Source organism: Pseudonocardia terrae, assembly GCF_021343995.1.
Lineage (GTDB): Bacteria > Actinomycetota > Actinomycetes > Mycobacteriales > Pseudonocardiaceae > Pseudonocardia > Pseudonocardia terrae.
The window spans coordinates 1-57,091 of sequence record NZ_JAJTTE010000036.1 but is presented as its reverse complement, the minus strand read 5'-3'; the positions used below and the strand labels follow the sequence as shown (position 1 = coordinate 57,091).

Below are 57,091 nucleotides of genomic sequence, written 5' to 3'. Positions count from 1 at the left end.
CCGCTCACGCCGCGCGGCCCGCTCACGCAGCGCGGGGCGCTCCGCGGAGTCGGTGAGCTCGGCAGAGTCGCGGAGCTCGGCGGAGTCGCGGAGCTCGGCGGAGTCGGTGAGCTCAGCGGGATCGCCGAGTACGGCGGGGTCGCGGAGTACCGCGGGGTCACGGAGCTCGGCGGAGTCGCGGAGCTCGGGGTCAGGGGGTTCGGTCGGCTCGAGGTGCCCCGCGGGCCCGGATCTGTCACCTGGCTCGGAGCGTTCACCCTGCGACGGCTCGACGCGGTCGGCGCCGGTCGTTGCCACCTCGGTCCGATCCTCGGCATACCCCGCCGGATCGTCGGCGGGCTCGCGGTCGGCGTCGGACGGGAGGCCCTCGACGACCCGCAGGCTCGGGGCGACGCCCGGACGGAAGCGGATCGGACGGCTGCGGCCGCCGCTGCTCCGCTCCTGCCGACGGGCGCGGGCTCGCTCGACCGCACGGCCACGGCCCGTGCGGGACCGCCCGTCCCGCCGGCGCGACGCGCGGCCGCTCCGGGTCTCGTCCTGCGCAGTCGTCCGGTCCGCGGGGTCCGCGACGTCGGCGGCGGTCTCCGACGGGCTCTCAACGCTCACCGCCGCGTCGCCAGGTTGCTCCGCGGTCTCTTCCTCGTCAGGGTCGGAGGGGTCGTCCTCCCCGCCATCCTCTCGGTCGTTCCGGGCGCCGCTCCGTCCATCCGCACCGACCTCGACGTCGTCCACGTGGTCGGAGCCGTCGCACTCGCCCTCCTCGACGCGCTCGGCCGCGTCGGAACCCTCGGCCTCCTCGACGCCCTCCGCGCCGGCGCGGTCCTCCTGCTCCTCCTCGTCGTGCTCGGGATCGGGAGCGTCGGAGAGCGACTCCCCGTCCTCGTAGGACTCGACCTCGTCGGTTTCGTACCCGTCCCGGTACCAGCCGAGCTCCTCGTCGCCACGAACCTCCGGCCGCGGGCCGCCACGCTGCACCAGCGCGAGGACGGCCGCGGGCCCGCCGATCCACACCACTACCGCGAGCAGGACGAGCCAGGCGGGCATCGCGACCGGGTCGTACCGCCCCGCGGCCAACCGCCCGCCGGCGAGCGTGGCGACGAGCGCCGCGACCAGGGCGAGGGTGCCCGTCGCGACCCCGACCGCCCGCATCCGCTCGGGGACCGTGCACCGCGGCCCCAGCACGGCACGGCAGATCCCGCCGACCATCAGCCCGATCCCCACCGGCACGATCACCACGACGACCGCCCAGGCCGGCGACGGCACCGTCGGCAGCGCTCCGAGCAGCGGGAACGGCGGCACCGGACCGGGCGCGCCGCCGAACGGCGTCCAGGCGCCGAGCCCGACGTCGACGCCCGGCCCGAGCAGCCAGGACGCGCCCGCGATCGCGGCGTTGGGCGTGTAGGCCACGGCGAGCAGCGTCATCCCGAGCCCCGCGCCGCCCGTCGGGGCCAGCACCTCGTACAGACCGTGCACCCGGGAGGCTCCGACGACCAGGCCCACCAGCACGGCGAGCGCCCCGCCGAGCAGCAGCGCGGCTCCGCCGACCGCCGCGCCCGCCAGCCCGGCCGCGGGCCAGCCGCGCAACCGTGCCCGCCAGTCCGCGGGCAGGCCGCAGGCGCGCAGCACCCCGATCCCGGCGCCGACCGCCGCGATCAGCCCCGCACCGAGCATCGCGGCCCAGGGCGCGGCGCCGACCGCGGCCGACGTGGGCAGGAGGGCACTGCCGAGCACCGCGACGGCCGCATGTGCCCCGGCCGAGGCCGCGACGACCGCGCCGGCGTCCTGCCGGATCCGGCCGCCCAGCCGTCGCACGGCCCACCGCGCACCCCACGCGACGACGACGATCACGGCCACCGTCGGGAGCAAGGGCAGCACGCTCAGCGGCTGTCCCTCGAGCTCGAGCGGGATGAGGTGAGCTGCCAGCCAGAGCGGGATCGCGGCGGCGAACGCACCGTCGACGGAGCTGTCCGCGCCCCCGCCGGCGAGCACCACGAGCAGGGCGGCGGGCACGAGCATCGCGTAGGTGACCAGCACCGTTCCCATCGCCGCGGCGAGGACGATGCGGAGCCGGTCGAGGCCCTCGGGCACCTCCGGTCCGGACGTCCCGGCCCCGTCGGGCGCGATGTCCGGCTCCTCCTCCGCACGGTCCGGGGCACGCAGCGAACGGGTCACCTCGCCAGCGTCGCAGCGCAGGCGCCGGGAGTCAGGCCGCCACGCCGGGGCCCCGCAGGTCCCGACGGACGCCACCGACCGCGGCGCCCGACTCGAGCGGCCGGATCTCCGGACTCGCGCTACCGGAACCGCCGACTCGCGCTACCGGAACCGCCGACTCGCGCTACCGGAACCGGCGCCTCGCGCCACCGGATCTTCCGGCTCACCGAAGAAGCCCACAGCCCGACCCACCGAAGCCCACAGCCCGACTCGCCGAAGCCCACAACCCGACTCGCGCAACCAGAAGTCCCGACTCGCCCGACCAAAATCTCGCGAGTCGCGCCACGGGATCTCCCGACTCGCGCTACCGGAACTGCCGACTCGCGCTACCGGAACTGCCGACTCGCGCTACCGGAACTGCCGACTCGCGGGGCGGAGCGACGGCGGTGCTCCGGTCCCGCCCGAAACTCAGCCGTCGCTGCGGCGCTCGCCCTCGGTGGGGATCCGCGTAGTGCGGTCGGCCTCGGCCCGGCCGTGGCGGCCGCTGCCCTGCTCGTCGCCCCCGCGCGGGGACTCGATGCGCGTCTGTTCCATCTCGGTGGGCTGCCCGCCGGGCGGGGTCGACGACGGCGCGACCGCCTCGGTCGCGCCGGCCCACCCGGTCTGCGGCGGCTGCCCCTGGCCGGGCTGGGGCCCGGGCTGACCGGCGGCCTGCTGAGCGCCGACAGCCTGCTGACCGGCGGGAACCTGCTGAGCGCCGACGGCCTGCTGACCGCCGGGAGCCTGCTTACCGGCCGGAGCCTGCTGAGCGCCGGGAGCCTGCTGACCGCCGGGGACCTGCGCACCGGGCTGACCCGGCTGACCCTGCGGCGGGCCCCACGGCCCGCCCTCGTAGCCCTGCGGCTGGCCGTACGGCCCCTGCGGCTGCGGTCCCTGCTGGCCCTGGGGCCCCTGCGGCGACCAGCCGTAGCCGTACTGACCACCCGGGGCCGGCTGCTGGACGTAGCCCCCGCCCTGCCCGGGCGGCGGGTACCCGCCGTACTGCTGGCCGTAGGCCCCGTACTGCTGGCCGTAGCCCTGTGGGCCCTGGGGCTTGGGCGCGGGCATGCTCAGCAGCCCCGCCTCCATCAACACCGCGCCGACCAGCGACGCCGCCGAGAGGAACGCGACCACGAGCGCCACGATCTCGATACCGCCCACCGCGAACTGCGCCGCCGCCACGGCGACCTGCACCAACGACAGGAACCCGACGACGGCGAGCACCGCCCCCGGCACGAGCACCTTCCCCGCCGCCCGGGGCAGCAGCGCCGCGGCGGCGAGCAGGCCGCCCGCGAGCACCAGCGTGGGCCCGTACAGCAGGCTGCTCAGCGGCGAGAAGAACCCGAGCAGGTAGACGACGATCGCCAGCCCGGCCCCCGCCATGACGAGGGTGCGCGCGGGACCCTCCAGCGGCGCCGGTGCCTGTCCGGTCACCGGCTCCGGACTCGCTCCGGTCTGGCTCATGACCACTCCCCTGCCCTTCTCGTGGAACCGGGGCGACGCTAGCCCACCGCCGTCACCCGCCCGGTACCCCTGTCACGACAACGCGCGGGCCCCGGGAGGGTTCCCGGGACCCGCGCGCAGCGAAGATCGAGGTCAGGACGTCACAGGGACGCCACGATCTCCTTCATCAGGGCGGCGGTCTCGGACGGCGTCTTGCCGACCTTGACGCCGGCGGCCTCGAGGGCCTCCTTCTTGGCGGCGGCGGTGCCGGCAGAGCCGGACACGATCGCGCCCGCGTGGCCCATCGTCTTGCCCTCGGGGGCGGTGAAGCCCGCGACGTAGCCGACGACCGGCTTGGTCACGTTCTCCTTGATGTAGGCCGCGGCCCGCTCCTCGGCGTCGCCGCCGATCTCGCCGATCATGACGATCGCGGCGGTCTCGGGGTCGGCCTCGAACGCCTCGAGGGCGTCGATGTGCGTGGTCCCGATGATCGGGTCGCCGCCGATGCCGATCGCCGTCGAGAAGCCGAACTCCTTGAGCTCGAACATCATCTGGTAGGTCAGCGTGCCGGACTTCGACACGAGACCGATCTTGCCCGGGCCGGCGATGTCGGCCGGGATGATGCCGGCGTTGGACTTGCCGGGGCTGATGATGCCGGGGCAGTTCGGACCGATGATCCGCGTCTTGTTGCCCTTGGCCACGGCGTGCGCCCAGAAATAGGCCGAGTCGTGCACCGGGATGCCCTCGGTGATGACGACGGCCAGCGGGATCGCGGCGTCGATGGCCTCGATCACGGCGTCCTTGGCGAACTTCGGCGGCACGAAGATGACCGAGACGTCCGCCCCGGTCTCCTTCATGGCCTCCTCGACGGTGCCGAAGACCGTCAGCTCCTTGCCGCCGATGGAGACGGTGGTGCCGGCCTTGCGCGCGTTCACGCCGCCGACGATGTTCGTGCCCGCCGCCAGCATCTTGGTGGCGTGCTTGGTCCCCTCGGAGCCGGTGAGGCCCTGGACGATGACCTTGGAGTTCTCGTTCAGGAAGATCGACATTGTGCTCAGGCTCCCGCGGCCAGCTCGGCGGCCTTGTCGGCCGCGTCGTCCATCGTGGCCACCTGCGTGACCAGGGGGTGGTTCGCGTCCTCCAGGATCTGGCGACCCTCGACGACGTTGTTGCCGTCCAGCCGGACGACCAGCGGCTTGCTGGCCTCGTCGCCGAGGATCTTCAGCGCCTCGACGATGCCGTTCGCGACGGCGTCGCAGGCGGTGATGCCGCCGAAGACGTTGACGAAGACGCTCTTGACGTCCGGGTCGTTCAGGATGACGTCCAGGCCGTTCGCCATGACCTGCGCCGACGCGCCGCCGCCGATGTCGAGGAAGTTGGCGGGCTTCTGGCCGCCGTGCTTCTCGCCGGCGTAGGCGACGACGTCGAGGGTGCTCATGACGAGGCCCGCGCCGTTGCCGATGATGCCGACCGAGCCGCCCTCGAGCTTGACGTAGTTCAGGTTCTTGGCCTTGGCCTTCGCCTCGAGCGCGTTCTCCGTGCGCTCGTCGACCAGCTCTGCGTGCTGCGGGTGCCGGAAGTCGGCGTTGCCGTCGAGGGTCACCTTGCCGTCGAGGGCGATGACCGTGTTCTCCGGGTCGCGCACCAGCGGGTTGACCTCGACGAGGGTCGCGTCCTCGGCGACGAAGGTCTCCCACAGCTTGACGATCACGTCCGACGCCTGGTCGGCGACCTCGGCCGGGATCTTGCCGGCGGCGACGATCTCGTCCGCCTTGGCCTTGTCCACACCCGCGATCGCGTCGATCGGGATGCGCGCCAGCGCCTCCGGACGCTCGACGGCGAGCTGCTCGATCTCCATGCCGCCCTCGGCCGAGCACATGGCCAGGAAGGTGCGGTTGGACCGGTCGAGCAGGAAGGAGAAGTAGTACTCCTCGCTGATGTCCGACGCGGTGGTGACCAGCACCTGGTGGACGGTGTGGCCCTTGATGTCCATCCCGAGGATGGCGCCGGCCTTCTCCTTGGCCTCGGCCGGGCTCTCGGCGAGCTTCACGCCGCCGGCCTTGCCACGGCCGCCCGTCTTGACCTGGGCCTTCACCACGACCGCGGTGCCCAGCTCGGCGGCGGCGGATTCAGCGGCCTCGGCCGTGTCCACCGTCTTGCCCGGAAGCACCGGGACTCCGTGGGCGGCGAAGAGGTCCTTCGCCTGGTACTCGTACAGGTCCACTCGGCTCTCCCGATTCACGTCGCTGTGCCGGCAAGCGTCGCGAGGACCAGGACGCGGCGATGGCCGTGCCCGCCCTGCGAGGTGCCCGCACGTAGAGACCTACTCCGACGTTGGACCCTAGCGACGCCCCTGCTCGTTCATGACATCCGCCCAGGTGAGCTGCCTCACCGACCCCTGACGTAAACCTCCGCCCCCGCCTCGTGCCTGGCGGATCGGCCCGCGCCCGTCTCTACGTGTGACCAACGAGTCGTCCGCGCCGCGGCGTGCGTCTCACCCGTGCGGGGCGGCGGCAGTCGAGTGGTTCCCGTCCTGCCCTGCCGGTGACCCCCTGTGACCGGGCTGCGGCGTTCGAGGACCGCCTCACCCGGCCCGCCCAACGGCCGCCGGTACCCGGCGATGCTGCGAGCGGCGACCGGGCGGGTTCGCAGACCGGTTGCCGCGCCCGGCTGCTCCGTCCGGCCGCCTCACTGGAGGGGCAGGTCGTCACGCGGCCGTTCGGATATTTCCTCGGTGTTACCGGGCGGATCCCCCGAATCCCACTTATCGTGACCGCATGGCGTCGGTCCGGGCGGGACTGCACCGCCTGGCCAGGAGGGCCGACGGTGCACGCTCCGTCATGAGCCGGGCCCTGGTCGACGCCGGCGAGGCCGCCGGGTACGCCGCGCGGACCTTCACCTCGCCCGCCGGGCTGCGGGGGCTGGCGCTGGAGGGCGCCTGGCTCGCCGCGCACATCGCGCTCTACCCGGTGGGGCTGGCCGGCGAGACGCTCCGGCCGCGCGACCTCTACCGCACGGACGACCTCGACCCGGTCCAGCGCAGCTTCGTCTGCGGGGACGTCGAGGCCGCCGGCACCCCGGTCCTGCTGATCCACGGGATCATGGACAACCGGTCGGTGTTCACCGTGTTCCGGCGGGCGCTGCGCAAGCGCGGCTTCGGCGCCGTGCTCGCGATCAACTACAGCCTGCTGACCGACGACCTGCGCAGCGCCGCCCGCGCGGTCGGCGAGCACGTCGAGCGGCTGCGGGAGGCCACGGGCGCCGACAAGGTGCACATCGTGGGGCACTCGTTGGGCGGGGTGATCGCCCGGTACTACGTGCAGCGCCTGGGCGGGTCCGCCCACGTCGACTCGCTCGTGACCCTGGGCAGCCCGCACACCGGCACCAACACCGCGTACCTGCTGCCCACCCCGCTCGCCCGGCAGCTGCGGCCCGGGTCCGAGGTGATGGCCGAGCTCGCCGGGCCCGCCCCGGACTGCACGACCCGGTTCCTCGTCGTGTGGAGCCGGATGGACCAGATGGTCGTGCCGCAGCGCAACGCCCGGCTTCGCCACCCCGATCTCGACGTCACGGAACGCGAGCTCGACGACGTCGGGCACCTCGCCCTGCCGGTCGACCCGCGCACCGTGCACGCCGTCGTGAGCGGGCTGGCCCACCGCGGAGAGCTACCGATCCACCCTTTCCGCCAGCGCCGGCGGCGCCGGGAACGGCTTGCCGCCACGCAGGGTGAACGTTCTTCGCCAGCGTCCTGACCTGCCGTCGTCCGATCGGCCGTACCGGCGCGTGCATCCGGGGGTCGGGTTGGACGCGGCGGGGGCGGCCCGCTAGGTTCGAGCCGTCCGTGTCACGGAGCGATCACGACGGCGCGGCGCCGACCCCGAACGGCGCCGAAGGGTTTCCCCGAACCCACGCCGGCGCGCCCCTGGGGCACGGCGCGAAGAGAAGGGCAGGTCTTGCGCCACCGCTCCCCCAGCGGCGCCCGACCGGTCCCCGAGCACGTCGCGACCCCCCGCGCGGCGGCGCGCACGGGACACCGGCTTCCGGCACCGCCCGCCGCGTCGCTGCGCGTGCGCGCGACCGTCGCCGCCTGCGCGGGCGGCGCGTTGGTCGCCGCCGGGCAGACGTTGCTCACGGCGCTCGCCGGCCCCGCCGTGGCCGCGGACCCCTACGAGCGGCTCGCCGCCAACGCGATGCTCCCGGTCGCCGACGAGGTCGCCTCCGCCCCGGCCTCGACCGCCCCGGCCACGGCCTCCGCGCAGCCCATCGGCGCCGACCAGCTGACCGGCTCGTCGCCCCAGGCGCTGCCCGTGCTCGACGAGAAGTCCGAGCTCGACGTCGCCAGCCTCACCAAGGCCGTCGACATCGGAACCAAGATCGCGGCGACCGCGAAGCAGATCAACGCGGCGTTGTCCGCCGGGGCGCCGCAGGCGGTGCTGGAGCACGGCGAGGCCTACGTCCTGCCGACCACCGGCCGGTTCACCTCCGGTTTCGGGGCACGCTGGGGCGTCACGCACTACGGCATCGACCTCGCCGCCCCGATCGGCACGCCGATCTTCGCCTTCACCGACGGCGTCGTGGAGGAGTCCGGGCCGGCCAGCGGATTCGGGATGTGGGTGGTCCTGCGGCACCCGGACGGCACCCACACCGTGTACGGGCACATCAACCGCTCGCTCGTGACCGTGGGGCAGACGGTGTCGGCGGGCGAGGAGATCGCCGAGGTCGGCAACCGCGGCCAGTCCACCGGCCCGCACCTGCACTTCGAGATCTGGGACGCCGCCAAGAACAAGATCAACCCGCTGCCGATCCTGCAGGCCATGGGGCTGCGGGTCGTGGGCGACGGAGCGAACTCCCCCGACTAGTCGGGCATCATGGTTCCATAACACCTTTTCCGCAGACGTTCTCTCGCATCATGGCTCCATAACGCGATCTCGCGGCCGCTTGAAGCGCAGTGTGGTTCCACGCTGCGCTCGAGCCGGGGCCGTCAGAGCTTCTGCATCGGGACGCCACCGATCAGCATCAGCCGCACTGTGCCGGCGCTGCCGAAGTCGATCGTCACGGTGGCCCGCGGCCCCACGCCGTCGGAGGCGACGACCGTGCCCAGCCCGTACTTGTCGTGGTTGACCCGGTCCCCCACCTCGAGGTGCAGCTCCGCGTTCAGCGCGCGCTGCGGGACCTTCCAGTCCCCGCGGTCGGTCGCGGTGGACCGGCGGCCGAACCCGAACCGGCCCACCGGGGCCGACGGGCGCTCCGGCTCCGACCGGGCCCAGTCGACGAGCTCGGCGGGGACCTCGTCGAGGAACCGGGAGGCCGGGTTGGTGCTGGGCTGCCCGAACGCCGAGCGCACGATCGCCCGGGACAGGAACAGCCGCTGCTGGGCGCGGGTGATACCGACGTAGGCGAGCCGGCGCTCCTCGGCCATCTCGTCCGGGTCCCCGAGCGTGCGCATGTGCGGGAAGATCCCGTCCTCCCAGCCGCTGAGGAACACGACCGGGAACTCCAGGCCCTTCGCGGTGTGCAGGGTCATCAGGGTGACCATGCCCTGGTCGTCGTCCGGGATGGAGTCGGCGTCGGCCACCAGGGCGACGCGCTCCAGGAACGCCGCGAGCGAGCCGGGTTCCGGGGCACCCACCTCGACGTCCGAGTCGTCGAGGTCCGCGACCGCCGCGTCGCCGGCGAACTCGCGCGCGACCGTGACGAGCTCGGCGAGGTTCTCCAGCCGGGTGCCGTCCTGCGGGTCCTCGCTGGCCTCGAGGGCCTCGGTGTAGCCGGTGCGGCCGTAGACGTTCTCGAGGATCTCGGCGGTCTCGTCCCCGCGCTCGACGCCCTCGCGCAGCTCGTCGAGCATCCGCTGGAAGCCCGCGATGTTGCGCTGGGAGCGCGTGGCGAGCTCCGGCAGTTTCTCCGGCTCCTCCGCGGCGATCCGCAGGGCCTGGCTGAACGAGATGCGCTGCCGCTCGGCGTAGTCGGCGACCAGCGCCTCGGCCCGGTCCCCGATGCCGCGCTTGGGCACGTTGAGGATGCGGCGCAGGCTGACGGTGTCCTCCGGGTTGGAGAGCACGCGCAGGTAGGCCAGCGCGTCCCGGATCTCCTTGCGCTCGTAGAACCGCACCCCGCCGACGACCTTGTACGGCAGCCCGATCCGCAGGAACACGTCCTCGAACACCCGGGACTGCGCGTTCGTCCGGTAGAAGACGGCGATGTCGGAGTTACGGAACTCGCCCGAGTCGACCAGCCGGTCGATCTCCTGCCCGACGAAGCTCGCCTCGTCGTGCTCGTTGTCCGCGACGTAGCCGACGATCTTCTCGCCGTCCCCCTGCTCCGACCACAGCCGCTTGTCGCGGCGGTTCGGGTTGCGGGCGATGACGGAGTTCGCGGCGGACAGGATCGTCTGCGTGGAGCGGTAGTTCTGCTCCAGCAGGATCGTGGTGGCGTCGGTGAAGTCCTGCTCGAACTCGATGATGTTGCGGATGTTCGCGCCGCGGAAGGCGTAGATGGACTGGTCCGAGTCCCCGACGACGCACAGCTCGGCGGGCTCCGCGCCGTCCGTCGCGGGCGCCACCAGCTCGCGGACCAGCACGTACTGCGCGTGGTTGGTGTCCTGGTACTCGTCCACCAGCACGTGCCTGAAGCGGCGCCGGTAGTACTCGGCGACGGCGGGCATCCGCTGCAGCAGCGACACCGTCTCCATGATCAGGTCGTCGAAGTCGAACGCGTTGGCCTGGCGCAGCCGCTCCTGGTAGGTCGCGTAGACCTGCGCGACCCGGCGCTCGTGCTCGTTGCCCGCGCGGCCCGCGAAGTCCTCGGCGGTGATCAGCTCGTTCTTCAGGTTCGAGATCTGCGCCGCCAGCGACCGGGCCGCGAACTTCTTCGGGTCCAGCTCCTGGTCCCGCGAGACGATCCCGATCAGCCGCCGCGTGTCGTCCGCGTCGTACACCGAGAAGGCGCTGCGCACGCCCAGGTGCTTGGCCTCGCGGCGCAGGATCCGCACGCACATGGAGTGGAAGGTCGAGACCCACATCGCCTGCGAGCGGCGCCCCACGAGGGAGTCCACCCGTTCCTTCATCTCGGCCGCGGCCTTGTTGGTGAAGGTGATGGACATGATCTCGCCGGGGTGCACGCTCCGCTCGGCGAGCAGCCAGCCGATCCGGTGGGTGAGCACCCGTGTCTTGCCCGAACCGGCGCCCGCGACGATCAGCAGCGGGCTCCCCGCGTGCGTGACGGCCTCGCGCTGCTTGGGGTTCAGCCCCTCCAGCAGTGCCGCGCCGCGCTTCGTCTTCGGCTCGACAGGAGCCTGGGCGGGAAGTTCGAACAGAGCGCTCATCGTGTCGAACACGGTACCGCCGCCCCCCGACGGAACCGGAACCGGCGCACGGCGCGTGCGCCGTGTGGCACACTGTCCCTGTGCACCGCACCTCGTCGACGGGACGATTTTTCTACGGGTGCCGGAATCCGGCACCCGTCGCCCGCTGACGCAGCAGACCCGACGCCCCGGAGTCCACGGACCCGGGGCCTCGTTCTGTCCGGGGTCGGTGGACGCCCCTCGTGAGGAGTAGACCGATGTCCGTGACCGACGACCACACCGCAGCCGAGGTCCCCGCCCCGACCCCGACCGAGGCCGAGATCACCGAGCTCCGCAAGGAGATCGACCATCTCGACGCCGAGATCCTGCGCCTGGTCAAGCGGCGCACCGAGGTCTCGCGGCGGATCGGGTCGGCGCGGATGGCGGCCGGCGGGCCGCGGATCGTCTACAGCCGGGAGATCACGGTGCTCTCCCGCTTCCGCGAGCTCGGTGCCGAGGGCCGCGAGCTCGCGATGCTGCTGCTGCGCCTCGGGCGCGGACGGCTCGGCGGCCGCTGACCCGGGCCCGCGCTCCTCGCCCGCCGGGGCGGCGGCTGAAGCTCTGCTGAGGGGCGGGCCGCCGCCCGGCGAATCCCCCGCACGGACCTGCACGACCGTGGCACTGTGGTGTCCATGGGGATCGTCTTCTCGCTGATCGCGCTCATCGGGCTGCTGGCCGCCCTCGGCCACGTCGGCTACGTGGCGATGCTGAACAATGCCGCCAAGAAGAAGGGTGCGGCCGGCGCCGAGATCGCCGCCTACACCCGCACCCGGCTCCCGGTCGCGGCCGGCGCCACCGGCGTCGCGCTGCTCGGGCTGCTCATCACGAGCGGGCCGAGCCTCACGGCCGACGTCATCGGCATGCTGCTCGCGGCCGGTGGCGGCATCGTCGGCTACCGCGGGCTCCAGCAGGAGCGCGCGAAGTACCCGACCTCGCGCTGACCGAGGTCCGGGCACGGAATGTGTCCGAGTCGTGACGTGACGCCACGTCACGACGATCGGCGCTCTCGTCACGCTCCGTAAGGGGCTGAGCGCGGGCGGCAGGACCCCCTCCGACCTGCGCGAACGACATCGATGACGCGATCATGCACCGACGGTTGCACGGTCAGCGGTCGACCTCTTCCGGTGAGCGGAGTTCACCCGAACGACCTACCCGCGATGAGCGGGCGAATGACACTTGGTGAACGATGCGTGACTCCGGTAGACCTGTCCGGGTCGCTCCCCGCGCTCCCTGAGGAGGTCGGCCGGTCGTGGCCACGTTCGAGCACCGCGTCGGCAATCCGCTGCCGCCGGAGAATCCCGTCACGGTCGCGGAACTGCTGCACCGCGGTGTCCCCGCCCAGCGCACGGCCGCCGGGACCACGGAGGCCGCACCCGTCGCACCCGTCGCGCAGGGTCCCGCCGAGTCCGACGGCGACCGCCGGCCGCTGCCCCGGATCCCCGCTCCGCGGCCCGCCCCGGAGGACCTGGCCGGCACGACCGACGAGGCCGACAAGGCCGACGCGGCCGACGCGCCGGTCCCGGCCGCCGCCGGGCTCGACGTACCCGCCGTGCCCGAGGACCTCGACGACTCCCCCGCCGTCGTGACGGGCGGGCACGCGTTGCCGGATCCCGAGGACCCGCGGCCCAGCCAGATCATCTCGGTCGGCGCGCTCCTGCGCCGCGAGGGTCGCGCCCCGCACGCGCTCGACCGGCCCATCCAGCCGCGCCCCGCCCAGCTCGGCCGGCGCAGCCGGCCCGGTGTCCGCCGCGCCGCCGTCACCGCAGGCGCTCTCGTGGCCACCGGTTCGGTCGTGGCCGCGGCCGTGTTCACCGAGGCCGCGAACCACGACTCCGAGGCCCAGGCCGCGGCCGACGGCAGCTTCCCCGGCATGTCCCTGCGCGACGGGATCCAGGGCGCCCTGCTCGGCGGGGCCGGCGGCGCCGGTGGGCTCGACGCCGGTCAGGGCGCGCCGACGTCCTGGATGAACGTCGCGTTCCCGTCGGCGCTGGTCGACCCGGCCACCGGGGCCGCGCTCGGCGGTGTGCCCGCCGGAACCGCTGCGGCGGGCGGCACGGGCGCGGCGTCGTTCGTCGGCCCGGTCGCCGTGGCCCCCCTCGCTGGCGGCGCCACCGGTGCGGGTGCCGTGCCCGGCGCCGGCGGCGGCACCCCGGGCAACATCCTCGATCCCGTGCTCGGCGGTGGCGGCACCATCGGCGGCGGGACGTCCGGCGGCGGGTCCGGCTCCGGCTCCGGCTCCGGTGGGTCCGGCGGCGGCAGCATCGTCGGCGGCGTCGTCGGCACGGTCGGCGACGTGGTCGGTGGGGGCGGCGGCAGCGTCGCGCAGCCGATCGGCCAGGTGCTCACGCCGGTGACCGAAGCCGTCGGCGGCCGCGTCGTCTCGCCTGTGGCCTCGGCGGTCGGTGGCGGGGTCGTCTCGCCCGTGACCGAGGCGGTCGGCGGGCTCGTGGGCGGCGCGGACGACGCCGCGGCCCCCCTGGCCCCCGTGACCCGCGGCGTCACCGGTGTCGTCGAGAACGTCGGTCAGGCCGCCGCACCCGTGCTCGCGCCGGTCGACCGGACCGCGCAGCAGGTCGTCGGCGCCCTGCAGCCCGTGGTGCAGCCCGTCACCCAGGTCGCGACCGAGACCGTCGGTGCCGTCGGTGGCGCGGTCTCCTCCGCCGCGGCGCCCGTCGTCGCACCGCTCGCCGGTGCGGTCGGACCGCTCACCACGCCGGTCGTCGACGACGTCGTGACCCCGGTGACCGAGAACGCCGTCGCCCCGGTGACCGACGCCCTCAAGCCCGCCGTCACGCCCGTCGCCGACGTGCTCGCGCCGGTCACCACCCCGGTGCTGTCCGCCGCGGCGCCGCTCACCGCGCCGCTGCTGAGGGCCACGGCCCCGATCACCGGCCCGCTGCTCAAGGCGGCCGCCCCGGTCACCGGCCTGCTCGACACCTCGGCAGCCACGCAGAGCACGCCCGCATCGTCCGCTACCACGGCGCGGTCGCAGGGTGGCACCGCGCAGGCCGGCTCGGGGGTCGGGCAGACCACGAGGCTCGCGCCCGGCACGCGCGCGGTCGAGACCGTGACCAGCGCCGCCCCCGCCCCCGTGAAGAACACCGTCGACACGGTCACCGCCCCGGTGCGGGACACCGTCGGTGGGCTGCTCGGCGGCGGCGGATCCGGCGGGTCGGGCTCGCTGGGCGGCAGCTCGGCGTCGGGCTCCGGGTCGAGCGGGGCCGGCACGAACGGCACCCGGAACGCGACGGCGTCCGACTCCGGCGCGCGCGGCGACGGCTCGGGTGCGAACGGCTCGGGTGCAAACGGCTCGGGTGCAAACGGCTCGGGTGCAAACGGCTCCGGCTCGTCCGCCGGCTCCTCCTCGGCCTCGCAGAGCTCCCGGAGCTCCGGCGGCTCGGGTGGTTCCGGTGGCTCGCTGCTCCGTCAGACCTCCGAGGGCGTCGGCAACGCCGCGAAGACCGTCACGGGCGGCCTCGACGGCACCACGAAGGCGGTCGGAGGCTTGCTCGGCGGGAGGTGACCGCCCGCCCACCAACGGCACGAGGGCCCGCTCCGGCACGGAGCGGGCCCTCGCCGTTCCCGGGCGACACCTCGAACGCTGCGTCGAACGCCGTCTCGAACGGCGCCTCACACCAACCGGCGGTCCGAGGCCCAGCGGGACAGCTCGTAGCGGTTCGACAGCTGCGTCTTCCGCAGCACGCTCGACACGTGGGTCTCGACCGTCTTCACCGAGATGAACAGCTCCCCGGCGATCTCCTTGTACGCGTAGCCGCGGGCGAGGAGCCGCAGCACGTCGCGCTCCCGCCGGGTGAGCAGGTCGAGCTCGGGGTCGACGGCCGGAGCGGCGCCGGGACGGTCGGAGAAGGCGTCGAGCACGAAGCCGGCGAGGCGCGGCGAGAAGACGGCGTCGCCCGCCCGCACCCGCCGCACCGCGTCGCCCAGCTCCCGGGCGGAGATCGTCTTGGTGACGTAGCCGCGCGCCCCGGCCCGGATCACGGCGATGACGTCCTCGGCGGCGTCGGAGACGCTCAGCGCCAGGAACACCACCTCCGGCTGCACCGGCCGCACCCGGGCGAGCACGGCCGCGCCGCCGCCGTCGGGCATGTGGACGTCGAGGAGCACGACCTCGGGCTTGAGGTGCCCGATGCCGGCCACGGCCTCGTCGACCGACCCGGCCTCGCCGGCCACCTCGATCGGCGGGTCGCCCGCGGCGCCGCGCTCCAGCTCGGCGCGGACGCCGGCCCGGAACAGCCCGTGGTCGTCGACCAGGAAGACCGTGATGGGCCCCGTGGTCGGCTCGGTCACCGCTGGCTCGCTCACGCGTCCTCCCGCTGGGCCTCGATCGTCATCTCCAGGTGCACCTCGGTGCCCTCCCCCGGCGTGCTGCGCAGCCGGACCTTGCCACCGTGCCGCCCCATCCTGCCGTGCACGGAGTCGGCGAGGCCGTGCCGGTCCTCGGGCACGGCGTCGGGGTCGAAGCCCTTGCCGCGGTCGCGGACGAACACGTGCACCTCGGTCCGCACCGGGTCCTCCTCCTCGTCCGCCCCGGTCTCCACCTCGGCGTAGACGCTCACCTCGTCCACCCCGGCGTGCTTGGCGGCGTTGACCATCGCCTCGCGCGCGGCCAGGACGAGGGCGCGCAGGTCGCCGTCCGTGTCCCCGAGCGGGTGGTCCCCCACGATCACGGGGTTGACGGTGATCGCGTAGGTGTCCTCCACCTCGGCGGCCGCGGCCTGCAGCGCCGACGCGAGCGTCTCGCCCGGCGGCGCCGGACGGCCGCCCCGCCCGTAGCCCGACGGCCCGTACAGCCAGTTCCGCAGCTCCCGCTCCTGCCCGCGGGCCAGGCGTTGCACCTCGCGCGGGTCGTGGGACTGCTTCTGGATCAGCGCGAGGGTCTGCAGCACCGAGTCGTGCAGGTGGGCGGCGATCTCCGCCCGCTCCGCCGTCACGATCCGCTGCCGCCGCTCCTCGCCGAAGTCGCGGGCGAGCCGCACCCACCACGGCACCGTCAGCACCGCGACGCCGACCAGCGTGGCGAGCACGGCGAGCACGCCGAACTGCAGCTGGCCCAGGTCGAGGTTGCCGAGCAGGAACACCGTGATCCCGGCGGCCACGAAGACCCCGCCCGCGCCGACCCGCAGCAGCGCCATGCGGCCGCCGCCGAGGAAGCCGCTGCGGGCGCCGCTGGTCCAGCGCCGCCGTTGCGCCTCGTCGGCCTCGCGCCAGACGACGGCCGCGCCGAGCGCCGCCACCCCGAGCGGCCCGACGATCCAGCCCACCACCTGGTTCTGCAGCGCCGCACCGGCCAGCCCGATGCCCAGCCCGAGCGCCGCCAGCCCCATCGCCTGCTGCCGTTCCTTGACGGACACCTGCCGGGTGACGTCGGCGGCCTCCTGCCGCACGAAGACCCACAGCAGCCCGTAGGCGATCACCCCGGCGCCGTTGGCCGCGGCGAGCACCACGAACGCGACCCGCACCCACAGCACGTCGATGCCGAGGTGGTCGGCGACCCCGCCGGCGACGCCCGCGAGGAGCCGGCCGGAGCGGCGGCGCGCGAGCGGGGCGGCGCGGGTGGCTGGACTGGTCACGGCTCCATGGTCACACGCGGGGGAACCCCGGACACCGGGGTCGGCCCCGGGGCTTCTCGGGGTCGTCCCCGATACCGTGGGTGCGCGCGGGCGGGGAGGGTCGGCGGTATGAACAGCACCGACGTCGGGACGACGTTGCGGGACATGTGGGAGACCCGCCCGTCGCGGCCGCGACGGGACCGCAAGGTCGCCGGCGTGGCCGCCGCGCTCGCCCGCCGCTACGACATCGACCCCGTCCTCGTGCGCGTCGGCTTCGCCGTCGCCGCCTTCTACGGGATCGGCATCGCCCTCTACCTGGCGGGCTGGGTATTGCTGCCCGCGGCCGACAAGGACGACCCGCTCGACGGCGCCGCCACCGACACGACGGCGCGCAGCTCGGGCCGCACCGCGCCGCCGCTGGTGCTCGCCGGGCTGATCCTGGCCCTGCTGCTGACCACCGGCCTGTTCTGGGGCAACGACGGCAGCGTGATCCTGCCCGTGCTGGCGGTCCTGGCGCTCCTCTTCCTGCTGCACCGCAGCCGGGGACAGCGCGGGCTCGAGGCGGCACGGGCGGCACAGGAGGCGCCCACGGTGCGCACGTCCGTCGAGGACGGCGTGGTCGACGGGCCCGACGCGCCCCCGGTGAAGGATCCGCTCGGCCCCGACCCCCTCGACCGCGGCACCCCGCCCGCCTGGGACCCGCTGGGCGCGGCGCCGTTCGCCTGGGACCTGCCGGAGCCGTCGGACCCGACGCCCGAGCCGGCGCCGGTGCGGCGGCGCAGCCGGGTCACGCCGGTCACGCTGGCGCTGGCGCTGCTCGGCGGCGGCATCGCGGGCGCGGTCGTGCTCCTGACCTCGGGCCTGGCCGGGCTGCCGGTGGTGTTCGCGACGGCGTTGGCGATCCTCGGCGTCGGGCTGGTGATCGGCGCGTTCACCCGCGGCGGCCGCGGCCTGATCCCGTTCGCGCTGCTGCTGGCCGTGCTGACCTGGGCGTCGCTGGCGGTGAAGGTGCCGCTGGAGAACTTCGGTTCCGGGGTGGGCGACCTGCGGGCCGCACCCACCACGCCCACCGCGGTGGCACCGAGCTACGAGCGCGGCGCGGGGTCGATCGAGCTGGACCTGCGCGGGCTCGACCTGAGCGTCCCGCCCGGCGGGGCCGCCACCCCCGTCCGTACCTCGGCGAGCGTGGGTGTCGGCGACATCCGGGTGTTCGTGCCGCGGGACGCCGACGTGACGGTGAACGGCCACGTCGACTTCGGCGAGATCACCTTCGACGGGACCGGCCACAGCAGCCCGGACGCCCAGCTCACCGTGACGGACGACCTGGGTGCCGACGGGGTCCGCTCCGGGCGCCCGCTCGTCCTCGACCTGACCGGGGGCGCCGCCTCCGTGGAGGTGCAGCGTGTCTGAGCAGGAGCAGGACGTCCGGCAGCAGGAGCGGGCCGCGGTCCGCCGGATGCCGGACCCGCTGGCCCTGATCGTGGGGCTGGTCAGCCTGGGGATCGCCGGGTCGGGGATCCTGGGCCGGGCCCCGGACCTGTCCGCCTTCGACGCGCGCTGGCTGCTCGCCGGCGGGGCCGTGGTGCTCGGCCTGGTGCTGCTCGTGGCGAGCGTGCGGAAGCGCTGAGGACGGGACACGAACGGGGCTCCCGCTCACACCCGTGAGCGGGAGCCCCGTTCGCTCACTCCCACTCGATGGTGCCCGGCGGCTTGCTCGTGACGTCCAGGACGACCCGGTTGACCTCGGCGACCTCGTTGGTGATCCGCGTGGAGATCCGCTCGAGGACCTCGTAGGGCAGCCGGGTCCAGTCCGCGGTCATGGCGTCCTCGGAGCTGACCGGCCGCAGGACGATCGGGTGGCCGTAGGTGCGGCCGTCGCCCTGGACCCCGACGGACCGGACGTCGGCCAGCAGGACGACCGGGCACTGCCAGATCGACCGGTCCAGGCCGGCGACGGTGAGCTCCTCGCGGGCGATCGCGTCGGCCTGGCGCAGGGTCTCCAGCCGCTCGGCGTCGACCGCGCCGATGATCCGGATGCCCAGGCCGGGGCCGGGGAACGGCTGGCGCTGCACGATCACCTCGGGCAGCCCCAGCTGGGCGCCGACCGCCCGGACCTCGTCCTTGAACAGCGCCCGCAGCGGCTCGACCAGGGCGAACTCGATGTCGTCGGGCAGGCCGCCGACGTTGTGGTGGCTCTTGATGGTGGCCGTGCCGGAGCCGCCGCCGGACTCCACGACGTCGGGGTACAGGGTGCCCTGCACCAGGAAGCCGACGGACGGAGCGTCAGCGGTGTCCGCATCGGTACCGCGCGACTCGGCGGCGACCACATCGGCGGTCGCGGCCTCGAAGACCCGGATGAACTCCCGGCCGATGATCTTGCGCTTCTCCTCGGGGTCGGTGACCCCGGCGAGGGCGTCGAGGAACCGGTCCCGCGCGTCGACGGTGTGCAGGTTGGCGCCCGTCGCGGCGACGAAGTCCTTCTCCACCTGCTCGCGCTCGCCGGCACGCAGTAGCCCGTGGTCGACGAACACGCAGGTCAGCCGGTCGCCGATGGCGCGCTGCACGAGCGCGGCGGCCACGGCCGAGTCGACGCCGCCGGAGAGCCCGCAGATGGCCCGGCCGTCGCCGATCTGGGCGCGGATCGCCTCGACGGTGTCGTCGATGATCGACGCGGTGTTCCAGGTCGGCGTGATGCCGGCGATCTCGTGGAGGAAGCGGCGCAGCACTTCCTGGCCGTGCGGCGAGTGCCCGACCTCGGGGTGGTACTGCACTCCGGCCAGCCGCCGCGCGCGGTTCTCGAAACCGGCGACCGCGACCCGGTCGGTCGACGCGGTGACCGTGAAGCCCTCCGGCGCGCGGGTGACCGAGTCCCCGTGGCTCATCCAGACCGGGTGGCTGCTCGGCAGCCCGTCGTGGAGCACTCCGGCGTCGCGCGTGAGGTGCACCTCGGTGCGGCCGTACTCGCGGGTCCCGTCCGGCGCCACCTCACCGCCGAGCGCCTGCGCCATCGCCTGGAAGCCGTAGCACATGCCGAAGACCGGGATGCCGGCCTCGAACAGCCGCTCGTCGACCCGCGGCGCGCCCTCCGCGTAGACGCTGGACGGGCCGCCGGACAGCACGACGGCGGCGGGGCGGCGTGCGACGATCTCGTCGACCGACGTCTCGGCCGGGACGATCTCGGAGTACACCTGGGCCTCGCGCACGCGGCGGGCGATGAGCTGGGCGTACTGGGCGCCGTAGTCGACGACGAGGACGGTGGGGTTCTCCACGACGACCAGGGTAATCGGCGACGTGCGTCACCCGGTCCGCGCCCGGAGCGGCGAGAACCGGACGGACCCTGTGGAAGGGCGTTCGCCTGCCCCCACTGCTCCGCCCTGGTGTTCTTCGAGAACTGGCGGTCGGGATCGGCGCGATCCGCACGGCCACGATCCGACCGAGCCGGCGCACCCCTTCCGTCGCGCCACAGCCCGTCGACGGCCTGTGCGGCGGACTCCCCGGGTGTGCCACGAGGCCGCAGCGGGTGTGCTGCGCGCGACCGGGTGCGGTCAGTGCTTGCGGATCACCTCCTCCTGCCCACCCGCCCGCCAGACGGTCACGTCGAGGTGCCCGTCGCCCACCTCGACCGCCGACGCCCCGACGAGCCGGGCGCCGAAGAACCGGTCGAAGCTCCGGCCGCGCAGGTCGAAGCCGGTCTCGGCGAAGAGGTGGTCGGCGAACCGGGCGTGCAGGTCCTCGTCCCGCACGTCCTCGACGGTGCCCCAGACCTTCGCGTCGCCGTCGGACACGTGGGTGTCGACGGTCGCGGTGTGCAGCGTGAAGCGCGGGTCCCGGTCGAGGTCGCGGAACTTCGCGGTGTCCGGCATGCCGTTGATCCAGAGCCGGTCCTCGAAGAACCGCGGCTCCATCGGGCAGATGCGCGGGAAGCCGTCCGCCCGCAGCGTCCCCAGGAAGCACAGGTTGCCGGTCGCGGCGTGCCGGCGGCGGAAGATCGCCGCGATCCGCGGCGCGACCTTCTCGAACTCCTGCCAGGAGGTGGTCATGCCGGCACGGTAGGGCCGAACCCTGACAGGACCTGTCCGGTTCGGGCGCCCGAGCGGTCCGGCGGGTCCCGTCCGTTCGCGCGTCGCCGGAACGGCGGGCGCGCTCGACCGCAGGACCGCCCCACCCGCATCCTGTCCACGGCGGGCGCACCGCCGAAGGACCCGGAGGAGGCCATGGGAACCATCGTCCTGTCGCGCGTCCACGACCACGAGCCCCACGAAGGCCGGTCCTACCTGGTGGAGCGGCTGTGGCCGCGCGGGGTCCGCCGCGACGACCTGGAGATGGACGGGTGGGTGAAGGACGTCGCCCCCAGCTCCGAGCTCCGGAAGTGGTTCGGCCACGACCCGGAGCGCTGGGAGGAGTTCCGCCGCCGCTACTTCGCCGAGCTCGACGACCGCCCGGAGGCCTGGCGGCCGCTCGTCGACGCCGCGCGCTCCGGCACCCTCACCCTGCTCTACAGCTCACGGGACCGCGAGCACAACAACGCCGTGGCGCTGCGCGACTACCTCGACGCGCGGCTGGCCGACGGATGAGCCGGTTGGTCAGGCCCGGACGGTCAGCCCCACCCGCTGGAACTCCTTGAGGTCCGAGTAGCCCGTCTTCGCCATCGCGCGGCGCAGCGCACCGAAGATGTCCACGGTGCCGTACGGCGTGGACGACGGCCCGAACAGCACCTGCTCCAGCGTGCGGTCCGACGGGGCGAAGCCCGTGACGTCCGAGCGCGGCAGCGACGGGTGCGCGGCCGCGGAGGTCCAGTAGAGCCCGTCGGCCGGGGCGTCGGCCGAGTCGGCGAGCTGCTCGCCGAGCATGACCGCGTCCGCCCCGCAGGCGATGGCCTTGGCGACGTCGCCGGAGCCGTTGATGCCGCCGTCGGCGATCACGTGGACGTACCGGCCGCCGGTCTCGTCGAGGTAGTCCCGGCGGGCCGCGGCCGCGTCGACCAGCGCGGTCGCCATCGGGACGCCGATGCCCAGCACCTCGTCCGTGGTGGTGGCGCTCGACTCGCCGTACCCGACGATCACACCGGCCGCGCCGGTGCGCATCAGGTGCATCGCGGTGCGGTAGTCGCCCACGCCGCCGGCGACCACCGGCACGTCGAGCGAGTTGATGAAGTCCTTCAGGTTGAGCGGCTCGCCCCTGCTCACGTGCTCGGCGGAGATGATCGTGCCCTGCACGACCAGGATCTCGACGCCGCCGGCGAGCAGCGCCGGGGTGAGCTCACGGGCCCGCTGCGGGCTGACCCGCGCCGCGACGGTGACGCCCGCGTCCCGCACCGTGCGCAGGGCCTCGGCGAGCAGGTCCTCCTGGATCGGGGCCGCGTGCAGCTCCTGCAGCATGCGGACGGCGGCGCTCGGGTCGTCCGAGTCGGCCGCCTCCACGACCCGGGCGATCGCGCCCTGGGCGTCGGCGTGCCGGGCCCACAGGCCTTCGGCGTTGAGCACCGACATGCCGCCGAGCTTGCCGATCGCGACCGCCGTGGCCGGCGAGACCACCGCGTCCGTCGGGTGCGTGACGAGCGGGATCTCGAAGCGGTACGCGTCGAGCTGCCAGGCGGTCGAGACCTCCTGCGAACTCCGCGTCCGCCGCGACGGCACGATCTCGACCTGGTTCAGGTCGTAGGCACGACGGGCCTCCCGGCCCATCCCGATCTCCACGAGGTCCCGCACGGGTGACCAGGGTAGAGGAGCGGGCCGACGGCTCAGCGAGCGGCGTAGTTCGGGGCCTCGACGGTCATCGTGATGTCGTGCGGGTGACTCTCCTTGAGCCCGGCGGCCGTGATCCGGACCAGCTGGGCCTGCTGGAGCTCGGGGATGGTCTGCGCGCCCGCGTAGCCCATCCCGGACCGCAGACCGCCCACGAGCTGGTGCACCACGAACTGCAGCGGGCCGCGGAACGGGATCCGCCCCTCGATGCCCTCGGGGACCAGCTTGTCCTCGCTGAGCACGTCGTCCTGCGCGTAGCGGTCCTTGGAGTACGACTTGGCGGTGCCGCGTGACTGCATGGCGCCGAGCGAGCCCATCCCGCGGTAGGTCTTGAACTGCTTGCCGCCGACGAAGATCAGCTCGCCGGGGGACTCCGCGGTGCCGGCGAGCAGGCTGCCGAGCATCACCGTGGAGGCGCCGGCCGCGATGGCCTTCGAGATGTCGCCGGAGTACTGGATGCCGCCGTCGGCGATCACCGGCACCCCGGCGGGCGCGCAGGCGCGCGAGGCCTCGTACACCGCGGTGATCTGCGGGGCACCGACGCCGGCGACCACGCGGGTGGTGCAGATCGAGCCCGGCCCCACGCCGACCTTCACCGCGTCCGCCCCGGCCTCGACCAGGGCCTGGGCCCCGGCGTAGGTCGCCACGTTGCCGCCGACGACGTCGACGGACTCACCGACCTCGGCCCGCAGTTTCGCGACGGTCTCCAGCACGCGGCGGGAGTGCCCGTGCGCGGTGTCGACCATCAGCACGTCCACCCCGGCGTCGACCAGGCCCATGGCCCGGGCGTACGCGTCCTCGCCGACGCCCACCGCGGCACCGACGACCAGCCGCCCGTCCGGGTCCTTGGTGGCCATCGGGTACTTCTCGGTCTTGTTGAAGTCCTTGATCGTGATCAGGCCGCGGAGCACGCCGTCGCCGTCGATGATCGGGAGCTTCTCGAGCTTGTGCCGACGCAGCAGGCCGAGCGCAGCCTCCGCCGTGACGCCGACCCGCGCGGTGATCAGCGGGGCCCGCGTCATCACCTCGTGCACCGGGCGCTGGTGGTCGACCTCGAAGCGCATGTCCCGGTTGGTGATGATCCCGACCAGCTTGCCCTCGGAGTCGGTGACCGGCAGGCCGGAGATGCGGTACTTGCCGCACAGCGCGTCGACCTCGGCCAGCGTCGCGTCGGGCGAGCAGGTCACCGGGTCGGTGACCATGCCGGCCTCGGAGCGCTTCACCACCTCGACCTGGGTGGCCTGCTCCTCGGCGGAGAGGTTGCGGTGCAGCACGCCGAGGCCGCCGGCGCGGGCCATGGCGATCGCCATCCGCGCCTCGGTCACGGTGTCCATCGGCGACGACACCAGGGGAACCCGGATCCGTACGCGGCGCGAGAGCTGCGTGCTCGTGTCGACCGCACTCGGTACGACGTCGGACTCCGCGGGGAGCAGCAGCACGTCGTCGAAGGTGAGGCCGAGCATCGCGAACTTCGGCGGCAGTCCGTTGATCTCGCTCGTCATGGCTGGTCGTGCACCCTTCACCGGACGTCCAGGCGGCCCGCTCGCGGCTCGGGTGGACCACCGTCGCAGGACACTATGGTATCCGGGCCTCCCGGCGGCTCCGGCCCGCCGTGGGGAGTCGCCCGACACACCCGGCATCCTGCGGCGCGCCGACCTCCGTCCCCAGGCCGGGTGAGTTGTCCACAGGCCTGTGGGTGGACCGGTGGACAGCATCCCGCCCGCCGGGCCCGACGCTGTACCGTGTGGACGTGGCGTTCGACGGCCTGCCCCCCGACCCCTTCGCGGGCGATCCCTACGACCCTGCCCTCTCGCTCGACGAGGCCGGGGCGGAGGAGCACGAGGAGCTGACCGAGGAGGAGCGCGAGGAGGTCGTGGCCGACCTCGCGGACCTCGCCGTCTACCAGGCGCTGCTCGAGCACCGCGGCATCCGCGGCATCCTCGTCGACTGCGCCGACTGCGGCGAGCAGCACTTCCACGAGTGGAACCTGCTGCGGTCGAGCCTGCAGCAGCTGCTCGACGAGGGACAGATGCGCCCGCACGAGCCCGCGTTCGACCCGGACCCCGCGCACTACGTCACGTGGGAGTACTGCCGGGGCTACGCCGACGCCGCGCTCAGCGACGACTGACCCGGGGCACGACGACCGACCCGAGGCGCCGGCACTCCCGGCCCCCGACCGCCGAAGGCCCCCGACCGGATCGGTCGGGGGCCTTCGTGCGTCACGCTGCGGGCGGCTCAGGTGGGGCCCGCCGCCGGCTCCGTGGTGGGCTGGACCGTGCTCGTCGAACCCAGCGACGAGGTGGTCGTGCCGTCGGCCGGCGTGGTCGACGACGGGGTCGTCGGTGAGGGGCTCGCCGCGCTGCCCTCGACGGTGGCCGACGACGGCGGCGGCGAGCTCGGCGGCACCGAGCTGCTCGGCGACGCCGGTGCGTTGGCGATCTTCGGGTCGACCGTACGCGGGTCCCGGGTGCGCGGATCATGGCCGTCCGACGGCGGGGTCGGCCGATCCGCTCTCGACGACGGCGTGGTGCTGGACGAGTCGGAACCGGCGCCGCCGGCCGGCTGCTGCTGCTCCTTGCTGCCCTCGGTCGCCGGAGGCCGCGGCCGCGGGGTGCCGTTGCGCAGCGGGGCCTGCGGGTCGGTCGGCTGACCGGCCGGCGTCTCCTGCACCTTCTGCGACAGGAAGGTCTGCTCGGCGGCGAGGTAGGTCTTCCCCTCCTCCGGGCGGACCTGGTCCAGCAGCGGCTTGAGCGCCTGCAGGTCCTGCTGCGCGCCGGTGGTGTCGCCGCGCTGGAGCTTGGCGTTGACCTGCTCGATGCGCTGCTTCACCTGGACGGCCGCGATCTTGGAGTTCGCCGCGTCCTTGTAGAGGACCTGCGTGACCCCGAACAGCGGGCTGCCCGGGTCGGCGTCCTGCGCACCGATCGAGACGCCCGCGATGCTGAAGACCAGCAGCGCGGCCGCGCCGGCGAGCGGGATCAGGTGCCGGCGGCGCGACGAGGGCCGCTTGACCGAACCGGCCTCGACGGCCGCCACCGCGGTGTCCAGGTCGATCAGCTCCGGGATCGGGTCGGCGTCGACCTCGGCCTTCCAGGCGGCGAGCATCGCGACGACCCTGTCGTCCGCGTCGTACCCGCTGTGCCCGGGGGCCGAGACGGTCATCCCGGCGGCGAGGGCGCTGATCAGCTCGTCGTCCGCCTGGACGGCGACGAGGTCCAACGGCTCGTCGGCGTACTCGGCGTCCTCGGCGTCCTCGGCGCGCGAGGCCGCGCGACCCGCCGGGAACGGGATGGGCCGGTTGGGCACGCCGTGCGGGCCGCCGGAGCGGTGGCCGTTGCTGCCGTTGCTGCCGTTCGCCCCGTTACGGGGGCGGCCGAAGGGGTGGCCGCCCCGGATGCCGCCCTGGTCGTCACGGTCGGACACTCAGACCACCTCCTCCTCGGGCATGTTCTTGCGCAGCCGGGCGAGTGCCCGGTGCTGGGCCACGCGGACGGCTCCGGGGGTGGAGCCCACGGCCTCCGCCGTCTCCTCCGCGCTGAGTCCCACGACCACGCGCAGGACGATGATCTCGCGTTGCTTCTCGGGCAGCTGGTCGAGCAGGCGCGACATCTGCTCGGACAGCTCGACGCGCAGGGCACGCTGCTCGGGGCCGTCCCCGGACTCGACGGAGTCCGGCACGTCCGCCACCGGTTCGGACCGGTTCCGACCCGCCGCACGGTGCGCGTCGATCACCTTGTGCGACGCGATCCCGTAGACGAAGGCCAGGAACGGGCGTCCCTGGACGCGGTAACCGGGCAGGGCCGTCAGCACGGCCAGACACACCTCCTGCGCGACGTCGTCCGCCGAGACGGACGACCGGTCCGTCCCGCCGAGGCGCGCGCGGCAGTACCGCACGACCAACGGCCGGATGGTGGCCAGTACACGTTCGACCGCTCCGCGGTCACCTGCCATCGCAGATGCCACCAGCTCGTCGAGAACGTCTGTCGGTTCACTCATCGCGCAGAGTCGTCCAGGCGTTACGCAGCATGTTCGTCATCATCCGTTCGGTGAGGCCGACTACGGAGAGTGCCGAATCGGGATCTCAGTGCCGACCACCGTAGCGAAGCCCCCGGAGCGTCCGGGAACCGCTCTCACGAGTGAGGACGGGCGAGAGGCACGCTGGTTGCCGTCCGTACCGGCGCCGACGCCGACGTGTCGGACCGCGTCGACGAGCGGTCGTCCGTGGGCGTGGGGCGACTGCGGCGCGTCACCGAGCGGAACCCGGTCGGGTCGGTCACGCGCGGCGACCGGCGCCCCGGGCGGGCGGCGGGAGCGGCCTCGGGAAGGCGCCCAGAGGGGCACGGTCCGTACAGAGGGGTACCGGAGGTGCGAGGGCCTACAGCGTCGTACACAGCCATACAAAGGCCCACAGGCCGCGCAGAAGGTGCAGAAGGGTGGCGCGGCAGCGGTCCCCCGAGGAGACCCGACAGGGACGCGCTGAGGCGCCGCAACTCGGTCGGCCGCGCGACGACGGGCCACGAACCGGTCGGCCGCGCGGCGGGGGCGGGCCGCGCGGCGGGCACGACGGGCCGGCGGCGCCACGGACGGGCGCGCACGGCGGTCGTGCGATGGCGGAGCGCGTGGCGGGACGGACCCGGCCGGTGCGTGGCTGCGCTGCGACAGCCACGGCCCTCGGCCGCGTCGTCCGCCCGGTCTCCCACCCGGACCCCCGTCCGGGTGCTCGTGCTGAGCTGCGGACCCGTGCGGGTCCGCGGGTCGTGCTCGGCTACCGCGTCAGGACACGAGGCCGCGACGGAAGCCGTGGGCCACGGCCTGCGCGCGGTCCCGCACGCCGAGCTTGCGGAACAGCCGGCGGGCGTGGGTCTTCACCGTGTCCTCGGACAGGTAGAGCTCGCGGCCGATCTGCCCGTTGCTCTTGCCCTGGCTCATCCCGCGCAGCACCTGCAGCTCGCGCTCGGTGAGCTGCACGCCGGGGTCGGCGGGCGCCCGCGGCGTGGGGACCGCGGTGGAGGCGAGGGTGTGGGCGAGGGCGGCCACCAGCTCGGGCCGGGAGGCGTCCCAGCGGAGGTAGCCCCGCGCACCGCCGGCGATGGCGGCGGCGATGCTGCCCGCGTCGTCGGGGGCGCCGAAGACGATGACGTTCGCCTGCGGGTGGGCCGCCACCAGACGCCTGGTGGCCTCCACCCCGGTGGGCACCGCGCGCTGGGTGCCGACCAGGACGACGTCGACCGGCTGCCGGGAGAACCGGGCCAGCAACTCGTCCCCATGGGCGACGCAATCGATCCGGTGCACCCCCGGCACCGCGGACATCACGCGGGTGAGACCTTCGCGGACGCTGCGACGATCGTCGCAGATGAGTACCGTCGTCACGACGATTCCTTCCTGCAGCTTCCTGCAGCCGGGTGATGTGTCACCCTCCGCATCGGCGAGTGACCGGACCACCTTGACACGATCAGGGCGACTTTGTGCCCTCCATTCGAGACCCGTGCGCCGAATGGCACTCGTCATGTGGGTGACGAGGGACCGAATGGAGTAATTACACTACCGCGAGCCTCATCTCACCCGGAGGCGCCTCCCCCCATCAGGCGCCGGGCCGTCCCCTCGGATCGGGCACGGATGACGCTCAGCGTGGCCGCCGCGGCGTGTCGTCGGCCCGTCGCACCGTTCGTCGCACAGATCGTCGATCGGAGCAACCGTTCGGGCCGCCGATCGTGTCGTGGCGACCCCTCGGAAGGCGGGCCCGACGGTCGCGCTGCGGCGCCGGACGGATCGCCCACCCGGGGCGGGCCCGGGAGGCCCTCCGCGGGCCCCGTCCGAGGGGTCCGGGAACCCGCCGGCGTTCCCTTCCCGGGCTCCCCGCGCCTGCCGTCCGGAGGGGGCGGCGCCGGGGCCGCGGAGGCCCGCCCGACGGCCGTCGCTGCGGCGTCCGCGGCGGCCAGCAGGGCCCGCCCAGGCGAGCGGGAGCAGCCCCGCCGCGGACGCCTCTTGCGCGACCGCGTCGAGGGCCGCCAGCGCCGCCTCCGGCGTCGGCGCGACGACGCCCTCGGTGCCTTCAGGACCCTCGGCGCCTTCCCCCGGTCCCCCGCCGTACCCCGCGACGGCCCGCACCGAGGCGACCACCGCGGCGAGGAGGCGCGACTTCAGCAGGTGGCCGGAGCGAGCTCGCCGCCGTGGACCCGCGGACGGCGCGGGCGGCGGCCGCGGACGCGGTGGCGAGATCGCCGCGGGCGAGCGCCAGCTCCGCGTGGACCCACGCGGTCCGGACGGCCGGTCGCCAGGGCACGGAGCCACCGGCGCGACCTGCCGGAAGGGCGTTCAGGACTGCATCCGCCCTGCTCAGCAGGCGTTCTGAGCGGGCGAGCGCGCCCTGCCCGAGCGCGTCGGCCGCCAGCCCGGCGAGCGCGTCGACCCGCGCGGACAGCAGGTCCGCACAGGCCCCCGCGAGCCCCGAGGCGGTGGCGCTGCGATCTGGAGGAAGCGCCCCGTGGCCGACCGGATCGGCGAGCCCGGCGAGGCTCGGTCCACCCGTCGCCGAGGCCGGTACGGAGGCGCTCGCACCGGCGCGCGACGGCGGCCCGGACGTACCCGACGGTCCCTCCACCACCGGTTCCGGAGCCGGCGTGCCGTCCACCGCGTGCCGGCCCTCCCGGACCCCGACGGTGAGGGCCAGCGCCTGCCCGTCGAGCCGCTCGGCGAGCGCGTGGCCACCCCGCTGGCGGAGGTGCGAGGCACGGGTGACGAGGGCGTGGGCGCGGATCTCCACGGGCACCCGCGGCTCGCGCAGGAGGGGCTCCAGGAGGGCCGCCGCGGCGGCGTACCGACCCTGCCCGCCGAGGGCCACGGCGGCCGCCCGGCGCACCGCCGGCCCCGCTCGTCCGACCCGTCCGACCGACACGCCGGGGTGGCCACCAAAGGCCACCTCACTCATGCGGCTGTCGTCCAAGTGGGCGGACCCGTTCAGGTACCGGCTACGGTCGTTACACCCACATGTACTAGTTCTTGTGGGTGATGAGAATCAGGTTCGTCACCGCGTCCGCCGCCGACGTCAACGAGTCGAGGCGGCCGATCCGTGGCGCGAGGACGATGTCCGTCCAGCCCGGCCCTGCGGCAAACGAGCGGAAGCGGGGCCGGGTACGGGGCAGCGCGGCGAAGAGATCGGGATCGGCCGTCCCCGGGCCCTGTGCCCACAGCACCACCGCGGCGGGCGCGGTGCGGCGCACGGCCGCCGCGAGGGCGTCGAGCGGCAGGTTCGGCCCGAGCGGGCGGTACGCCACGCCCCGCTCGGCCAGCACGGCTGCCAGGACGGCGAGCGGGAGGTGATGCCACTCGCCGGGCGCGCTCGCCAGCAGGACGGGGCGCGTGTCCGCCACGCTCCGGGCCGCTGCCAGCGAGCGGGCCCCGTACACCGCGGTCACGGCCTCACTGACCAGGTGTTCGATCTCCACCCCGGCGCCGGTCGACTCCCAGCGCTCGGCGACCGCACACAGCACCGGCCGGACGACGTCGTTCCAGGCCCGGACCAGCCCGTCGGCGGCGATGGCCTCGTCGACGAGGCGGCGCACCGCGGGCGCGTCCATCGACAGGGCCGCCCGCCCGACACCGCGGGCCCGCCGGCTCGCGCCGGGCAGCCGCAGCACCCGCCCGCCGACGCGCACGCGCGCGCCGAGGTCGAGCTCGTCGTCCGACGGCCGGCCCGCGAGCAGCAGCGGGCCGCCCTCCCCCGCCCCGGGCTCCGCGGCGCCCCGGCCGGGCACCCCGACGGGCCGCCCGGCGCCCGGATCCGGCAACCGCGCGGCGAGGGCGTGCCGCGCCGCCTCGGCCGGGCTCGCCCCCTGCAGCAACGCTCGCTGCATCAGCTCGAGACGAGCGATGTCCGCCGCCCCGTAGCGCCGGTGGGCGCCCGGGGTGTGGGCCGAGGGTCCGAGGCCGTAGCGCCGGTCCCAGGTCCGCAGGGTCGCCGGGGCGACGCCGAGCCGCCGCGCGACGGCGGCGACCGTCAACCGGGGGGTGTCGACGACCCCGGACGGGGTATTCGCCATGCGGCCCTCCGGTGCGCCGTGCTGGTCCACGTCAGCCCCAGGCGCAGGTCGGGCGCGCTCGGGCGCGTGCTCCGGCAGCGGCTGCGTGGTCACCCGCCCATGGTCGGGGCTCGCCCCCGCCGGGGCAACCGGACACGGCTCGTCGAGCGAACCTCTTGAACAAGGTTTGGCGCGTTTCTATGCTGGGCACCTCGTTGCCGAGCAACGACCTTCGCTTCGAACGGGTGGGTGATGACGGTGGCGGACATCAGGCGGCTCCCGGGGCCGGTCTCCGACGTCTGGGACTGGCAGATGCACGGGGCGTGCCGCGGGATGGACAGCTCGTTCTTCTTCCATCCCGAGGGCGAGCGCGGCCCGGCGCGGGCGAACCGCGAGCGGCGGGCCAAGGAGATCTGCGCGACCTGCCCGGTGATGGAGCTGTGCCGGCGGCACGCGCTGCAGGTGCAGGAGCCCTACGGCGTGTGGGGCGGGCTGTCCGAGCACGAGCGGGAGGCGATCATCCGCGGCCGCGACCGGCGGCTCAGGATCGAGGCGAAGAAGGGCGTGCAGCCCGCGTGAGGTGACCGCACGGCCCGTCGGAGCGCCGGAGAACGCCGGAGGGCGGGTGGCCGTGAGGCCACCCGCCCTTCGTATGCCGTACTACCGGGGTCGGTCCCGGCTCAGTGCCCGTGCCCGTGCCCGGCGGCGGCCGGGGCCGGCGGGGCCTCCTCGGGCTTGTCGACCACGGCGCTCTCGGTGGTGAGCACCATCCGCGCGATCGACGCGGCGTTGACCACCGCGTTGCGCGTGACCTTGACCGGGTCGATGACGCCGTCGGCCAGGAGGTCCGAGTAGGCCAGCGTGGCGGCGTTGAAGCCCTTGCCCCACTCCTGCTCGGCGACCTTGGCGGTGACGACCGCGCCCTCGACGCCGCCGTTGGCGGCGATCCAGTACAGCGGGGCGGTCAGCGCGCGACGGACGATCGCGACACCGGTGGCCTCGTCCCCGGGGAGCGTGAGCTCGCCCAGCGCGGCGGCGGCCTGGACCAGCGCCGACCCGCCGCCGGGGACGATGCCCTCCTCGACCGCGGCGCGGGTCGCGGCGACCGCGTCCTCGATGCGGTGCTTGCGCTCCTTGAGGGCGGTCTCGGTGGCCGCGCCGGCCTTGATGACCGCGACGCCGCCGGACAGCTTGGCCAGCCGCTCCTGCAGCTTCTCGCGGTCCCAGTCGGAGTCGGTGGTCTCGATCTCGCCCTTGATCTGGGCGACCCGACCCTCGATGTCCGCGGCCTTGCCGGCGCCCTCGACGATCGTCGTGGCGTCCTTGGTGACGACGACCCGGCGGGCCTTGCCCAGCAGGTCCAGCCCGGCCTCGGACAGCTTGAGCCCGACCTCCGGGTTGATGACCTGGCCGCCGGTCGCGATCGCGAGGTCGTCCATGAACGCCTTGCGACGGTCGCCGAAGAACGGCGACTTGACCGCGGCGACCTTGACGGTCTTGCGGATCGAGTTGACGACCAGGGTCGACAGGGCCTCGCCCTCGACGTCCTCGGCGATGATCAGCAGGGGCTTGCCCTCGCCCAGCACCTTCTCCAGCAGCGGGAGCAGGTCCTGGATCGAGCTGATCTTGTCGCGGTGCAGGAGGATGTAGGCGTCCTCGAGGACGGCCTCCATGCTCTCCGCGTCCGTGACGAAGTACGGCGACAGGTAGCCCTTGTCGAACTGCAGGCCCTCGGTGATCTCCAGCTCGGTGGCGAGCGTGGAGCCCTCCTCGACCGTGATCACGCCGTCGTTGCCGACGGAGCCGATGGCGTCGGCGATCAGCCGGCCGATCTCCTCCTCGCGGGAGGCGATGGTGCCGACCTGCGCGATGTGCTCGGCGCCGTTGACCGGGATGGCCTTGGACAGCAGCCAGTCCGACACCTTGTCCGCGGCGGCGGCGATGCCGCGGCCGAGGGCGGTCGGGTTGGCGCCGGCGGCCACGTTGCGCAGGCCCTCGCGGACCAGCGCCTGGGCGAGCACGGTGGCGGTGGTGGTGCCGTCGCCCGCGACGTCGTTCGTCTTGGTGGCGACGGTCTTCGCGAGCTGCGCCCCGAGGTTCTCGTACGGGTCCTCGAGGTCGATCTCGCGGGCGATGGTCACGCCGTCGTTCGTGACGGTCGGGCCACCGAACTTCTTGTCGATGACGACGTGGCGGCCGCGCGGGCCGAGCGTCACCTTCACGGCGTCGGCGAGCTGGTTGACACCCCGCTCGAGCGCGCGCCGCGTGTCCTCGTCGAAGCTGATCTGCTTCGGCATCAGAGCCTCTCGTTCATGGTGTGGAGACGGAACCGCCCCGGGGCCGCGCCCGGGAGACGGACGGAGGCCGCCGGGGCGGGATTCACGCGGCAGTCGTCAGTTGACGACGGCGAGCACGTCGCGCGCGGAGAGGATCAGGTACTCCTCGCCGTTGTACTTGACCTCGGTGCCGCCGTACTTCGAGTAGATGACGACGTCGCCGACGGCCACGTCGAGCGGCACGCGGTTGCCGTTGTCGTCGATCCGGCCCGGGCCGACCGCGAGGACCTTGCCCTCCTGCGGCTTCTCCTTGGCCGTGTCCGGGATGACGATGCCGGAGGCCGTGGTGGTCTCGGCCTCGCTGGCCTGGACGACGATCTTGTCCTCGAGCGGCTTGATGTTCGCCACGCTGACCTCCCCTTTCCTGGGGTGATTCACGAACTGTCCGTAGTACTGTCCACCGACAGCCGACCAGGGGCCCCGCCGTCGCGGGTGCCGGGGCGACCCGACCTGAACTGTGCGGTTGGCACTCTACCCACGAGAGTGCCAGCCGTTCAACGGGCCCGCCACCCGTTCGCGGTCGTAGGCTCCGGAGCCATGCCGACTGTGGGAGAACTCGAGGTCTCGCCCCTCTGTCTGGGCGCCAACGTCTTCGGCTGGACCGCCGACGCGGACACCTCGTTCGCGGTGCTCGACGCCTTCGCCGAGGCGGGCGGCACGTTCGTCGACACCGCGGACTCGTACATGTTCCGGGTTCCCGGCAACCGCGGCGGCGAATCCGAGACGATCATCGGGAACTGGATGGCCGCGCGCGGGAACCGGGACGCGATAGTCGTCGCCACGAAGGTGGGCTCGCTGCCGCAGCGCGCGGGCCTGGGCGGGGAGAACATCAAGGCCGCCTGCGAGGACTCGCTGCGCCGGCTGCGCACCGACCACATCGACCTGTACTACGCGCACAAGGACGACCCGGACACCGCGCAGGAGGAGACGCTCGACGCCTTCGACGCACTCGTCGAGGAGGGCAAGGTCCGCCAGGTCGGGGCGTCGAACTTCTCCGCCGCACGGCTGCGTTCGGCGCTGGAGATCTCCGCCCGGGACGGGCTGGTCCGCTACACCGCCCTCCAGCCGCACTACAACCTGATGGAGCGGGCCGAGTTCGAGTCGTCGCTGCAGGACCTGCTGCGGTCGGAGGGGATCGCCTGCCTACCGTACTACGCGCTGGCCAAGGGCTTCCTCACCGGCAAGTACCGCGGCGAGAAGGTCGACAGCGTGCGGGCCGAGGGCGCGTCGGCGTACCTCGAGGACCCGCGCGGGCGGGCCGTCCTGGCGGTGCTCGACGAGATCGCCGTGGGCCACGAGGTCCCCGTCCCGGCCGTCGCGCTCGCCTGGCTGGCCGCGCAGGACACCGTCGCCGCGCCGATCGCGTCGGCCCGCACGGTGGAGCAGCTGCAGAACCTGCTGCCGATGCTCACCCTGCGGCTCACCGACGACGAGCTGCGCCTCCTGTCCCACGTGAGCGGCTGACGCCGCCCGCGATCTCCTTCGGCATCGTGCCGACGACGAAGCAGGTAGGTCGCGCGACACACCTGCTTCGACGCCTTCACGCCGTCGATCCGGTCCTCGACGAAGGGGGGCTCGTCGTCGGCCGAGACGATGCCGACCCCTCGCCGGGGCGGTCGCCCGAGCGCCGCAGCGCCCGGGCCGCCGCGTAGGGCAGGCCTACGACGTGCCCGGACAAGGACGTCCCGCCGCGGATCGGGCAGGGAGCGTCCCGACCCGAGGGGGCGCCCTTGTCCGGATGGTTCTCTCAGGGGCGGCATGTCCGCCCGGCAGCCCGGCCGGGGTGCCGGACAGGACCGCCTTCTGCGCCGCGGCCCGAGCGGCGCACTTCCACCGCCCGTCACGTCGCTGCACCAGTGGTGCGGGTCCCTAGCCTGACAGGAGTCCTGGACGACTGTCAAGAATTCTCTTGACGTACGTCCAATCCGCTACCCTCGTCATCGTGACCACCGCTGCCGACCGGGTGTCCCGCCGCCAGGTCGACAAGTTCGAGGAGCGTCGCCGGCTGCTGGCCGAGGGCGCGCTGCAGACGCTGTCCGAGCGCGGCTACGCGCGCACCAGCCTGCGGGAGATCGCGCAGAACACCGAGTTCAGCCACGGCACGCTGCACTACTACTTCCGCGACAAGGTCGAGCTGATCATGTACTGCGTGCGCCGCTACAAGGCCGTGTGCGTGCAGCGCTACGACGCGATCGTCGCCGACGCGGAGACCCCGGAGGGCCTGGCCGCGGACTTCGCCGAGGGCCTCGCGACGACCTGCCGGGACGACGCGCTGATGCACCGGCTCTGGTACGACCTGCGCTCCCAGTCGCTGTTCGAGGAGTCCTTCCGGCCCGACGTCGCCGAGATCGACGAGAGCCTGGAGCGGATGATCTGGCGGATCGTCGGCCGCTACGCCGAGCTGGGGGGCCGGGAGGCCACGTGCAGCTCCGCGCTGGCCTACGCGACCTTCGACGGGCTGTTCCAGCAGGCGCTGCTCCGCCACCTCGCCGGCTCCGGGCTCGCCCTCGACGACCTCCGGACCGGTGCCCGGCACCTCCTCGACCACGTGGTCTGCGCGTAGCTCCAGCGGCTCCGCCGCCCGTGCGCGGCGTCAGGCGCCTGTGCGCGGCGTCAGGCGCGGGCCAGGCGCAGGCCGAGCGACCCGACGGCCACGGCGATCCCGACCGAGATCCACAGCGCCGCGTGCAGGCCGGCCGCGAGGTTCCCCGCCGCGAGCGCGCCGAACAGGCCGACGCCCACCACGCTGCCCGCCTGCCGGGCCGTGTTGAGCGTGCCCGCCGCGACGCCAGACCGCGCTGGTTCGACGCTGCCGAGCAGTGCCGCCGTCATGGCCGGGACCACCAGCCCGAGACCGAACCCGGCGATCGCGAGGCCGACGACGATCGCGTCGGCGGTGAGGACGGTCAGGCAGCCCGCGGCGAGCAGCCCCGCTCCCACGGCGACGGTCCGGCGCGGGCCGCCGAGGCGGGCGGCCAGCAGGTTCGCGATGCCCACGGCGACCGTCGTCGGCGCGAAGACCAGGCCGGTGACCAGCGGCGACCGGCCGAGAGCCTGCTGCAGGTAGAGCCCGAGCACGAAGATCAGCCCGTAGAAGGACACGTTGACCAGCACACCGATCGCCGACGCCGAGGCGAACACCGGCCGCCGGAACAACGCGAGCGGCAGCATGGGCGTCGCGCCGCGGGACTCGGCGACCACGAACCCGATCCCGGCCAGGAGGGCGAGCCCGTAGAGGCCCAGCACCGACGGCGCGCCGAACCCCGCGACGCCGCCCAGGATGGTCGCCCCGGCCAGCGCCGCGAGCGCCGTGACGGCGGCGAGCTGGCCGGGGAGGTCGACGCCCCGGGCGCGGGAGGCGGGCGTCTCCGGCACCCGGCGGGCGGTGATCAGCACCCCGACGATCCCCAGCGGCACGTTGATCAGGAACAACGTCCGCCAGCCCGCGACCTGGACGAGCAGGCCGCCGAGCAGCGGGCCCGCGGACAGCGCGATGCTCGCCCCCGCCGCCCAGATCCCGACGGCGCGGGCCCGGGCGGCCGGCGTCGGATGGGCGTGCGCGACCAGTGCCAGCGAGCACGGCACCAGAACCGCGGCCCCGACTCCTTGCACGGCCCGCGCGGCGATCAGCGCGCCGAGCCCGGGTGCCAGCCCGCAGGCCACCGACGCCAGCGTGAACAGCACGAACCCGCCGGTGAACAGGCGGCGGGCGCCGATCCGGTCGCCGAACGCGCCCGCGGTCAGGATCAGCGCGGCGAAGGTGACGGTGTAGGCGTTGACCACCCACTGCCCGCCGGCCACGCCCCCGCCGAGGGCCTGCCCGATCGCCTCGACGGCCACGTTCACGGCGGTCACGTCCAGCTGCACCACGCCGAAGCCGAGCGACGCGGCGACGAGGGTCCACAGTCCGGTACGCACACTCCTCGACACGCCTCCCGACGCTAGGCGCGGACCGCTTCGACGGCCGTCGAACCGTTCCGGCCCTAGCCTCGGGGCATGCCCGGAGACGCCGACATCGCCGCGGTCGGCGCGCTGCTCGGCGACGAGCGCCGCTGCCGCATCCTGCTCGCCCTCGACGACGGCCGCGCCCTGCCCGCGAGCCGGCTCGCGGCCGAGGCCGGCGTGAGCGCCGCGACCGCCAGCAGCCACCTCGGCAAGCTGCGCGAGGGCGGGCTGGTGACCGTGGAGACGCACGGCCGGCACCGCTTCTACCGGCTCGCCGGCCCGCACGTCGGGCGGCTGCTGGAGGCGATGGTCGCCCTCGCGCCACCCCGGCCGGTCACGTCGCTGCGCGAGGGCACCCGCGCGCGGGCGCTGCGCCGGGCCCGGACCTGCTACGACCATCTCGCCGGCGAGCTCGGCGTCGCGATCATGCGGCACCTCGTCGACGCCGGCCTGCTCGGTGGTGGCGACGGCCGGCGCGACCACGCGGACCCGCCCGTCGGGTTCGGGCACGACGTCGACTACCGGTTCACCGCCGACGGCGACGCCTGGCTCGACGACTTCGGCGTCCGCCTCGCCCCCGGCCGCCGCACGATCCGCTACTGCGTCGACTGGACCGAGCAGGCCCACCACCTGTCCGGCGCGGCGGGCGCGGGGATCCTGGCCCGGCTCGTCGAGCTGGACTGGGTGCGGCGCGCACCGAAGGACCGCGCCGTCACCGTCACCGAGGCGGGCCAGGAGGGGTTGGCCCGCACCTTCGGTGTCTGATCCCGCGAGTCGGCACCTCCGGTCGGGCGGACGTGCGATCCCGGGAGCGACCGGGATGTGCGACTCGGTCACCCGGAGGTGCCGACTCGCGGGTCAGGGAACCAGGACCTCGGTGACCCGCAGGCTCGAGTTGGCCGGGAGGGCGAGGTCGGACGGTGTGGCGCCGGTGTGGGCGAGGTGCGCGCCGAGCGCGGCGACCATCGCGCCGTTGTCCGTGCAGAGCACCGGGCGGGGCACCCGCAGCCGCAGGCCCGCGGCGGTGCAGCGCTCCTCGGCCAGCGCCCGCAGCCGCGAGTTGGCCGCGACCCCGCCGCCGAGCAGCACCGTGTCCATGCCGTACTCCTGCGCGGCCTTCACGGTCTTCATGGTGAGGACGTCCGTCACGGCCTCCTGGAACGACGCGGCGACGTCCGCGACCGGGATCGGGGTCCCCGCCCGCTCCAGCGCCTCGACGTGCCGCGCGACGGCCGTCTTGAGCCCGGAGAACGAGAAGTCGTACTTCGCGTCCCGCGGCCCGGTGAGCCCGCGGGGGAAGTGGATCGCGGCCGGGTCGCCCTCGCGTGCGGCCTTGTCGATCCACGGGCCGCCGGGGAAGGGCAGCCCGAGCAGCCGGGCGACCTTGTCGAACGCCTCGCCCGCGGCGTCGTCGATCGTGGCGCCGAGCGGGGTGACGGGTCCGGCGAGGTCCGGCACCGCGAGCAGGCTCGAGTGCCCGCCGGAGACGAGCAGCGCCAGCGCCGGCGGCAACGGCCCGTGCTGCACGGTGTCGACCGCGACGTGCGCGGCCAGGTGGTTCACCCCGTACAGCGGGACGTCCCACGCCGTGGCGTAGGCCTTGGCCGCCGCGACCCCGACGAGCAACGCGCCGGCGAGCCCGGGACCCGCGGTGACGGCCACGGCGTCGACGTCGGAGCCCTTCAGGCCGGCGGTCTCCAGCGCCCGGTGCACCGCCGGGACCATCGCCTGCAGGTGCGCCCGCGACGCCACCTCCGGGACCACGCCGCCGAACCGGGCGTGCTCCTCCACGCTCGACGCGATCTCGTTCGCGAGCAGCTCGGCGACCCCGGACCCCGACATCCGGACGATCCCCACGCCGGTCTCGTCGCAGGAGGTCTCGATACCGAGAACGATCGTCACCGGGGGTCCCTCTTCATCGTGTAGGCGTCGGCCCCGCTGGGCCGGTAGTACCGCTTCCGCAGCCCGACGACGGCGAACCCGGTCTTCTCGTAGAGCCCGATGGCGGGCTCGTTGTCCGTCCGGACCTCGAGGAACACCGTCGCGTGCAGCTCGTCGGCGACGCCCAGCAGGGCGTCGAGCAGCCGGCGGCCGACGCCGCGGCCCTGGTGGGCGGGGTCGACGCCGATGGTGTGCACCTCCGCCTCGGCCTGCGGCGGACCCGCGGTGACGCCGAGCCCGGCGTACCCGACGAGCTCGCCGTCGAGCCGGGCGGCGAAGTACGGGAGGCCGCGCGAGACCTCGTCGCGGAACGCCTGGGCGCTCCAGGGGTCGTCGCCCGGGAAGAGGACCTTCTCCAGCTCGGCGCAGCGCGGCGCGTCGGCCCGGTACAACGGGCCGATCGTCACGGTGCCGGTCCCGCTCACGTGTGCACCTTCTTCCGCTCCCCGGGCGGGACCGCGTCGGGCCGGCGCAGGTAGAGCGGCTCGAGCGGGCCCGGGGCTCGACCGGAGTCCAGGGCCGGGGCGGCCGCGGCGACCAGGCCGGCGGGCGTGGGGCTCGCGGGCTCGCGCACGGGCAGGCCGAAGCGCTCGGCCATCGTTCCGGCGGCGGCGACCAGGTGCAGGCCGTCGAGCCGCTCGGCCACCGCGTCGGGGCTCTCGACGGTCGGCCCGGTCAGCCGGGCGCCCTCCGCCTCGTACGCGGCCCAGTACACCTCGCGGCGCCGCGCGTCCGTGGCCACCAACAGGTTCCCGGTGAGCTTGCCGGGCAGCACGACGGCCTGGGCGATCGCGTCGAGCGAGCAGACCCCGTGCACCGGGACGCCGAGCGCGTCGCCCAGCGAGGCGGCGGTGACCATGCCGACCCGCAGGCCGGTGAACGGCCCGGGCCCGGCGCCGACGACGATCGCCTCCACCTCGCCCAGCCGGATCCCGGCGTCGGCGCAGGCGCCCTGCACGCCGGGCATGAGCAGCTCGCCGTGCTTGCGGGCGTCGTGCGCGACCCGCACGCCGAGCTCGGCGACGCGGGCGCCGGGGCCGTCGGTCAGCCGCACGACACCGGCGGTGACGGCGGGCGTGGCGGTGTCCAGGGCCAGCACGAGCACGCCACCGAGCCTACGAGCGCCCTCCGGACGCCGGTCCGCCGGGCCGTCTACCAGTCCCGCAACAGCCCGGGCAGCTCGGCCAGGCGCTGGATCACGCCGTCGGGCTCGACGTCGACCGGGACCCGCTGCGCCACCGGGATGTCGCTGTGCGGCACCAGCACCGCCCGCATGCCGACGGCCTTGGCGCCGCTGATGTCGTCGTACGGGCGGTCGCCGACGTAGACGCAGCGCGCCGGGTCCTCGACCCCGACGGCGGCCATCGCCGCGCGGAAGGCCTCGGGGTGCGGCTTGGTGTACTCGAGGTCGCTGCTCCAGGTCACGCCGTCGAACAGGTGCAGCACCCGGTCCCGGCGCAGCCACTCCTCGTGCCACTCGCCGGGCCACATCGTGGAGGACAGCACCCCGAGCCGCAGCCCTCGCCCGCGCAGCTCCTCGAGCATCGGCGCCGCCTCCGGGTCGGTGTGGGTTGCCTGCACCCAGAACTCCCGGTAGGCCTCCAGTGCGGCACCGTGCAGCTCGGAGGTCTCGTCGACCGCGGCGTCGGCCAGCACGTGGGCGAGGTGGAAGGCGTGCGCGTCGTTCCGGACGCCGGCCCAGCGGGCGGTGTCGGCCTCGGCGAGGGCCGTGGCGACCTCGCGGGCCCGCTCCGGCTCGCCGGCGTGCAGGACCTCGCTGTAGGCCCGCCAGCCCGCGTGGAAGTCCATCGTGCGCCAGGGCGTGAGCGTGCCGCCCCAGTCGAAGAGGACGGCCTCGATCACGGCGCGATCACGGCGCGACCCGCTCCGCCCGCGCGACCCGGACGTCGTCCTCCCGTCGCTCCAGGTGCACCAGCACGTGCTTCTCCGCGAGGCGCTCGGCCACGCCCTCGCCCCACTCCACCGCGACGACGGCCTCGGTGAGGTCGGTGTCGAGATCCAGGTCGTCGAGCTCCGCGGCGACCGAGGCCACCGCCCCGAGCCGGTATGCGTCGACGTGCACCAGCGGGACGCCCGGCCCGTCGGGCAGCGGCCGGTGCTCCCGGGCGATGACGAAGGTCGGCGACGTGATCGGGCCCGCGACCCGCAGCCCGCGGGCCAGGCCGCGGACCAGCGCCGTCTTGCCCGCACCCAGCGGCCCGGACAGCACGACGAGGTCGCCGGCGCCCAGCTCGCGGCCCAGCTCCTCGCCGTAGGCCTCGGTGTCGGCCTGCTCCGGGAGCTCGACCGGCTCGTCCCACGTCATGCTCGCCTCCTGCGCCGGCGCGGGGCCCGCGAGGCCGCCCGCCGGACCAGTCCCTCCAGGGCCTCCTGGACCTCCTCGTGCCGCTCCAGCAGCGGCAGGTGCCCGACGCCCTCCAGCTCCAGCAGCTCGGCCTTCGGCAGCTCGGCGGCGATCCGCTCGCTGTGCGAGTACGGGATCACCTGGTCCTTCGTGCCGGCGACGATGAGCACCTCGCAGCCGGCGAGGGCGGGGAGCGCCGCCAGCCGGTCGTGCGTGCCGAGGGTGTCGGCGAAGTCGGTGAGCGCGTCGAGCGCGTTGGCGCTGATCATGGTGTCGACCAGGTCGACCAGCGCCGGGTCGACGCGGCGGTCGCCGAACGCGAAGCGCCGCGTGACGCCCCAGACGGCGTCGCCCAGCGCCTTGCGCGCGCCCTCCACGAACCGCGGCTGGACCCGGGCCAGCGCGCCGAGCCCGCGGGTGACCGGGTTGTGCCGGGAGAGCAGCGTGCCCGGCAGGCCCGCGCTGCCCATCTCGCCCGCCGTCGTCGCCACGAACCCCACGCCCAGCACGCGCGACTCGAACAGCTCGGGCTGCTGCTCGGCGAGGGCCATCAGCGTCATCCCGCCCATCGAGTGCCCGACGAGCACCAGCGGCCCGTCCGGCGCCAACGCCCGGATGACCGAGTCGAGGTCGTGGCCGAGCTGGTCGATCGTGCAGCTCTCCTGCGGCGCGCGCTCGGAGCGGCCGTGGCTGCGCTGGTCGTAGAGCACCGTGCGCACCGACGGGTCCGCCATCAGCGGGAACGCCTCCCGCTGGAAGTGCCAGGTGCGGCGGTCGAGGGCGAACCCGTGCACCAGCACCACGGTGAGCAGCGGCTCACCGGTGCGGGAGGGCACCTCCTCGCAGGCCAGCCGGATGCCGTCCTCGGCCATGACCGACGACGACGTCGGCGCCGGTTCGGCCCCCGGCTGCCGGCCCGCGGCGTCCAGCTCGCCCGCGAGCCGGCGGCGCTCCTTGGCGATCTCGTGCCGCTTGTGGCTCGCCACCCCGACGCCGACCGCGGCACCCGCCGCCCCGACGACCCCGCCCGCGACCCCGAGCGCCTGCCACAGCCTCCGGCCGGCCACGCTCACTCCCCCACGTCCAGGTGCGTGCGGCGGACCCGGGCGCCGTGCACGCCGGTGGCGATCTCGTAGTGGATCGTGCCCAGCTCGGTGGCCCAGTCCTGGGCGGTGGGGCCGCCGCCGACGCCCGCGCCGAAGAGCACGGCGGTGTCGCCCTCGTGGACCTCGTCCTCGCCGCAGTCGACGACGACCTGGTCCATGCACACGCGGCCGACCACCGGGCGGACCTTGCCCGCGAGGTGCACGCGCATCCGGCCGCGGGAGTTCAGCCGGCGCGGGACGCCGTCCGCGTAGCCCGCCGGCACCAGGGCCAGCGTGGTCCCGTGCGGGGTCGTCCACTCGTGCCCGTACGACACGCCCTCGTCGGCCGGGACCCGCTTGACCAGCGCGACCCGTGCCCGGAACTCCATCGCCGGACGCAGTGGCGACTCCTCGACCGGCCGGTCCAGCGGGTCGAGCCCGTAGACCGCGATGCCGGGCCGGACGAGGTCGAGGTGCAGGTCGGGGCGGGTGAGCGTGGCCGCGGAGTTGGCGAGGTGCCGCAGCGGCGCGAACCCGCGCTCGCGGGCCTGCTCCCAGGCCGCGTTCAGCCGCGCGAGCTGGGTGTCGATCACCGGGTGGTGCGGCTGGTCGGCGTGCGCGAGGTGCGACCACACGGCGACGACCTCGGCCTCCTCCCCGGCTTTCTCCACCGCGTCGAGCAGCTCGGGCCAGTCGGCGGGCTGGCAGCCGTTGCGGGACAGCCCGGTGTCGATCTTGAGGTGCAGCCGGGCCGGACGGCCGGCGCGACGGGCGCCGTCGAGCACGCCGGCGAGGTGCCGGACCGAGGAGACGGCGAGGTCGACGTCCGCCGCGACGGCCGGGGCGAAGTCCTCGTCCGGCAGGTGCAGCCAGGAGAGCACGGAGGCGGTGATGCCGGCCGCGCGCAGCTCCAGGGCCTCCTCGATCGTGCACACCCCGAGCCAGGTGGCGCCGGCCGTCAGCGCCGCGCGTCCGACCTCGACCGCGCCGTGCCCGTACCCGTCGGCCTTGACGACCGCCATCGTGCCCGCGCCCGACTCCCGGGCCAGCCCGGACAGCAGCGCGACGTTGTGCCGGATCGCGCCCAGGTCGACCGCCGCCTCGGCGCGCGGATGAGCCGTGCCGTGGGGCGTTCCGCCCGGCGGGGCCGTTCTGGCTTGCGGGGCCGATCCGGCGGGTGGGGCCGTTCCGGGAAGCGAGGACACGCCCGCATTCTGACATCCGCCCCCGACAGGAGCTGTATCGATCACGGTCGTGGTGGGGGACAAGGGATCCCGTCCGCACAGCCCTCGGCTCGTCGCACACCGGTCCGAGCTCCGTGCCACACCGGCGGGGTGAGCCGCACACCCCGTCGACAGGGTGTGCGGTGTCCGAGCGGGTGTGCGGCCGGGGCCACGCGGGTGGCCGCCGACGAAGCCCTGGGTCACGACGATGTTCTTGGCCGGACGAGCCGGTGGGCGAGCCCCGCGGGCAGCCGGGACTTCCGGACCGGGCGCTGTCCCGGGAAGCCCGCGCGTCCGGTGCACCCGGTGCATCCGAGACGCGGATCCAGGCGACCGCCACGGCGGGCGGCAGGAGGTCTGCCTCAAGATCAGCGAATTCGTGCGCTCACGGCAGCCGGCGAAACCTTCTGTGCACGGAACCGGCGACCATGCCGACACTGATCACCATCTACGTGCAGGTACGGCACCCGCGAGCTCGTCCTGCGTCGGCCAGCCCGCCTGCCGCACCTGCCCGGTCGGGCCACACCCGTCGGCAACCCGCGCCCCGAATTCCTGCGCTCTGCGGCCGAGGCGGATCGGATGTGCCGGAATGGATGTGCCGGCCACAGCAGGCGATCTCGACCCAGACTCGGGCCCAGCCCGACCCACGCGACGCAAGATCAGCAAATGTGTACATCCCCGGCAGTCAGCGAAACCCCCTGTGCACGGAATCGGCGACCTTGCCGACGCTGATCACCGGTCTGGTGCGATCACGGCGGCCCTGCGCCCCTCACATCCGACTCCACCCGCCCGCCCCGGTGACACCCCGTCGACGGCCCCCGCGGACTCGAGCGAGGGGCTTTCCCGAGCGGATGAGCGAGGCGGAGTGGCCCGACGGAACACCACCGACACAAGATGTGCGAACCCGTGCACCCACGGCTCCCGGCATAGCTCTCTCCGCACCCAACCGCCGATCAAGACGCGGCAGCTCTCACCCCTCCGCACCCGACCGCCGATCATGTCGACGCAGCCCTCACTCCCCGAGCGCGGCCTTCCGCACCTCGTGGATGGCGGCCGGGATCGCCGCCTGGAGCGTGGAGGCGGGGGCGGGGACGGCCGGCTCCCCGCCCACCCGCTCCGCCGCGAGCGTCGCGGCGCGCGAGTGCACGTGGGCCGCGCAGCCCGCGGCCCACCAGGGCTCCAGTCCCGCGGCGAGCAACGCGCCGACCATCCCGGTGAGGACGTCGCCGGAGCCGGCGGTGGCGGCCCATGCGTTGTCGGAGGGGTTGACCAGCGCGCGCCCGTCCGGGTCGGCGACCACGGTCGCGTTGCCCTTGAGCAGCACGGTCACGTCGAGCTCGGCCGCGGCCCGCCGCGCGGCGCCGATCCGGTCGGCGCCCACGTCGCCCGCCATCCGCGCGAACTCCCCGGCGTGCGGCGTGAGCACGATCGACCGGCCCCGCACCGTCCGCCGGAGGTCCTCGTGCTCGGCGAGCAGGGTGATGCCGTCGGCGTCGATACAGGTGGGGACGTCCCGGGCGAGGACGCCGGCGAGCAGGTCGTACCCGGCGTCGTCGGTGCCGATGCCGGGGCCCACCGACCAGGCCTGGGTGCGTCCGGCCTGCTCGAGGTCGTCGGTGCCGACGACCTCGGGCCAGTGCGAGCGGACGACGTCGGCGGCCGTGCCGGCGAACCGGACCATGCCGCTGGTCGCGAGCACCGCGGACCCGGTCGCCAGCACCGCGGCGCCCGGGTAGGTGGCCGACCCGGCGGCCACGCCGACCACGCCCTGCGTGTACTTGTCGTCGGTGGGTCCGGGGATCGGCCAGCGCTCCCCCGCGTCGGCGGTGTCGAGCACCCACGCGTGCGGCTCCGGCAGGTGCGGGCCGAGCCCGATGTCGACGAGCACGACCTCCCCGCACCGCGGCCGCGCCAGCACGTGCACCGGCTTGAGCGCCCCGAACGTCACGGTCAACGTTGCCCGGACGGCGGCCCCCTCGGTCGTGCCGGTGTCCGCGTCGACGCCGCTGGGCAGGTCGACGGCCACGATCGGTACCCCGGCCGCCCCCGCGGCCTCGACGAGCGCGCCGGCCGGTTCGCGCAGCGCGCCCTTGCCGGAGATCCCCACGATCCCGTCGACGACGACGTCGGCGCCGGCCACCGCCTCCCGCGCCGCCGGGTCCTCGGCCCCCAGCACCCGCCCGTGCGCCCGGCGCAGCGCCGCGAGCCCCTCCGGATGGGCGCGGTCCGGCGCGAGCAGCACGGCGGTGACGGCCAGCCCCCCGCGCCGCAGCCCGGCCCCCGCCCACAGCGCGTCGCCGCCGTTGTTGCCGGCCCCCACCAGCAACGTCACCCGCCGCCCGGTCGACCGCCCGCGCCGCTCCCCGAGGAACCGGCGGACGCCGAGGGCGAGCCCGTGGGCGGCCCGGCGCATCAGCACGCCGTCGGGCATCCGGGCCAGGAGCACCTCCTCGGCCTCGCGGATCTGCTGCGCGGTCCACACACCCTGCATGGAGCGAACGCTAGCCGCGGGCCGCCCCGGCTACACCTCGTTGATGTCGAACTTGACGTCGCTGCCCTCGACCGCCGTCACCTTGGCGACGACGTCGAAGCTGCGCTGGGGCACCACGACGTGGCAGGTCAGCGTGGCGCCCACGGTCGCGTCGAGGCCCGACGGGCACTCGACGGAATTCGGCGCGGTCTGCAGCTGCTCCTGCACCACGCGGGTGATCTCGGACTTCACGTCGTCGCTCGAGACCGACATGCTGCAGGCGCTCAGGCCCAGGAGCAGGCCCCCGGCGGCGGCCAGCGTGCCGATGGTACGTGCGATCCTGGCGTTCATCGTCTGTCCCTCTCGGATGGGTGCCGGACCCCTTCCGGCCTGGTCAGAACGCTATTGACGCGCGCACCGCGGGACAGGAGTGGTGCTACCACACCCTCGCCTCGCACTGGCCACCCCACGGCGGGCGGGCAGCCCGACCGGGGCGATCGTCCGGGTACGCCGCTGGGCGGCGGTGATCGGGCGACGGTACGGTTCCGCTGTGAGCCGGACCAGCACGTTCACCCGTCCTCCCGCCCTGCGGAACGCCAAGGACGCGCTGGAGCAGCTGTCCCGGCCCGGCCCCAACGAGGTGCTGCGCGGCGACCTCGGGCTCGTCGGCATCCCCGGGGTGGTGTTCGCGCCGGCCGAGGGGCTCGGCCTGGCCGCCGTCGCCTTCGGGCACGACTGGATGCAGCCCGTGTCGCGCTACGCCGAGCTGCTGCGCCACCTCGCCTCGTGGGGCATCGTCGCGGCGGCGCCCGGATCGCAGGGCAGCCCGCTGCCGAGCGTGGCCCGGTTCTCCGCCGACCTGCGGACCACGCTCGACGTCTGCGCCGGCGTCCGGCTGGGCGAGGGCAGGATCAGTGTCGACGCGCGGCGGACGGCGCTCGCCGGGCACGGCATCGGCGCGGGCGCCGCGATGCTGGCCGCCGCCGGACATCCCAAGGTGGCCGCGGTGGTGGCGATCGCGGCGTCGCAGACCCGCCCGTCGCCGGTCGAGGCGGCCAAGGCGGTGACGGTGCCGTCGCTGAACATCGTCGCGGGAAACGACACCGTCGCACCGATCGCGGGGCACGGGGAGCAGATCGCCGCGGCCTGCGCGGGCCCCACCTGGGTGCGCCGGCTGCCGAAGGCCGGGCACACGGACTTCCTCGAGGGCCTGCACTGGTCGGACCTGGTGCTCTCCGGCGGCCCCAACGCCAAGACCCGGCGCATCACGCGCGCGCTCGTCACCGCGTTCCTGCTCAAGGAGCTGTGCGGCGAGGACCGGGTCGACGACCTGGTCGACGGCAAGGTTCCCGGCACCGTGCTGGAGACCCCGCAGGCCTGAGTCGTTCGCGATCGCGAACGATCGCGCCGATCCGCTCCGCTTCCGGCACCGGCGCCCGCATCCTGACCGCGTGCGCCCGGACCTCGACCTCGATCCCGACGGCCTCGACGCGGCCGCCGTCCACGCCGCCGTCCTGGGCCTCGATCTCGAGGAGCTCGCGCGGGTGCTGCACCGGTCGGACGACGACTGCCGCGAGATCGGACGGGTGGTCGCGGAGGCCGCCGCTCAGGTGGTCACGGCGGCCGAGACGTTCCGGCGGGTGGCGGGCTCGGCGCGGCGGGCGGAGGCCGACGCCGGGAGTGCCCTCGGATGAGCCGTCGGGAGCTCGACGCCGTGGTCGAGCGGCTGAGTGCCGCGGCCGCCGACGCCGCCCGGGTGGCCCGGACCGTGCATGCGAGCTGGTGGGACGCCCGCGGCGCCGAGTTCGCCGAGCGGCTCGCCCTCGTCGGGCGGGAGCTGGCCCGGCAGGCCGACGCGGTCGCCGAGCTGGCCCGCGGCCCCGCCCCCGACACCGTCGGCGACCCGGCCCCGGTCGACGCTCCGGCTGGACCGGTCCTGGTCGAGACGTCCGCCGACCCGGCCCCGATCGACATCGCCACCGGCCCGGTCCTGCCGGGTACCGGTGGCCGACGGACCGGCGAGGCCCGGGGCGTGCGGCTCCCGCTGCTCCACGACGAGCGGGAGCCGGCCGGGCCGGCCTGAGCCCCGCGCGGGGCTCAGACTGCCGCAGCCACCACGGAGGCGATCCGGCCTGCGGTCGACTCCGCGAGCTCCTGGGTGCCGGCCTCGACCATCACCCGGACCAGCTGCTCGGTGCCCGAGGGGCGCAGCAGCACGCGGCCGGTCTCGCCGAGCTCGGCCTCGGCCTTCGCGACCGCCTCGGCCACCGCGGGCGACGCCGCGACGGCCTCCTTGTCGGCCACCTTCACGTTCTGCAGCACCTGCGGCAGCGGCTGCACCACGGACGCGAGCTCCGCCAGGGTCCGGCCGGTCTCGGTCATGCGGCTCATCAGGCGCATCGCCGTGAGCAGGCCGTCGCCCGTGGTCGCGTGCCCGGGGAGCACGACGTGCCCGGACTGCTCGCCGCCGAGGGTGAACCCGTGGGCGCGCAGGTCCTCGAGGACGTACCGGTCGCCGACCGCGGTGGTGCGCAGCGTGACGCCCTCCGCCTTCATCGCCAGGTGCAGCGCGAGGTTGCTCATCACCGTGGCGACGAGGGTGTCCTCGACCAGCTCGCCGGACTCCTTCATGGCGAGCGCGAGGATCGCCATGATCTGGTCGCCGTCGACGATCCGGCCCTCGGCGTCGACGGCCAGGCAGCGATCGGCGTCGCCGTCGTGCGCGATGCCCAGGTCGGCGCCGCGCTCGACAACGGCGGCCTGCAGCGCCTCCATGTGCGTGGAGCCCACACCGGCGTTGATGTTCAGCCCGTCCGGCGAGGCGTGCAGCGCGACGACCTCGGCGCCGGCCTTGGTGTAGGCCGTCGGCGCGGCCTCCGAGGCCGCCCCGTGCGCGCAGTCGACGACGACCTTCAGCCCGGTGAGCGGGCGGGGGGTCGCGACGAGCAGGTGGGCGACGTACTGGTCGAGCGCCTCCGGCAGGTCCCGGACGCGGCCGATGTCGGCACCGGTCGGGCGGGTCCACCCGGCCGTGAGCCCCTGCTCGATCTCGAGCTCGAGCGCGTCGGGCAGCTTGTGCCCGCCCGCGGCGAACAGCTTGATCCCGTTGTCCGGCATCGCGTTGTGCGAGGCCGAGATCATGACGCCCAGGTCGGCGCCCAGCGAGTCCACGAGGTGGGCGACCGCGGGGGTGGGCAGCACACCGAGACGCACCGCGTCCGCCCCTGCGGACGTGAGGCCGGCGAGCACGGCGGCCTCGAGCATCTCGCCGCTGGCCCGCGGGTCGCGCCCGACGAGCGCGACGGGCCGGTGCTCGTCCCCGGCGGCGCGGTGGGCGGCCAGGACACGGGCGGCCGAGGCGGAGACGGAAACGGCGAGCTCCGGGGTGAGGAGCTCGCCGTTCGCCAGGCCCCGGACGCCGTCGGTTCCGAAGAGTCGACGCATCCGGCTACCGGATCAACGCTTCGAGTACTGAGGCGCCTTGCGGGCCTTCTTGAGGCCGTACTTCTTGCGCTCGGTGGCGCGGGCGTCCCGGGTGAGGAAGCCGGCCTTCTTCAGCGGCGGGCGGTCCTCGGAGTCCACCTCGACCAGCGCGCGGGCGATGGCCAGGCGCAGCGCACCGGCCTGGCCGGAGGTGCCGCCGCCGGTGAGGTTGGCGAAGATGTCGAACCGCTCGGTCTTCTCGACCGTGACCAGCGGCTCCTTGATCAGCTGCTGGTGCAGCTTGTTCGGGAAGTAGACCTCGAGGGACTTCCCGTTCAGCGTGAACTGACCCGAGCCGGGGACGAGCCGCACCCGGACCACGGCCTCCTTGCGGCGGCCGACGGTCTGCACCGGGCGGTCGGAGACGATCGGGGCCTCGACGGCGAACTCGTCGGAGACGGCCTCGGTCTCGCCCTCGTCGTACGACGCGGCCTCGCCGATGGTGTAGTCCAGGTTGTCGCCGGCCTCGGAGGTGTAGACCTCCTGCTCGGGCGACTCGGGGGTGCTCACGCTCTGTCCCTCTTCGTTGCTCTCGGGGTAGGTCACTGGGCGACCTGGGTGATCTCGAACGGCTGCGGCTTCTGGGCCGTGTGCGGGTGCGACGGGCCGGCGTAGACCTTCAGCTTCTTGGCCATCGCGCGGCCGAGCCGGTTCTTGGGCAGCATGCCCTTGACGGCCTTCTCGACCAGCCGGTCGGGGTGCGCCTCGATCATCTCGCCGACCGAGCGCTGCTTGAGGCCGCCCGGGAAGCCCGAGTGCCGGTAGACGAACTTGTCGTCCCGCTTCGTACCCGAGACCGCGATCTTCTCCGCGTTGACGATGACGACGAAGTCGCCGGTGTCCATGTGCGGCGCGTAGGTCGGCTTGTGCTTGCCGCGCAGCAGCGTGGCGGCGTGGGTGGCCAGTCGACCGAGCACCACGTCGGTGGCGTCGATCACGTGCCAGGCACGGGTGATCTCACCGGGCTTGGGGCTGTACGTGGGCACGGGTCTACCTCGTCGTTCTCGGGCTCGGGAGCTGCCTCGAAGTCAGTCTCTCTTCTGGTGCGCCGGTGCGGACGCCGTCCGACCACCGACCGGGGCCGGCGGCGGCGCGGGTCTCCACCCGTCGCACAACGAACAGTCAGGGTACCCGTCGCTCGAAACGGAGGTCAAAACGCCCCCTCACCGACCACGAACGCCCTGCTCGAACGAGGGTACGCGCCCCCGTTCCCGACTCCCCACGCGGGGGGCGGGGGCGCGGTCCGCGACACCGCCGGTCACGCCCAGCGGCGCGCGTTCGCCTGCTCGACCTGCCGGTAGCCCTCCTCCGCCCGGCCGAGCGCCTCGCCGATCCGGGCGAGCACGGCGGTGAGGTCGGCCGCGGCCGCGTCCCACTGCCGCTGGCGGGCGGCGTAGTCCGTCGCGGCCTCGCCCTCCCAGGTCGCGGCCAGCGGCGCGAGCTCGCTCCGCAGCTCGTCGAGCCGACCGGTGATGCGTGCGGCGGTGCCCGCGACGGCGGTCCGCGCCGCGGCGAGCTCGGCGAAGGTGACCCTGATCTCGCCCATCGCGTCAGCCCAGCGCCGCGCGGATGGCCGACAGCGAGGCGGACCGGTCCTCCTCGGCCTGCCGGTACGTGCGGCCCGACCCGGTGATCGCCTCGCCGATGCCGTGCAGGGCGGCGGAGAGTGCGCGGGCGTCGGCGTCCCAGCGGGCCATGAGCGACTCGAAGGTCGCGGCGGCCTCGCCGCGCCAGGTGCCGGCGAGCGGCGTGAGCCGGGAACGCAGCGCACTCAGTTCGCCCTGCACCTGCTCGTCCGCCTCCAGCACCCGGCCGCCGGCCCTGGCCATCTCCTCCGGTGTGGTGCCGAACCCGCCGGCCCCGGTCATCCCGCTCGTCATGAGGTCCTCCCCTGCTGTGGTGGTGCGACGCCGTGGTGGTGCGACGCTGTAGTGGCGCGACGCTGTAGTGGCGCGACGCCGTGGTGGTGCGACGCTGTGGTGCGGCGAGCCTCGCAGCGGCGGCGCCGGCCCGAGGCGGTTCGCGGGATCCGTTCGCGATGGTGAAGGGGTCGGTCCCGGACCCCCGGGTGAAGGGGCAGGTCAGTCCCGGACCCGCAGCGACGCGACGACGACCGCGCACGCCCGGGCGACCGCCGCCGACCCGCCGGGCGGGTACCGGCAGCCGACGCTGAGCTGGTCCGTGCCCTGCAGCCGGACGTGCCACTCGACCGTCGCCGGGCCGTCGCGCTCCTCGTAGCGCAGCGCGCCGCCCTCCTCACGGAAGCCCCCGAGCCGCTGCCCGGCCGCGACGCCCCGGTCGTAGCGGTCGCGCAACTCGGCCCGGGCCCGCGCACCTTCGGTGCCGGCGTCGTAGCCCAGCGGGGTGCGTTCGACGGCCACGAGCCCGGTCCCGTCCGGTTGGTCCGCGGGCGCGAGCAGGGTGCGGCGGCGCTCGGGCGCGCCGCCGACGTGGGTCCAGCCCTCCGGCACGGCGACCTCGTAGCCGTACTGGACCAGCCGGTCCGCGGGCAGCGGGTCGGGGAGGAGGAGGCCGAGGGCGACCAGGCCCGCGGCCGCGACCGCGCTCCCGGCGACAGCGAGCAGCCGCCGGCGGCGGGGCAAGGGCGGGGGCAGGAGAAGCGGTGGCGGGAGGAGCGGGGACCGCTGCTCCGGCGCACGGCCGCGTGCCGGCTCGGGCGCCGCGAGCACGGCCGTCACCTCCGGTCGCGGCGCGACCGTGACCGGCCCGAGGCCCGCCTCGTCGAGCAGCGCGGCGAGCAGCGGGGTCCGCGCCACCCCGCCGACCAGCAGCACCGGTCCCGGTGGCACGGCCGCCACGACCCGCGCGAGGAGCGGCACAAGCGCCTCCTGCACCTGCTCCGCGGTGACCCGGACGCGCCCGGCCCCGGTCCCGACGGTCGCGGAGGGCAGCAGCGAGAGCGTCTCGCGGAGCACTGTGACATCGGCCTCGCGGCGCGGGGGCGCGGGCAACAGCGCGCGGACGGCGGCGTCGAGATGCACGCCGCCCACCGGGACCTGGCGGACGAGCCGCCCGTCGCGCAGCACCCGCGTCCCCGACGCGCCGGCGTCGACGACCAGGCCGCGGACCGGCCCCGGACGGACCGCCTGTGCGCCGGGCAGGAAGACCGCGGCCGCCGCACCCGGCGGGACGCCGGCCGGGAGCACGCCGAGCACCACCGCCCGGCCGTCCTCCCGGGCCGCCACGCGCGTGCCGCCACCGCCGGCATCGACGGTGGCGATTCCGACGGATTCGCAGGAGCGGGTCATGGTTCCGCCCACGCCACCTGCACCAGCCGCGGACCGCCCCGTCGGTCGACGAGCAGGCCACGGCCGGGCGGCTGGGGCCCGGCCCGCACCGCCCCGACCAGCGGCCCCTCGTCCGGGCTGCCGTGCATCACGAGCGCGGGCCCGCCGAGCTCCCGGAGCCGCCCGACGACCGGGTCGAACAGTGCCCGCGCGGCCCCGCCGGTGCGCCGCGCGACGACCAGGTGCAGCCCGACGTCGGCCGCCTGCGGCAGGAACTCCGCGAGCGGCACGAGGGGGTGCGGCGCGGTCGAGCCCGCCGGCGCGACGAGGTCGTAGTCGTCGACGAGCACCCAGACGTCCGGGCCCGACCACCAGTCGCGCGCCGCCAGCTGCTCGGGCGTGACGTCGGGGCCGGGGAGCCGGCGGCGCAACGTCGCCGCGAGCTCGCGGCCCGCGTGGGCGATCGCGGTCGCGGTGCCCGCGTGCTCGATCACGTGGCCCGCGGGCAGCGCGCCGAGCAGCGACCGGCGCGGGTCGATCACCACGATCCGGGCCTGCTCGGGCGTGTGCCGGGCCGCGACACCGCGGGCCACGAGGCGCAGCAGGGCCGTCTTGCCACTGCGGGCGTCGGCGAAGCAGAGCAGGTGCGGCTCGGCCGGGTCGAGCACGACCGGTTCCAGGTGCTCCTCGTCGAGGCCGAGCGGGAGGCCGTCGACGGTGTCGAGCAGGGGGTCCGCGGGGACGAGCGCCGGCAGCACCCGGACCGGCGGGAACGGCGGCCCGGGCCGGTGGACGAGCCGGGCGGGCGCGGCGAGGACCATCGCGTCGCCGTCGGGTGCGAGGCCGTGGCCGGGCCGCGCGGGCACGCCGGCGGCCCGCCGGCGGTCCACCTCGGAGTCCCCCGGCTCGCCGAGCCGCAGCTCCAGCCGGGTCCCGAGCTGGTCCTTCAGCGCCGGCCGCAGCTCGGCCCAGCGGCCGACCGACACCGCCAGGTGGATCCCGTACGCGAGACCGCGCGCGGCGATCGCGGCGAGCCGGGCGGCCGGGTCGGACGCGTCGGTCGGTTCCGCCGTCAGGGCGGCGTAGCCGTCGACGACGAGCAGGACGTCCGACGCCGGCTCGTCGGCCAGCTCCCCGGCCGCCCGCCGCGCCCGGAACTCCTCCACGGACCCGATGCCCTCCGCGCGGAACCGCGCCTCGCGCCGGGCGAGCACCCCGCCGACCTCGGCGAGCGTGCGGCGCCCGAGGTCGGGGTCGGCGGCGACCGTGCCGACGTGCGGCAGCTCCTCGAGCACCGCGAGCGTGCCCCCGCCGAGGTCGAGGACGTGCACGCCCAGCTCGGCCGGGGTGTGCGCGCGGGCGAGCGCGGCGCCGAGGGTGCGCAACGCCGTCGACTTGCCCGATCGCGGCCCGCCGGCCACCGCGACGTGCCCCGCCGCGCCTGCGAGGTCGACGACGAGCGGGTCGCGGCGCTGCCTGGCGGGCCGGTCGACCAGGCCCACGGGTACCCGCAGCGCGGACCCGGCGGCGAGCTCGTCGAGCGGGGGCGGTTCGTCGAGCGGCGGCAGCCAGACCCGGTGTGCCGCAGGGCCTCCGAGCGCGATGACGGCGTCGACCGCCGCGTCGAGCACGGACTCCCCCGTCGGTTCGGGGCGCCGCTCCGGTGCCGTGACAGGCGCCGCCGTGAACCGGTGCGCCCGGCGTGCGGCGACGGTCCCGCCCCCGGGCGCGGACCCGGAGACGTACGCGCTCCGGAACCGGACGAGCTGGTCGGTGCCCGCCGACAGGATCGCGGCACCGGGCATCGGCGGGAGTGCGTGCGCGTCGGGCACGCCCAGCACGGCCCGCGACTCGGAGGCGGAGAAGGTGCGCAGCGCGATCCGGTAGGACAGGTGCGACTCGAGCCCGCGCAACCGCCCCTCGTCGAGCCGCTGCGAGGCCAGCAGCAGGTGCAGCCCGAGCGAGCGGCCCAGCCGGCCCACGGTCACGAACAGCTCGACGAGCTCGGACCTGCGGGCGAGGAGCTCGGAGAACTCGTCGACCACGACCAGGAGCGCGGGCAGCGGCGGCAGAGCCCGACCGGCGGCGCGTTCCCGCTCGTACTCGGCGATCCCGGCGAGGTTCCCCGCGGCCCGCAGCAGCTCCTGACGCCGGAGGATCTCGCCCTCGAGGGCGTCGGCCATCCGGTCGACGAGGGCGAGCTCGTCGACCAGGTTGGTGATCACGGCGGAGACGTGCGGCAGCCCGGCGAGGCCGAGGAAGGTCGCGCCGCCCTTGAAGTCGACGAGCACGAGGTTCAGCTCCTCCGGGCCGTGCGCGAGCACCAGACCGACGACCAGGGTCCGCAGCAGCTCGCTCTTGCCCGACCCGGTCGCGCCGACGCACAGGCCGTGCGGGCCGCTGCCGCCGCGCGCGGACTCCTTGAGGTCGAGCAGGAGCGGGCGGCCGGCGTCGTCGAGACCGAGCGGGATCCGCATCCGGTCCGCCGCCGCGCGCGACCGCCGCAGCGCGGCGACCTCCGCAGGCCGGATCCCTGTCAGCCCCAGCAGGTCCGGCAGGCCGTGTGCGGCCGGCCGGGCCCGTTCGGTGCCTGCGGGCCGGTACCGGGCGAGCCGGCGGGCGAGGGCGAGCGCGTCGGCCTCGTCGAGCTCGTCGGGGCGGGTGACGGGGCCGGGCTCGTCGAGCCGCACCCGCACGACCGACGCGGACTCCCGCCGCGCCGCGGGCACGCCGACCCGCAGCACGGTCACGCCCTCGGCCGCCGCCCACGCCCCGGGACCGTCGGCCGGTCCGTCGACGACGACGAGCAGGTGCCGCGGCCCGGGGTCCGCGGCCCACCACCGGCGCAGCCGATCGGGGTCGTCTGTGATCATGCGGACGGGGCCGAGGGCGTCGCGCTCGACGGCGTGGGCGTTGTGCGGCAACCACTTCACCCAGTCCCATGCCGCCGCTCCGGTGAGCGCCGCGACGCGGGTGTCGGTGGGGCCGTGCCCGAGCGCGAACCCGGCGACGACGGCCCGGGCGACCGCCCGGGCCCGCTCCGGCGGCCCGTCGAGCCAGACCGCCGACGCCGCCCGCAGGTCGACGGCCACGGGCAGGTCCGGCACGACCGAGTGCCCCGCGAGCAGCCGGCGCAGCGCGCGGGTGCTCACGGGCTCGACGCCGTCGACGGGCCCGGTGCGGGGCGGCAGGAGCGGGGTGGCCAGCCGCTGCGGGCCGAGGCCGACGCGGACGTGCGCGAAGTCGTCGTCGCCGGGGTCGCGTTCCCACAGCCGCCCGGCGGCGAGCACCTCCGGCCAGGCGGCGGGGTGCGGGTGCTGTTCCTCCAGGGCCGCCCGCTGCGCCGCGGCGACCCGCTCGGCGCGCTCCCGGAGCTGCGCGAGATAGCGCAGGTAGTCGCGGCGGTCCTCGTCGAGGGTCGCGGTGCGCTCGGAGCCGCGGGCGGTGCCGCCGGTGAGCAACATGCCGACCGACGACAGCGCGAACATCCCGCCGAACACCCATGTCGTCGGCTCGCTCGGCCCCACGGCGACCACACCGAGCGAGCCGAGCAGCATCGCGACCGGCAGCGCCCGGGCGAGCAGCCCGGGCGGGACCGCCCGCTCCGGCTCCGGCGGCGGCTCCACCCGGATCTCCCCGGCGGGCAGCGGTGCCGTCCGCCGTCGGCGCCGTGCGATCTCGACCGTCCCCACCTCGTGCCCCACTTTCGCCGAACGGCCGCGGGCGGACACCCGTTCGGCCGATACTGCGGCCGATGATCGCAACGCGAGGCAGCCCCGCGGGGCCGTTTCGCCGAAGTCGTGGACACCGGGAGGTCGTGGGTGGACACCTACCGCCGCGTGACGGTGCTGGCCCCGGCCTGCCGGCTCGACGTCGCGCTGCCCGCCGATCTCGCCGTGGCCGAGCTGGTGCCGATGGTGCGGGAGCTGCTGGGCGAGCCCGTGCCCGCCGCGGGGCGGGCTCCGCTGCCGTGGCGGCTCGACGGCGCGGCCGGGGCGCCGCTGCCGCCCGGCGCCACCCTCGCGCAGCTCGGGGTGCACGACGGCGAGCTGCTGCGGATCGGCCCGGCGGTCGCCCCGCCGCCCCCGCCGCGGTTCGACGACCTGCCCGAGGCCCTCGCCGCGGCCGTCGAGAAGGGGGCGCGGGCGGGCGGCGAACGGGTCCTCCCCGTCGCCGTCCTGGTCGCGGTGACGGTCGCCTCGGTGCTGCTCGCGGGGGTGCGCGGAAGCGGGGTGGTCGTCGCCGCGGCCGGAGTGGGGGTCGGGATCGGGGCGGCGGTGGGGGCGCTGGTGGTGGCAGCACGGGTGGGTGGCCGCTGCGCAGTGGGGATCACCCTGACCACACGGACTGCGGCCGGGTCCGCGGCGACCGGAGGCGGTGCTGCCAGTGTTGCGGCGTCGGGCGCCACGGCGGCCACTGCGGCCGGTGGAGCTGTGAACGCGAGCGCAACCGGCTGGCAGTCTTCCGATGGCCCGCCGACCTCCGGACGGGTCGGGGATCGGGCGCGGAGACTCGTCGCGGTCCTCTCCGCCCTGCCGCCTGCCGCGGCGGCGGGCTGGCTGATGACGCCGGGCTCCGCGACGGCGGCCGCGCTGGGCGCCGCGGCACTCGACCTGATCGCACAGGTCCGCGCAAGGGGCTGTCTCATAAACACATATGACGATGACGACGAATCAGGTGGTGTAGATCGC

At 74.9% G+C, this 57,091-nt stretch carries 52 protein-coding genes (1 of these 52 cut by a window edge); 17 read left to right on the top strand and 35 right to left on the bottom strand.

Annotation, left to right across the window (positions count from 1 at the left end):
• The 4 genes from LWC33_RS22870 to sucC form a co-directional block, all read right to left on the bottom strand.
• Window positions 1–2,172: the 5' portion of a cell division protein PerM gene (locus LWC33_RS22870; RefSeq protein ID WP_233306487.1), read on the bottom strand. Its footprint begins 303 nt before the window's first position; only the first 2,172 of its 2,475 coding nucleotides appear in the window; it begins with the start codon at window positions 2,170–2,172; the stop codon falls past the left edge of the window.
• Between the two features lie 447 nt (window positions 2,173–2,619).
• Window positions 2,620–3,654, bottom strand: a complete 1,035-nt coding sequence (locus LWC33_RS22865; RefSeq protein WP_233306486.1) for a DUF5336 domain-containing protein — start codon at window positions 3,652–3,654, stop codon at window positions 2,620–2,622.
• Window positions 3,655–3,794: 140 nt separating this feature from the next.
• Window positions 3,795–4,682: a succinate--CoA ligase subunit alpha gene (gene sucD / locus LWC33_RS22860; RefSeq protein ID WP_233306485.1), complete on the bottom strand. Its 888-nt coding sequence runs from the start codon at window positions 4,680–4,682 to the stop codon at window positions 3,795–3,797.
• Between the two features lie 5 nt (window positions 4,683–4,687).
• Window positions 4,688–5,875, bottom strand: coding sequence for an ADP-forming succinate--CoA ligase subunit beta (gene sucC / locus LWC33_RS22855; protein WP_308190992.1), 1,188 nt, complete (start codon window positions 5,873–5,875; stop codon window positions 4,688–4,690).
• A gap of 535 nt (window positions 5,876–6,410) precedes the next feature.
• On the opposite strand from sucC, the gene LWC33_RS22850 reads away from it, so the two are divergent.
• Entirely contained in the window at window positions 6,411–7,385 is a 975-nt protein-coding gene (locus tag LWC33_RS22850) for an esterase/lipase family protein (protein WP_233306483.1), read from the top strand.
• Window positions 7,386–7,700: 315 nt separating this feature from the next.
• A complete protein-coding gene (locus tag LWC33_RS22845; RefSeq protein ID WP_233306482.1) occupies window positions 7,701–8,492 on the top strand; it encodes a M23 family metallopeptidase in 792 nt (263 codons plus the stop codon).
• 122 nt (window positions 8,493–8,614) lie between these two features.
• On the opposite strand, the gene pcrA is transcribed toward LWC33_RS22845, so the two are convergent.
• Window positions 8,615–10,954, bottom strand: coding sequence for a DNA helicase PcrA (gene pcrA, locus LWC33_RS22840; protein WP_233306481.1), 2,340 nt, complete (start codon window positions 10,952–10,954; stop codon window positions 8,615–8,617).
• A 236-nt stretch (window positions 10,955–11,190) separates the two neighbouring features.
• Between pcrA and LWC33_RS22835 the strand changes: the two genes are divergently transcribed.
• The 3 genes from LWC33_RS22835 to LWC33_RS22825 all read left to right on the top strand — a co-directional run bounded on the left by LWC33_RS22835 (window position 11,191) and on the right by LWC33_RS22825 (window position 14,495).
• Window positions 11,191–11,490 (top strand): chorismate mutase, encoded by a 300-nt coding sequence (locus tag LWC33_RS22835; protein WP_233306480.1) that lies wholly within the window; start codon window positions 11,191–11,193, stop codon window positions 11,488–11,490.
• Window positions 11,491–11,604: 114 nt separating this feature from the next.
• Window positions 11,605–11,913, top strand: a complete 309-nt coding sequence (locus LWC33_RS22830) for a hypothetical protein (RefSeq protein ID WP_233306479.1) — start codon at window positions 11,605–11,607, stop codon at window positions 11,911–11,913.
• 308 nt (window positions 11,914–12,221) lie between these two features.
• The gene (locus tag LWC33_RS22825; RefSeq protein ID WP_233306478.1) at window positions 12,222–14,495 is read left to right on the top strand and encodes a hypothetical protein; all 2,274 of its coding nucleotides are present in this window, start codon (window positions 12,222–12,224) and stop codon (window positions 14,493–14,495) included.
• 107 nt (window positions 14,496–14,602) lie between these two features.
• On the opposite strand, the gene LWC33_RS22820 is transcribed toward LWC33_RS22825, so the two are convergent.
• Together LWC33_RS22820 and LWC33_RS22815 are read right to left on the bottom strand one after the other, a co-directional pair.
• Entirely contained in the window at window positions 14,603–15,295 is a 693-nt protein-coding gene (locus LWC33_RS22820; protein WP_372476674.1) for a response regulator, read from the bottom strand.
• A complete protein-coding gene (locus tag LWC33_RS22815) occupies window positions 15,292–16,563 on the bottom strand; it encodes an ATP-binding protein (protein WP_233306477.1) in 1,272 nt (423 codons plus the stop codon). Before LWC33_RS22815 ends, LWC33_RS22820 begins: the two co-directional genes overlap by 4 nt.
• Window positions 16,564–16,671: 108 nt before the next feature.
• On the opposite strand from LWC33_RS22815, the gene LWC33_RS22810 reads away from it, so the two are divergent.
• Both LWC33_RS22810 and LWC33_RS22805 read left to right on the top strand, forming a co-directional pair.
• A complete protein-coding gene (locus LWC33_RS22810) occupies window positions 16,672–17,952 on the top strand; it encodes a PspC domain-containing protein (protein WP_233306476.1) in 1,281 nt (426 codons plus the stop codon).
• The gene (locus tag LWC33_RS22805) at window positions 17,945–18,169 is read left to right on the top strand and encodes a hypothetical protein (protein WP_233306475.1); all 225 of its coding nucleotides are present in this window, start codon (window positions 17,945–17,947) and stop codon (window positions 18,167–18,169) included. The genes LWC33_RS22810 and LWC33_RS22805 overlap by 8 nt, the downstream gene beginning before the upstream one ends.
• A gap of 55 nt (window positions 18,170–18,224) precedes the next feature.
• On the opposite strand, the gene guaA is transcribed toward LWC33_RS22805, so the two are convergent.
• Together guaA and LWC33_RS22795 are read right to left on the bottom strand one after the other, a co-directional pair.
• Complete coding sequence (gene guaA / locus LWC33_RS22800) at window positions 18,225–19,811, bottom strand: glutamine-hydrolyzing GMP synthase (protein ID WP_233306474.1); 1,587 nt, start codon at window positions 19,809–19,811, stop codon at window positions 18,225–18,227.
• 276 nt (window positions 19,812–20,087) lie between these two features.
• A complete protein-coding gene (locus tag LWC33_RS22795; protein WP_233306473.1) occupies window positions 20,088–20,582 on the bottom strand; it encodes a pyridoxamine 5'-phosphate oxidase family protein in 495 nt (164 codons plus the stop codon).
• 174 nt (window positions 20,583–20,756) lie between these two features.
• Here LWC33_RS22795 and LWC33_RS22790 point away from each other — a divergent pair, with 174 nt between their 5' ends.
• Window positions 20,757–21,116 carry a DUF488 domain-containing protein gene (locus LWC33_RS22790; protein ID WP_233306472.1) on the top strand — a complete coding sequence of 120 codons (360 nt, stop codon included), beginning with the start codon at window positions 20,757–20,759 and terminating at the stop codon, window positions 21,114–21,116.
• Between the two features lie 9 nt (window positions 21,117–21,125).
• On the opposite strand, the gene LWC33_RS22785 is transcribed toward LWC33_RS22790, so the two are convergent.
• A complete protein-coding gene (locus tag LWC33_RS22785; protein WP_233306471.1) occupies window positions 21,126–22,250 on the bottom strand; it encodes a GuaB3 family IMP dehydrogenase-related protein in 1,125 nt (374 codons plus the stop codon).
• Between the two features lie 32 nt (window positions 22,251–22,282).
• Window positions 22,283–23,788 (bottom strand): IMP dehydrogenase, encoded by a 1,506-nt coding sequence (gene guaB / locus LWC33_RS22780; RefSeq protein ID WP_233306470.1) that lies wholly within the window; start codon window positions 23,786–23,788, stop codon window positions 22,283–22,285.
• Window positions 23,789–24,030: 242 nt separating this feature from the next.
• On the opposite strand from guaB, the gene LWC33_RS22775 reads away from it, so the two are divergent.
• Window positions 24,031–24,414 carry a DUF5319 family protein gene (locus tag LWC33_RS22775; protein ID WP_233306469.1) on the top strand — a complete coding sequence of 128 codons (384 nt, stop codon included), beginning with the start codon at window positions 24,031–24,033 and terminating at the stop codon, window positions 24,412–24,414.
• Window positions 24,415–24,521: 107 nt separating this feature from the next.
• Here LWC33_RS22775 and LWC33_RS22770 read toward each other — a convergent pair whose 3' ends face one another.
• The 5 genes from LWC33_RS22770 to LWC33_RS22750 all read right to left on the bottom strand — a co-directional run bounded on the left by LWC33_RS22770 (window position 24,522) and on the right by LWC33_RS22750 (window position 30,418).
• The gene (locus LWC33_RS22770) at window positions 24,522–25,709 is read right to left on the bottom strand and encodes an anti-sigma-D factor RsdA (RefSeq protein ID WP_233306468.1); all 1,188 of its coding nucleotides are present in this window, start codon (window positions 25,707–25,709) and stop codon (window positions 24,522–24,524) included.
• Complete coding sequence (locus tag LWC33_RS22765) at window positions 25,710–26,282, bottom strand: sigma-70 family RNA polymerase sigma factor (RefSeq protein WP_233306467.1); 573 nt, start codon at window positions 26,280–26,282, stop codon at window positions 25,710–25,712.
• Between the two features lie 777 nt (window positions 26,283–27,059).
• The gene (locus tag LWC33_RS22760) at window positions 27,060–27,656 is read right to left on the bottom strand and encodes a response regulator transcription factor (protein WP_037046231.1); all 597 of its coding nucleotides are present in this window, start codon (window positions 27,654–27,656) and stop codon (window positions 27,060–27,062) included.
• 682 nt (window positions 27,657–28,338) lie between these two features.
• Window positions 28,339–29,214, bottom strand: a complete 876-nt coding sequence (locus tag LWC33_RS22755) for a hypothetical protein (RefSeq protein WP_233306466.1) — start codon at window positions 29,212–29,214, stop codon at window positions 28,339–28,341.
• Window positions 29,215–29,278: 64 nt separating this feature from the next.
• Window positions 29,279–30,418 carry a MerR family transcriptional regulator gene (locus LWC33_RS22750; protein WP_233306465.1) on the bottom strand — a complete coding sequence of 380 codons (1,140 nt, stop codon included), beginning with the start codon at window positions 30,416–30,418 and terminating at the stop codon, window positions 29,279–29,281.
• A gap of 144 nt (window positions 30,419–30,562) precedes the next feature.
• Here LWC33_RS22750 and LWC33_RS22745 point away from each other — a divergent pair, with 144 nt between their 5' ends.
• Complete coding sequence (locus LWC33_RS22745; protein ID WP_308190991.1) at window positions 30,563–30,883, top strand: WhiB family transcriptional regulator; 321 nt, start codon at window positions 30,563–30,565, stop codon at window positions 30,881–30,883.
• Between the two features lie 101 nt (window positions 30,884–30,984).
• On the opposite strand, the gene groL is transcribed toward LWC33_RS22745, so the two are convergent.
• Window positions 30,985–32,601, bottom strand: coding sequence for a chaperonin GroEL (gene groL / locus LWC33_RS22740; RefSeq protein WP_233306463.1), 1,617 nt, complete (start codon window positions 32,599–32,601; stop codon window positions 30,985–30,987).
• 96 nt (window positions 32,602–32,697) lie between these two features.
• Complete coding sequence (gene groES, locus LWC33_RS22735) at window positions 32,698–32,988, bottom strand: co-chaperone GroES (RefSeq protein ID WP_013677399.1); 291 nt, start codon at window positions 32,986–32,988, stop codon at window positions 32,698–32,700.
• 189 nt (window positions 32,989–33,177) lie between these two features.
• On the opposite strand from groES, the gene LWC33_RS22730 reads away from it, so the two are divergent.
• Both LWC33_RS22730 and LWC33_RS22725 read left to right on the top strand, forming a co-directional pair.
• Complete coding sequence (locus LWC33_RS22730; RefSeq protein ID WP_233306462.1) at window positions 33,178–34,104, top strand: aldo/keto reductase; 927 nt, start codon at window positions 33,178–33,180, stop codon at window positions 34,102–34,104.
• A gap of 478 nt (window positions 34,105–34,582) precedes the next feature.
• Complete coding sequence (locus LWC33_RS22725) at window positions 34,583–35,203, top strand: TetR/AcrR family transcriptional regulator (RefSeq protein WP_233306461.1); 621 nt, start codon at window positions 34,583–34,585, stop codon at window positions 35,201–35,203.
• 50 nt (window positions 35,204–35,253) lie between these two features.
• On the opposite strand, the gene LWC33_RS22720 is transcribed toward LWC33_RS22725, so the two are convergent.
• The gene (locus LWC33_RS22720) at window positions 35,254–36,570 is read right to left on the bottom strand and encodes an MFS transporter (RefSeq protein ID WP_233306460.1); all 1,317 of its coding nucleotides are present in this window, start codon (window positions 36,568–36,570) and stop codon (window positions 35,254–35,256) included.
• A gap of 66 nt (window positions 36,571–36,636) precedes the next feature.
• Here LWC33_RS22720 and LWC33_RS22715 point away from each other — a divergent pair, with 66 nt between their 5' ends.
• The gene (locus LWC33_RS22715) at window positions 36,637–37,350 is read left to right on the top strand and encodes an ArsR/SmtB family transcription factor (protein WP_233306459.1); all 714 of its coding nucleotides are present in this window, start codon (window positions 36,637–36,639) and stop codon (window positions 37,348–37,350) included.
• 93 nt (window positions 37,351–37,443) lie between these two features.
• On the opposite strand, the gene tsaD is transcribed toward LWC33_RS22715, so the two are convergent.
• The 9 genes from tsaD to LWC33_RS22670 form a co-directional block, all read right to left on the bottom strand.
• Window positions 37,444–38,487 carry a tRNA (adenosine(37)-N6)-threonylcarbamoyltransferase complex transferase subunit TsaD gene (tsaD, locus tag LWC33_RS22710; protein WP_308190990.1) on the bottom strand — a complete coding sequence of 348 codons (1,044 nt, stop codon included), beginning with the start codon at window positions 38,485–38,487 and terminating at the stop codon, window positions 37,444–37,446.
• Entirely contained in the window at window positions 38,484–38,933 is a 450-nt protein-coding gene (rimI, locus tag LWC33_RS22705; protein ID WP_233306503.1) for a ribosomal protein S18-alanine N-acetyltransferase, read from the bottom strand. The genes tsaD and rimI overlap by 4 nt, the downstream gene beginning before the upstream one ends.
• 14 nt (window positions 38,934–38,947) lie before the next feature.
• The gene (gene tsaB / locus LWC33_RS22700; RefSeq protein ID WP_233306458.1) at window positions 38,948–39,631 is read right to left on the bottom strand and encodes a tRNA (adenosine(37)-N6)-threonylcarbamoyltransferase complex dimerization subunit type 1 TsaB; all 684 of its coding nucleotides are present in this window, start codon (window positions 39,629–39,631) and stop codon (window positions 38,948–38,950) included.
• A 47-nt stretch (window positions 39,632–39,678) separates the two neighbouring features.
• Window positions 39,679–40,389 carry an HAD family hydrolase gene (locus tag LWC33_RS22695; protein WP_233306457.1) on the bottom strand — a complete coding sequence of 237 codons (711 nt, stop codon included), beginning with the start codon at window positions 40,387–40,389 and terminating at the stop codon, window positions 39,679–39,681.
• A 7-nt stretch (window positions 40,390–40,396) separates the two neighbouring features.
• Window positions 40,397–40,852, bottom strand: coding sequence for a tRNA (adenosine(37)-N6)-threonylcarbamoyltransferase complex ATPase subunit type 1 TsaE (tsaE, locus tag LWC33_RS22690; RefSeq protein WP_233306456.1), 456 nt, complete (start codon window positions 40,850–40,852; stop codon window positions 40,397–40,399).
• The gene (locus LWC33_RS22685; protein ID WP_233306455.1) at window positions 40,849–41,958 is read right to left on the bottom strand and encodes an alpha/beta fold hydrolase; all 1,110 of its coding nucleotides are present in this window, start codon (window positions 41,956–41,958) and stop codon (window positions 40,849–40,851) included. The genes tsaE and LWC33_RS22685 overlap by 4 nt, the downstream gene beginning before the upstream one ends.
• A 2-nt stretch (window positions 41,959–41,960) precedes the next feature.
• Window positions 41,961–43,064 carry an alanine racemase gene (gene alr / locus LWC33_RS22680; protein WP_233306502.1) on the bottom strand — a complete coding sequence of 368 codons (1,104 nt, stop codon included), beginning with the start codon at window positions 43,062–43,064 and terminating at the stop codon, window positions 41,961–41,963.
• Between the two features lie 1,147 nt (window positions 43,065–44,211).
• Window positions 44,212–45,690: an NAD(P)H-hydrate dehydratase gene (locus tag LWC33_RS22675; RefSeq protein ID WP_233306454.1), complete on the bottom strand. Its 1,479-nt coding sequence runs from the start codon at window positions 45,688–45,690 to the stop codon at window positions 44,212–44,214.
• A 30-nt stretch (window positions 45,691–45,720) separates the two neighbouring features.
• Complete coding sequence (locus tag LWC33_RS22670; RefSeq protein ID WP_233306453.1) at window positions 45,721–46,020, bottom strand: DUF4333 domain-containing protein; 300 nt, start codon at window positions 46,018–46,020, stop codon at window positions 45,721–45,723.
• Between the two features lie 199 nt (window positions 46,021–46,219).
• Here LWC33_RS22670 and LWC33_RS22665 point away from each other — a divergent pair, with 199 nt between their 5' ends.
• From LWC33_RS22665 to LWC33_RS22655, 3 genes are all read left to right on the top strand, one after another.
• Complete coding sequence (locus tag LWC33_RS22665) at window positions 46,220–47,050, top strand: poly(ethylene terephthalate) hydrolase family protein (protein WP_233306452.1); 831 nt, start codon at window positions 46,220–46,222, stop codon at window positions 47,048–47,050.
• A gap of 70 nt (window positions 47,051–47,120) precedes the next feature.
• On the top strand, window positions 47,121–47,363 hold the full coding sequence (locus LWC33_RS22660; RefSeq protein ID WP_233306451.1) for a hypothetical protein: 243 nt from the start codon (window positions 47,121–47,123) through the stop codon (window positions 47,361–47,363).
• Window positions 47,360–47,752 (top strand): hypothetical protein, encoded by a 393-nt coding sequence (locus LWC33_RS22655; protein WP_233306450.1) that lies wholly within the window; start codon window positions 47,360–47,362, stop codon window positions 47,750–47,752. Before LWC33_RS22660 ends, LWC33_RS22655 begins: the two co-directional genes overlap by 4 nt.
• 14 nt (window positions 47,753–47,766) lie before the next feature.
• Here LWC33_RS22655 and glmM read toward each other — a convergent pair whose 3' ends face one another.
• From glmM to eccCa, 7 genes are all read right to left on the bottom strand, one after another.
• The gene (gene glmM, locus LWC33_RS22650; protein ID WP_233306449.1) at window positions 47,767–49,113 is read right to left on the bottom strand and encodes a phosphoglucosamine mutase; all 1,347 of its coding nucleotides are present in this window, start codon (window positions 49,111–49,113) and stop codon (window positions 47,767–47,769) included.
• A gap of 12 nt (window positions 49,114–49,125) precedes the next feature.
• A complete protein-coding gene (rpsI, locus tag LWC33_RS22645) occupies window positions 49,126–49,662 on the bottom strand; it encodes a 30S ribosomal protein S9 (protein WP_372476673.1) in 537 nt (178 codons plus the stop codon).
• 32 nt (window positions 49,663–49,694) lie between these two features.
• Window positions 49,695–50,138 (bottom strand): 50S ribosomal protein L13, encoded by a 444-nt coding sequence (gene rplM / locus LWC33_RS22640; protein WP_233306447.1) that lies wholly within the window; start codon window positions 50,136–50,138, stop codon window positions 49,695–49,697.
• Window positions 50,139–50,410: 272 nt separating this feature from the next.
• A complete protein-coding gene (locus LWC33_RS22635) occupies window positions 50,411–50,698 on the bottom strand; it encodes a WXG100 family type VII secretion target (protein ID WP_233306446.1) in 288 nt (95 codons plus the stop codon).
• Between the two features lie 4 nt (window positions 50,699–50,702).
• Window positions 50,703–51,032: a WXG100 family type VII secretion target gene (locus tag LWC33_RS22630; protein ID WP_233306445.1), complete on the bottom strand. Its 330-nt coding sequence runs from the start codon at window positions 51,030–51,032 to the stop codon at window positions 50,703–50,705.
• Between the two features lie 201 nt (window positions 51,033–51,233).
• The gene (locus LWC33_RS22625) at window positions 51,234–52,421 is read right to left on the bottom strand and encodes a type VII secretion-associated protein (protein ID WP_233306444.1); all 1,188 of its coding nucleotides are present in this window, start codon (window positions 52,419–52,421) and stop codon (window positions 51,234–51,236) included.
• Complete coding sequence (gene eccCa, locus LWC33_RS22620) at window positions 52,418–56,026, bottom strand: type VII secretion protein EccCa (RefSeq protein ID WP_233306443.1); 3,609 nt, start codon at window positions 56,024–56,026, stop codon at window positions 52,418–52,420. Before eccCa ends, LWC33_RS22625 begins: the two co-directional genes overlap by 4 nt.
• 195 nt (window positions 56,027–56,221) lie before the next feature.
• Here eccCa and LWC33_RS22615 point away from each other — a divergent pair.
• The coding region (locus tag LWC33_RS22615) for an EsaB/YukD family protein (RefSeq protein ID WP_233306442.1) at window positions 56,222–57,091 on the top strand (870 nt) is incomplete at its 3' end.

Excerpts from the sequence above, each read along its gene's own strand:
- LWC33_RS22810 (WP_233306476.1), top strand. The coding sequence starts at position 16,672 with ATGAACAGCACCGACGTCGGGACGACGTTGCGGGACATGTGGGAGACC.
- pcrA (WP_233306481.1), bottom strand. The coding sequence starts at position 10,954 with ATGAGCGCTCTGTTCGAACTTCCCGCCCAGGCTCCTGTCGAGCCGAAG.
- LWC33_RS22795 (WP_233306473.1), bottom strand. The coding sequence starts at position 20,582 with ATGACCACCTCCTGGCAGGAGTTCGAGAAGGTCGCGCCGCGGATCGCG.
- LWC33_RS22675 (WP_233306454.1), bottom strand. The coding sequence starts at position 45,690 with ATGCAGGGTGTGTGGACCGCGCAGCAGATCCGCGAGGCCGAGGAGGTG.
- LWC33_RS22630 (WP_233306445.1), bottom strand. The coding sequence starts at position 51,032 with ATGACGAGCGGGATGACCGGGGCCGGCGGGTTCGGCACCACACCGGAG.
- LWC33_RS22850 (WP_233306483.1), top strand. The coding sequence starts at position 6,411 with ATGGCGTCGGTCCGGGCGGGACTGCACCGCCTGGCCAGGAGGGCCGAC.
- LWC33_RS22670 (WP_233306453.1), bottom strand. The coding sequence starts at position 46,020 with ATGAACGCCAGGATCGCACGTACCATCGGCACGCTGGCCGCCGCCGGG.
- LWC33_RS22635 (WP_233306446.1), bottom strand. The coding sequence starts at position 50,698 with ATGGGCGAGATCAGGGTCACCTTCGCCGAGCTCGCCGCGGCGCGGACC.
- LWC33_RS22730 (WP_233306462.1), top strand. The coding sequence starts at position 33,178 with ATGCCGACTGTGGGAGAACTCGAGGTCTCGCCCCTCTGTCTGGGCGCC.
- LWC33_RS22865 (WP_233306486.1), bottom strand. The coding sequence starts at position 3,654 with ATGAGCCAGACCGGAGCGAGTCCGGAGCCGGTGACCGGACAGGCACCG.
- LWC33_RS22830 (WP_233306479.1), top strand. The coding sequence starts at position 11,605 with ATGGGGATCGTCTTCTCGCTGATCGCGCTCATCGGGCTGCTGGCCGCC.
- groL (WP_233306463.1), bottom strand. The coding sequence starts at position 32,601 with ATGCCGAAGCAGATCAGCTTCGACGAGGACACGCGGCGCGCGCTCGAG.
- tsaE (WP_233306456.1), bottom strand. The coding sequence starts at position 40,852 with ATGACGTGGGACGAGCCGGTCGAGCTCCCGGAGCAGGCCGACACCGAG.
- LWC33_RS22715 (WP_233306459.1), top strand. The coding sequence starts at position 36,637 with ATGCCCGGAGACGCCGACATCGCCGCGGTCGGCGCGCTGCTCGGCGAC.
- guaB (WP_233306470.1), bottom strand. The coding sequence starts at position 23,788 with ATGACGAGCGAGATCAACGGACTGCCGCCGAAGTTCGCGATGCTCGGC.
- LWC33_RS22755 (WP_233306466.1), bottom strand. The coding sequence starts at position 29,214 with ATGAGTGAGGTGGCCTTTGGTGGCCACCCCGGCGTGTCGGTCGGACGG.
- LWC33_RS22790 (WP_233306472.1), top strand. The coding sequence starts at position 20,757 with ATGGGAACCATCGTCCTGTCGCGCGTCCACGACCACGAGCCCCACGAA.
- LWC33_RS22765 (WP_233306467.1), bottom strand. The coding sequence starts at position 26,282 with ATGAGTGAACCGACAGACGTTCTCGACGAGCTGGTGGCATCTGCGATG.
- LWC33_RS22625 (WP_233306444.1), bottom strand. The coding sequence starts at position 52,421 with ATGACCCGCTCCTGCGAATCCGTCGGAATCGCCACCGTCGATGCCGGC.
- sucD (WP_233306485.1), bottom strand. The coding sequence starts at position 4,682 with ATGTCGATCTTCCTGAACGAGAACTCCAAGGTCATCGTCCAGGGCCTC.
- LWC33_RS22835 (WP_233306480.1), top strand. The coding sequence starts at position 11,191 with ATGTCCGTGACCGACGACCACACCGCAGCCGAGGTCCCCGCCCCGACC.
- LWC33_RS22655 (WP_233306450.1), top strand. The coding sequence starts at position 47,360 with ATGAGCCGTCGGGAGCTCGACGCCGTGGTCGAGCGGCTGAGTGCCGCG.
- glmM (WP_233306449.1), bottom strand. The coding sequence starts at position 49,113 with ATGCGTCGACTCTTCGGAACCGACGGCGTCCGGGGCCTGGCGAACGGC.